At 57.0% G+C, this 55,089-nt stretch carries 63 protein-coding genes and 4 tRNA genes (1 of these 67 only partly in view); 9 read left to right on the top strand and 58 right to left on the bottom strand.

All coding sequences use genetic code 11. From position 1 onward, the window contains the following. A protein-coding gene (locus BHC62_RS13700; RefSeq protein ID WP_070995300.1) for an ABC transporter permease crosses the window boundary here: on the top strand, positions 1-1,071 show its 3' portion. 195 nt of this gene lie to the left of the window's left edge; only the last 1,071 of its 1,266 coding nucleotides appear in the window; its start codon lies off the left edge, out of view; it ends in the stop codon at positions 1,069-1,071. A gap of 11 nt (positions 1,072-1,082) precedes the next feature. Then, entirely contained in the window at positions 1,083-1,601 is a 519-nt protein-coding gene (locus tag BHC62_RS13695) for a DUF3299 domain-containing protein (protein ID WP_070995299.1), read from the top strand. Between the two features lie 67 nt (positions 1,602-1,668). On the opposite strand, the gene BHC62_RS13690 is transcribed toward BHC62_RS13695, so the two are convergent. Beyond that, on the bottom strand, positions 1,669-2,058 hold the full coding sequence (locus BHC62_RS13690) for a hypothetical protein (protein WP_070995298.1): 390 nt from the start codon (positions 2,056-2,058) through the stop codon (positions 1,669-1,671). Beyond that, positions 2,055-3,455 carry a PAAR domain-containing protein gene (locus BHC62_RS13685; protein WP_070995297.1) on the bottom strand — a complete coding sequence of 467 codons (1,401 nt, stop codon included), beginning with the start codon at positions 3,453-3,455 and terminating at the stop codon, positions 2,055-2,057. Before BHC62_RS13685 ends, BHC62_RS13690 begins: the two co-directional genes overlap by 4 nt. A gap of 324 nt (positions 3,456-3,779) precedes the next feature. Here BHC62_RS13685 and BHC62_RS13680 point away from each other — a divergent pair, with 324 nt between their 5' ends. Next, positions 3,780-4,478 carry an OmpW family protein gene (locus tag BHC62_RS13680; RefSeq protein WP_070995296.1) on the top strand — a complete coding sequence of 233 codons (699 nt, stop codon included), beginning with the start codon at positions 3,780-3,782 and terminating at the stop codon, positions 4,476-4,478. A gap of 167 nt (positions 4,479-4,645) precedes the next feature. Here BHC62_RS13680 and BHC62_RS13675 read toward each other — a convergent pair whose 3' ends face one another. Further along, on the bottom strand, positions 4,646-5,530 hold the full coding sequence (locus BHC62_RS13675) for a sugar nucleotide-binding protein (protein ID WP_070995295.1): 885 nt from the start codon (positions 5,528-5,530) through the stop codon (positions 4,646-4,648). Positions 5,531-5,764: 234 nt separating this feature from the next. On the opposite strand from BHC62_RS13675, the gene BHC62_RS13670 reads away from it, so the two are divergent. From BHC62_RS13670 to BHC62_RS13660, 3 genes are read left to right on the top strand one after another with little or no spacing between them, the layout of a single operon-like run. Beyond that, positions 5,765-6,544 (top strand): endonuclease/exonuclease/phosphatase family protein, encoded by a 780-nt coding sequence (locus tag BHC62_RS13670; RefSeq protein ID WP_070995294.1) that lies wholly within the window; start codon positions 5,765-5,767, stop codon positions 6,542-6,544. Then, positions 6,541-7,818, top strand: a complete 1,278-nt coding sequence (gene clsB, locus BHC62_RS13665) for a cardiolipin synthase ClsB (RefSeq protein WP_070995293.1) — start codon at positions 6,541-6,543, stop codon at positions 7,816-7,818. Before BHC62_RS13670 ends, clsB begins: the two co-directional genes overlap by 4 nt. Beyond that, complete coding sequence (locus tag BHC62_RS13660) at positions 7,796-8,764, top strand: lysylphosphatidylglycerol synthase domain-containing protein (protein WP_070995292.1); 969 nt, start codon at positions 7,796-7,798, stop codon at positions 8,762-8,764. The genes clsB and BHC62_RS13660 overlap by 23 nt, the downstream gene beginning before the upstream one ends. Before the next feature lie 6 nt (positions 8,765-8,770). Here BHC62_RS13660 and BHC62_RS13655 read toward each other — a convergent pair whose 3' ends face one another. The 3 genes from BHC62_RS13655 to BHC62_RS13645 form a co-directional block, all read right to left on the bottom strand. After that, entirely contained in the window at positions 8,771-9,526 is a 756-nt protein-coding gene (locus tag BHC62_RS13655; RefSeq protein WP_029299412.1) for a S9 family peptidase, read from the bottom strand. Continuing rightward, positions 9,516-10,625 (bottom strand): DUF3182 family protein, encoded by a 1,110-nt coding sequence (locus BHC62_RS13650; RefSeq protein WP_070995291.1) that lies wholly within the window; start codon positions 10,623-10,625, stop codon positions 9,516-9,518. Before BHC62_RS13650 ends, BHC62_RS13655 begins: the two co-directional genes overlap by 11 nt. Before the next feature lie 219 nt (positions 10,626-10,844). Continuing rightward, positions 10,845-11,828, bottom strand: coding sequence for a GlxA family transcriptional regulator (locus BHC62_RS13645; protein ID WP_029299410.1), 984 nt, complete (start codon positions 11,826-11,828; stop codon positions 10,845-10,847). A gap of 96 nt (positions 11,829-11,924) precedes the next feature. Between BHC62_RS13645 and BHC62_RS13640 the strand changes: the two genes are divergently transcribed. Next, the gene (locus tag BHC62_RS13640; protein ID WP_029299409.1) at positions 11,925-12,473 is read left to right on the top strand and encodes a cysteine hydrolase family protein; all 549 of its coding nucleotides are present in this window, start codon (positions 11,925-11,927) and stop codon (positions 12,471-12,473) included. Between the two features lie 10 nt (positions 12,474-12,483). Here BHC62_RS13640 and tam read toward each other — a convergent pair whose 3' ends face one another. Then, positions 12,484-13,245 (bottom strand): trans-aconitate 2-methyltransferase, encoded by a 762-nt coding sequence (gene tam, locus BHC62_RS13635; protein WP_070995290.1) that lies wholly within the window; start codon positions 13,243-13,245, stop codon positions 12,484-12,486. A gap of 329 nt (positions 13,246-13,574) precedes the next feature. Here tam and BHC62_RS13630 point away from each other — a divergent pair, with 329 nt between their 5' ends. Beyond that, a complete protein-coding gene (locus tag BHC62_RS13630) occupies positions 13,575-14,399 on the top strand; it encodes an alpha/beta fold hydrolase (RefSeq protein ID WP_029299407.1) in 825 nt (274 codons plus the stop codon). A 79-nt stretch (positions 14,400-14,478) separates the two neighbouring features. On the opposite strand, the gene BHC62_RS13625 is transcribed toward BHC62_RS13630, so the two are convergent. Beyond that, on the bottom strand, positions 14,479-14,994 hold the full coding sequence (locus BHC62_RS13625; RefSeq protein ID WP_017849542.1) for a single-stranded DNA-binding protein: 516 nt from the start codon (positions 14,992-14,994) through the stop codon (positions 14,479-14,481). Between the two features lie 9 nt (positions 14,995-15,003). Next, positions 15,004-16,398, bottom strand: a complete 1,395-nt coding sequence (locus BHC62_RS13620) for an MFS transporter (RefSeq protein WP_029299405.1) — start codon at positions 16,396-16,398, stop codon at positions 15,004-15,006. Between the two features lie 180 nt (positions 16,399-16,578). Here BHC62_RS13620 and uvrA point away from each other — a divergent pair, with 180 nt between their 5' ends. Beyond that, positions 16,579-19,413, top strand: coding sequence for an excinuclease ABC subunit UvrA (gene uvrA / locus BHC62_RS13615; RefSeq protein WP_029299403.1), 2,835 nt, complete (start codon positions 16,579-16,581; stop codon positions 19,411-19,413). Between the two features lie 67 nt (positions 19,414-19,480). On the opposite strand, the gene bfr is transcribed toward uvrA, so the two are convergent. From bfr to birA, 49 genes are all read right to left on the bottom strand, one after another. Then, entirely contained in the window at positions 19,481-19,945 is a 465-nt protein-coding gene (gene bfr, locus BHC62_RS13610; protein WP_029299402.1) for a bacterioferritin, read from the bottom strand. A gap of 149 nt (positions 19,946-20,094) precedes the next feature. Further along, the gene (locus BHC62_RS13605) at positions 20,095-21,546 is read right to left on the bottom strand and encodes a catalase (RefSeq protein WP_070995289.1); all 1,452 of its coding nucleotides are present in this window, start codon (positions 21,544-21,546) and stop codon (positions 20,095-20,097) included. Between the two features lie 227 nt (positions 21,547-21,773). After that, the gene (gene rplQ / locus BHC62_RS13600) at positions 21,774-22,160 is read right to left on the bottom strand and encodes a 50S ribosomal protein L17 (protein ID WP_007918448.1); all 387 of its coding nucleotides are present in this window, start codon (positions 22,158-22,160) and stop codon (positions 21,774-21,776) included. A 41-nt stretch (positions 22,161-22,201) separates the two neighbouring features. Beyond that, entirely contained in the window at positions 22,202-23,203 is a 1,002-nt protein-coding gene (gene rpoA / locus BHC62_RS13595; RefSeq protein ID WP_003176403.1) for a DNA-directed RNA polymerase subunit alpha, read from the bottom strand. Positions 23,204-23,225: 22 nt separating this feature from the next. After that, positions 23,226-23,846: a 30S ribosomal protein S4 gene (gene rpsD, locus BHC62_RS13590; RefSeq protein WP_003210056.1), complete on the bottom strand. Its 621-nt coding sequence runs from the start codon at positions 23,844-23,846 to the stop codon at positions 23,226-23,228. 18 nt (positions 23,847-23,864) lie between these two features. Next, positions 23,865-24,254, bottom strand: coding sequence for a 30S ribosomal protein S11 (rpsK, locus tag BHC62_RS13585; protein WP_002555466.1), 390 nt, complete (start codon positions 24,252-24,254; stop codon positions 23,865-23,867). Positions 24,255-24,284: 30 nt separating this feature from the next. Next, positions 24,285-24,641: a 30S ribosomal protein S13 gene (rpsM, locus tag BHC62_RS13580; protein WP_024077676.1), complete on the bottom strand. Its 357-nt coding sequence runs from the start codon at positions 24,639-24,641 to the stop codon at positions 24,285-24,287. A 129-nt stretch (positions 24,642-24,770) separates the two neighbouring features. Then, the gene (rpmJ, locus tag BHC62_RS27430; protein ID WP_002555468.1) at positions 24,771-24,887 is read right to left on the bottom strand and encodes a 50S ribosomal protein L36; all 117 of its coding nucleotides are present in this window, start codon (positions 24,885-24,887) and stop codon (positions 24,771-24,773) included. Between the two features lie 28 nt (positions 24,888-24,915). Continuing rightward, positions 24,916-26,244 (bottom strand): preprotein translocase subunit SecY, encoded by a 1,329-nt coding sequence (gene secY / locus BHC62_RS13575; RefSeq protein ID WP_018612224.1) that lies wholly within the window; start codon positions 26,242-26,244, stop codon positions 24,916-24,918. Next, entirely contained in the window at positions 26,245-26,682 is a 438-nt protein-coding gene (gene rplO, locus BHC62_RS13570) for a 50S ribosomal protein L15 (RefSeq protein ID WP_016969471.1), read from the bottom strand. Positions 26,683-26,685: 3 nt separating this feature from the next. After that, on the bottom strand, positions 26,686-26,862 hold the full coding sequence (rpmD, locus tag BHC62_RS13565; RefSeq protein ID WP_003176408.1) for a 50S ribosomal protein L30: 177 nt from the start codon (positions 26,860-26,862) through the stop codon (positions 26,686-26,688). 2 nt (positions 26,863-26,864) lie between these two features. Continuing rightward, positions 26,865-27,365, bottom strand: coding sequence for a 30S ribosomal protein S5 (gene rpsE / locus BHC62_RS13560; protein WP_003186035.1), 501 nt, complete (start codon positions 27,363-27,365; stop codon positions 26,865-26,867). Positions 27,366-27,368: 3 nt separating this feature from the next. Further along, a complete protein-coding gene (gene rplR / locus BHC62_RS13555; RefSeq protein WP_003186037.1) occupies positions 27,369-27,719 on the bottom strand; it encodes a 50S ribosomal protein L18 in 351 nt (116 codons plus the stop codon). Between the two features lie 10 nt (positions 27,720-27,729). Next, positions 27,730-28,263, bottom strand: a complete 534-nt coding sequence (gene rplF / locus BHC62_RS13550; RefSeq protein ID WP_003176412.1) for a 50S ribosomal protein L6 — start codon at positions 28,261-28,263, stop codon at positions 27,730-27,732. Between the two features lie 12 nt (positions 28,264-28,275). Beyond that, positions 28,276-28,668: a 30S ribosomal protein S8 gene (rpsH, locus tag BHC62_RS13545; protein ID WP_017848802.1), complete on the bottom strand. Its 393-nt coding sequence runs from the start codon at positions 28,666-28,668 to the stop codon at positions 28,276-28,278. Positions 28,669-28,876: 208 nt separating this feature from the next. Beyond that, positions 28,877-29,182 carry a 30S ribosomal protein S14 gene (rpsN, locus tag BHC62_RS13540; protein ID WP_003176414.1) on the bottom strand — a complete coding sequence of 102 codons (306 nt, stop codon included), beginning with the start codon at positions 29,180-29,182 and terminating at the stop codon, positions 28,877-28,879. Positions 29,183-29,195: 13 nt separating this feature from the next. Beyond that, entirely contained in the window at positions 29,196-29,735 is a 540-nt protein-coding gene (rplE, locus tag BHC62_RS13535; RefSeq protein WP_003210069.1) for a 50S ribosomal protein L5, read from the bottom strand. 22 nt (positions 29,736-29,757) lie between these two features. Then, positions 29,758-30,072 carry a 50S ribosomal protein L24 gene (gene rplX / locus BHC62_RS13530; protein ID WP_029299388.1) on the bottom strand — a complete coding sequence of 105 codons (315 nt, stop codon included), beginning with the start codon at positions 30,070-30,072 and terminating at the stop codon, positions 29,758-29,760. An 11-nt stretch (positions 30,073-30,083) separates the two neighbouring features. Next, entirely contained in the window at positions 30,084-30,452 is a 369-nt protein-coding gene (gene rplN / locus BHC62_RS13525; RefSeq protein ID WP_002555479.1) for a 50S ribosomal protein L14, read from the bottom strand. 23 nt (positions 30,453-30,475) lie between these two features. Beyond that, positions 30,476-30,742 carry a 30S ribosomal protein S17 gene (gene rpsQ, locus BHC62_RS13520; protein ID WP_003176419.1) on the bottom strand — a complete coding sequence of 89 codons (267 nt, stop codon included), beginning with the start codon at positions 30,740-30,742 and terminating at the stop codon, positions 30,476-30,478. 2 nt (positions 30,743-30,744) lie between these two features. Beyond that, complete coding sequence (gene rpmC, locus BHC62_RS13515; RefSeq protein ID WP_002555481.1) at positions 30,745-30,936, bottom strand: 50S ribosomal protein L29; 192 nt, start codon at positions 30,934-30,936, stop codon at positions 30,745-30,747. Next, positions 30,936-31,349, bottom strand: coding sequence for a 50S ribosomal protein L16 (gene rplP / locus BHC62_RS13510; protein WP_003232424.1), 414 nt, complete (start codon positions 31,347-31,349; stop codon positions 30,936-30,938). The genes rpmC and rplP overlap by 1 nt, the downstream gene beginning before the upstream one ends. 12 nt (positions 31,350-31,361) lie before the next feature. Further along, complete coding sequence (gene rpsC / locus BHC62_RS13505; RefSeq protein WP_003176422.1) at positions 31,362-32,048, bottom strand: 30S ribosomal protein S3; 687 nt, start codon at positions 32,046-32,048, stop codon at positions 31,362-31,364. Positions 32,049-32,061: 13 nt separating this feature from the next. After that, positions 32,062-32,394, bottom strand: coding sequence for a 50S ribosomal protein L22 (gene rplV, locus BHC62_RS13500; protein ID WP_003103908.1), 333 nt, complete (start codon positions 32,392-32,394; stop codon positions 32,062-32,064). Between the two features lie 11 nt (positions 32,395-32,405). Beyond that, positions 32,406-32,681 carry a 30S ribosomal protein S19 gene (rpsS, locus tag BHC62_RS13495; protein WP_002555486.1) on the bottom strand — a complete coding sequence of 92 codons (276 nt, stop codon included), beginning with the start codon at positions 32,679-32,681 and terminating at the stop codon, positions 32,406-32,408. Between the two features lie 16 nt (positions 32,682-32,697). Next, on the bottom strand, positions 32,698-33,522 hold the full coding sequence (rplB, locus tag BHC62_RS13490) for a 50S ribosomal protein L2 (RefSeq protein ID WP_003176423.1): 825 nt from the start codon (positions 33,520-33,522) through the stop codon (positions 32,698-32,700). Positions 33,523-33,536: 14 nt separating this feature from the next. Then, positions 33,537-33,836: a 50S ribosomal protein L23 gene (gene rplW, locus BHC62_RS13485; protein ID WP_002555488.1), complete on the bottom strand. Its 300-nt coding sequence runs from the start codon at positions 33,834-33,836 to the stop codon at positions 33,537-33,539. Then, positions 33,833-34,435 carry a 50S ribosomal protein L4 gene (gene rplD / locus BHC62_RS13480; protein WP_029299292.1) on the bottom strand — a complete coding sequence of 201 codons (603 nt, stop codon included), beginning with the start codon at positions 34,433-34,435 and terminating at the stop codon, positions 33,833-33,835. Before rplD ends, rplW begins: the two co-directional genes overlap by 4 nt. Before the next feature lie 12 nt (positions 34,436-34,447). Then, positions 34,448-35,083, bottom strand: coding sequence for a 50S ribosomal protein L3 (gene rplC / locus BHC62_RS13475; RefSeq protein ID WP_003194649.1), 636 nt, complete (start codon positions 35,081-35,083; stop codon positions 34,448-34,450). An 81-nt stretch (positions 35,084-35,164) separates the two neighbouring features. Further along, the gene (gene rpsJ / locus BHC62_RS13470; protein WP_003186070.1) at positions 35,165-35,476 is read right to left on the bottom strand and encodes a 30S ribosomal protein S10; all 312 of its coding nucleotides are present in this window, start codon (positions 35,474-35,476) and stop codon (positions 35,165-35,167) included. A gap of 158 nt (positions 35,477-35,634) precedes the next feature. After that, positions 35,635-36,828 carry an elongation factor Tu gene (gene tuf / locus BHC62_RS13465; protein ID WP_029299269.1) on the bottom strand — a complete coding sequence of 398 codons (1,194 nt, stop codon included), beginning with the start codon at positions 36,826-36,828 and terminating at the stop codon, positions 35,635-35,637. 30 nt (positions 36,829-36,858) lie between these two features. Then, positions 36,859-38,964, bottom strand: a complete 2,106-nt coding sequence (gene fusA / locus BHC62_RS13460; RefSeq protein ID WP_029299268.1) for an elongation factor G — start codon at positions 38,962-38,964, stop codon at positions 36,859-36,861. Positions 38,965-38,994: 30 nt separating this feature from the next. Continuing rightward, a complete protein-coding gene (rpsG, locus tag BHC62_RS13455) occupies positions 38,995-39,465 on the bottom strand; it encodes a 30S ribosomal protein S7 (protein WP_002555493.1) in 471 nt (156 codons plus the stop codon). Positions 39,466-39,582: 117 nt separating this feature from the next. After that, the gene (gene rpsL, locus BHC62_RS13450) at positions 39,583-39,954 is read right to left on the bottom strand and encodes a 30S ribosomal protein S12 (protein ID WP_002555494.1); all 372 of its coding nucleotides are present in this window, start codon (positions 39,952-39,954) and stop codon (positions 39,583-39,585) included. 216 nt (positions 39,955-40,170) lie between these two features. Next, entirely contained in the window at positions 40,171-44,370 is a 4,200-nt protein-coding gene (rpoC, locus tag BHC62_RS13445; RefSeq protein ID WP_029299253.1) for a DNA-directed RNA polymerase subunit beta', read from the bottom strand. Between the two features lie 64 nt (positions 44,371-44,434). Further along, positions 44,435-48,508, bottom strand: a complete 4,074-nt coding sequence (gene rpoB / locus BHC62_RS13440) for a DNA-directed RNA polymerase subunit beta (RefSeq protein WP_029299252.1) — start codon at positions 48,506-48,508, stop codon at positions 44,435-44,437. A gap of 219 nt (positions 48,509-48,727) precedes the next feature. After that, positions 48,728-49,093 (bottom strand): 50S ribosomal protein L7/L12, encoded by a 366-nt coding sequence (rplL, locus tag BHC62_RS13435; protein ID WP_029299250.1) that lies wholly within the window; start codon positions 49,091-49,093, stop codon positions 48,728-48,730. A 78-nt stretch (positions 49,094-49,171) separates the two neighbouring features. Beyond that, positions 49,172-49,672 carry a 50S ribosomal protein L10 gene (gene rplJ / locus BHC62_RS13430; protein WP_003176433.1) on the bottom strand — a complete coding sequence of 167 codons (501 nt, stop codon included), beginning with the start codon at positions 49,670-49,672 and terminating at the stop codon, positions 49,172-49,174. A 199-nt stretch (positions 49,673-49,871) separates the two neighbouring features. Beyond that, a complete protein-coding gene (rplA, locus tag BHC62_RS13425) occupies positions 49,872-50,567 on the bottom strand; it encodes a 50S ribosomal protein L1 (RefSeq protein ID WP_003176434.1) in 696 nt (231 codons plus the stop codon). Continuing rightward, a complete protein-coding gene (rplK, locus tag BHC62_RS13420; RefSeq protein WP_003210097.1) occupies positions 50,567-50,998 on the bottom strand; it encodes a 50S ribosomal protein L11 in 432 nt (143 codons plus the stop codon). Before rplK ends, rplA begins: the two co-directional genes overlap by 1 nt. A gap of 117 nt (positions 50,999-51,115) precedes the next feature. Next, entirely contained in the window at positions 51,116-51,649 is a 534-nt protein-coding gene (gene nusG / locus BHC62_RS13415) for a transcription termination/antitermination protein NusG (protein WP_003176436.1), read from the bottom strand. A 9-nt stretch (positions 51,650-51,658) separates the two neighbouring features. Then, a complete protein-coding gene (gene secE, locus BHC62_RS13410; protein WP_029299242.1) occupies positions 51,659-52,027 on the bottom strand; it encodes a preprotein translocase subunit SecE in 369 nt (122 codons plus the stop codon). Between the two features lie 45 nt (positions 52,028-52,072). Beyond that, positions 52,073-52,148: transfer RNA gene (locus tag BHC62_RS13405), tRNA-Trp, on the bottom strand. A 158-nt stretch (positions 52,149-52,306) separates the two neighbouring features. After that, positions 52,307-52,382, bottom strand: a tRNA-Thr gene (locus BHC62_RS13400). Positions 52,383-52,408: 26 nt separating this feature from the next. After that, positions 52,409-52,482: transfer RNA gene (locus tag BHC62_RS13395), tRNA-Gly, on the bottom strand. Positions 52,483-52,506: 24 nt separating this feature from the next. Next, positions 52,507-52,591, bottom strand: a tRNA-Tyr gene (locus BHC62_RS13390). Between the two features lie 142 nt (positions 52,592-52,733). Further along, the gene (locus BHC62_RS13385; protein WP_029299240.1) at positions 52,734-53,180 is read right to left on the bottom strand and encodes a hypothetical protein; all 447 of its coding nucleotides are present in this window, start codon (positions 53,178-53,180) and stop codon (positions 52,734-52,736) included. Positions 53,181-53,187: 7 nt separating this feature from the next. Then, a complete protein-coding gene (locus BHC62_RS13380) occupies positions 53,188-53,937 on the bottom strand; it encodes a pantothenate kinase (RefSeq protein ID WP_029299238.1) in 750 nt (249 codons plus the stop codon). Further along, entirely contained in the window at positions 53,927-54,886 is a 960-nt protein-coding gene (birA, locus tag BHC62_RS13375; protein WP_070995288.1) for a bifunctional biotin--[acetyl-CoA-carboxylase] ligase/biotin operon repressor BirA, read from the bottom strand. Before birA ends, BHC62_RS13380 begins: the two co-directional genes overlap by 11 nt. Between the last annotated feature and the right edge of the window lie 203 nt (positions 54,887-55,089).

Raw genomic sequence — 55,089 nt, 5'->3', positions numbered from 1 at the left:
CTGCTGCTGTACTCGGTATTTCGCATCGGCAACGCCACCAACAACATCCGCTGGGACAGCTTCGAGCACTTCGCCGCCAACCCGCAGGTGAAATGGGCGATCCCCATGTCCCTGGGCGACTCCCATCGCGGTTACCGAGTGATGGGCACTACCGACGCCTACTTCGAACACTACCAATACGGGCGCAGGCAGAACCTGCAACTGGCCAGCGGCCGCGCCTTTGCCACTGACCCTTTTGAAGTGGTACTCGGCGCCGAAGTGGCTGACGCGCTGCATTACAAACTCGGTGACAAGCTGGTGCTCGCCCACGGCGTGGCGGTGGTCAGCCTGGTCAAGCACGATGACAAACCCTTCACCGTGGTTGGCATTCTGCAACGCACCGGCACCCCGGTGGACCGCACGCTGCATATCAGCCTGGGCGGCATGGAAGCGATCCATATCGACTGGCACAACGGCGTGCCGGCCCAGGGCAAGGGCCGGATCAGTGCCGACCAGGCGCGCAATATGGACCTCACGCCCCAAGCCATCACCGCGTTTATGCTGGGCTTGAACAACAAGATTTCGACCTTCACCCTGCAACGCCAGATCAACGAGTTCCGTGGCGAGCCGATGCTGGCGATCCTGCCGGGCGTGGCCTTGCAAGAGCTGTGGAGCATGATGGGCACTGCGGAAAAGGCGTTGTTCGTGATCTCGCTGTTTGTGGTGCTGACCGGGTTGATCGGCATGCTCACGGCGATCCTCACCAGCCTCAATGAGCGGCGCCGCGAAATGGCGATCCTGCGTTCCGTGGGGGCGCGGCCCTGGCATATTGCGAGCCTGCTGATTTTCGAGGCCTTCGCCCTGGCCCTGGCCGGCGTGGTGGCGGGGGTTGGCCTGCTGTATGTGTGTATTGCGGCGTCCCGTGGCTATTTGCAGGCCAATTACGGGCTGGACCTGCCGCTGGCGCTGCCCAGCCCGTATGAATGGACGCTGCTCGCCGGTATTCTGGGCGCCGCCCTGCTGATGGGCAGCGTGCCGGCCTGGCGCGCCTATCGCCAATCCTTGGCCGATGGCCTGTCGATCCGTTTATGAGGAAGGCTTTGATGCGTCATGCCCTGCTTGCGCTGTTATTGATGATCGCCCTGCCCGCCTGGGCCGCCGAGCCTCGGGATTTGTCGTGGCAGGAAATGATTCCACCGGACGCTCCGGTGGAGGTGCCGAATATGACGCCGCTGCACGACCTGTCGAACATGGCCGACGCCCTGTCAGCAGAGGCCGCACCAGCGGCCAAGCAGGATTTGCCCAACGCGCCGGTGGTCGCAACCCTCAACGACCAGCACATCCGCCTGCCGGGCTATATCGTGCCGCTGGAGGTCAGCGAAGAAGGCCGCACCACTGAGTTCCTGCTGGTACCGTACTTCGGCGCCTGCATCCATGTGCCGCCGCCGCCGTCGAACCAGATTGTGCATGTACGCAGTGAGATCGGCGTGAAGCTGGAGGAGTTGTACCAGCCGTACTGGATCGAGGGGCAGATGCAGGTAAAACCGTCTACCAGCGAACTGGCGGATGCGGGCTATCAGATGGAAGCCGAGAAGATCTACGTCTACGAGATGGCGGAATAAAGCTATATTCAAGAGCACCGAAAAGCCAATGTGGGGCTGGCTTGCCTGCTCCCACACAAGATCTGCGCTACCTGAATTTCACCAGCAGGGCGACAACCACCATCAAAACGAGAGAAGTGAACACTATCGTCATATTGATGATCAGAAGACGTTTTAGATAAGGTGGGAAGTTTTCAAGATCCACAGGGTTTACATCACCCATGTGGATGTACGCTTTCGGCCATACCACCATCCCGCAGATTTTTGCCATCTCCAAGAGAGACCAGATCACCCCTCGTTTCCCCAGCCTCGGCCCCGAAAGATAAATATAACGGCTGTTCTTCAAGGCCTCCTTCAAAGCGTCCAAGTGAAAATGGCTAAGGTATAGGCTGAATGCTGGCCCAACTGCGGCAAGTAGGCCTGAACCACCTGTAACGAAGATCGCAAGCCATGGCGACCATGTGTCGATACTCGTCATGGTTGTGTAACTTCGTAAAGTTTTTCACCCATGTGTTCGCCCACCAAACCACCGACAGTCGTCCCTCCCCATGCGCCAGTCCCTACCAAGGCCACGACACAAACAACGCCCCCTATACCTGTAGAAACGCCAAGTGCCACACAAACCGGGCCACTGAGAATTCGGCCTGCCCACCCACCCGCAGTGCCACCGAAAGTGGACAACCCAAACTTCCCCCCTTCGGTAAACTTGACCTTTTCACAAGCCCCCCCAGACTCGTTGCTACATACCTCCTGTATAGCCAGCAACGACGACACACCACCAATTCCAATCCCGATATACCCTCCCGCCTTCATATACTGGGCCGCCCGGCTGGTCGCTTCGACATGACTGGCATAACCCGGAATCTGCCCCGGCGCGCCGGCCTTGCTCCAGTGGTGCACCAGGCTTCGACTGGAAATGCCCAATGCCGCTTTCAACTTGGGATGGTCGCCCAGACTTGTCTGGCCCCGCAGCCGGGTGGAGTTCAGCAGATGAGCATCCAGCTGGGCCATCAGGTATCGGCGATCGGCAAAGAATTGCGGTGATTTGAGGTGACCGTGCCGACGATAACTTTCCTGATGCAACCGTTCCATGTCCTGCAGGGTTTCGCGCATTCTGGCCAGATGCGTTTCCATCACCACGGTACTGACGCCCAGCCAGGTTGAGGTCTGCCCGGTAAAACTGGCGATTTCAGCCGCGTGACGCAGTCGGAACTCAGCCTCGTCCGACGTCAGTGGAGCCAGGGACTCGTTGACCTGTTGGGCAGCCTGCATCAATCGCGCTTCCTGATAGGTGCAGGCAGTGTTGCTGGGATCGCTCAGTACGATCATCGAGCCGGCCTTGACCTCGCCCATATCAGGGTTGAGCGCCCTGAACCTGCGCATCACGATAGGGTCGGGCCGGGGGAAAAGTGTGGCCTCCAGAGCTTCGCGAACCATATGTTTGGGCGCAATGTAGAAGCCAGGCTCCTGGCCCGATATCGCTGACGTTGGATTGCCCGGCGGTGTAAGCGCGGCTTGAAGCGGCACTGTCGGGCGCTGGACGAGCGTTGAGTGAGCCGGTTCAGCGGCTCGACTGATCGCTCGCGATGCAGCGCCATTATTGCCGTAGATCGCCGTCGTCACTGTGGGGATCAACTGTGCTTTGCACGGGCAACCGCTGTGGCTATCCAACGTGCCCGCCATCAGCCGGCCATGACTGTTCATGTGCGAGATGCCACCAACAATCCGATAGGTTTTCCCGTCCTTGCCACAGGTGACTCGATCACCTTCACAAGCATGCAGGAGGCCGTACCAGTTGACTCTTGGATCACCCTCCAGAACTTCGCCACCGCAGGTGGTTTTGTCGCCCAGGCCGATGAAATGACCCTTTTCCATGTGCATTCCTTTTCTTACGTCCCAGCGAACGCAAACACCGTGAGGTGTGTTGACTCATGAGCAAATAGGATGGCGCCTATCTGGCGTGAGAAAAGGATATTGGTGAACAACCCAAGACCAAACAACTGCCTGTTCGGCTAGTTTTTTAAAAAGCGAACCTTCCGACAGCCATTCAGGACTACCAGTAGGAAAGTCCATCTTCAGGAGCCCGCTTATTCACTGCAATTGCAGTGATCACGGTTTCATTGAGCTGAGTCAAAGGCTCACGCGTAACGATCTTTACCATTGGACACAGCCAACTAAAAACGTCCTTTGGAGCCACCCATGCATAAGTCACTGCTCAGCGCTTCCCTCTTCGCGCTTGCACTCGCCGCCCCTCTCGCCCACGCTCACGAAGCTGGCGACATCCTCGTTCGCGCCGGTGCCATCACCGTTAACCCGAAGGCCGATAGCGGCAGCGTCAAGGTTGACCAGGGCCCATTGGCCGGCACCAACCTGGGTGGCAAGGCGACCATGAGCAGCGACACGCAACTGGGCCTCAACTTCGCCTACATGCTGACCAACCACGTCGGTATCGAACTGCTGGCCGCCACGCCGTTCGAGCATGATGTGAAGCTCAAGAACACCGCCCTCGGCGCCGCCAACGGCAAGCTCGGTACCCTCAAGCACCTGCCGCCTACCCTGAGCGTCGTGTACTACCCGCTGGACAGCAAATCGGCGTTCCAGCCTTACGTCGGTGCCGGTATCAACTACACCTGGATCTACGACGAACACGTTGGTAGCCGCGCCCAGGGCGAAGGCTTCAGCAACTTCAAGGCCGAGAACTCCTGGGGCTGGGCCGCGCAGATCGGCGCGGACTACATGATCAATGACAAGTGGATGATCAACGGCCAGGTGCGCTACATCGATATCAGCACCAAAGCCACCGTCGACAACAACGCCCTGGCGGCGGGCACTCGTGCCAAGGTCAATGTGGACGTGGATCCGATGGTCTACATGGTCGGTATCGGCTACAAGTTCTAAGCTAGGTTAAACAAACGCTACACAACAATGTGGGAGCCCGGCTTGTGTAGGAGCTGGCTTGCCTGCGATGCATCGCCTCGGTGTCTTTGAAAGACCGAGGTGTGTGCATCGCAGGCAAGCCAGTTCCGGCACAGGACGGGCTCCCACATTTTTTTGTGTTCAGTCAGCTAGTTATGCCGGTAGAAGCGATCGAGTAGCGCCGGCAGTCCCGCGCGCCACGCCCGGGGCTTGATGCCAAACGTGTGCAGGATCTTCTTGCAGGCCAGCACCGCATGTTGCGGTTCGTCGGCGGCGTCTGGCCGGGCGGCGTGGGCTTGGGCGGTTGGCGCTTCGACCGCCAGCGCATGGAAATTGCGCGCTTCGGTGAGGATCGCCTGGCCAAGGGCCACAGGGGTGGTCGCCTCTTGCCCGGCGTAATGGTAGGTGCCCCACAACGGCGCCGCACAATCGAGTTGCTTGAGCACCGAGATAATCACCCGTGCCGCATCGTCCACCGTCGTCGGGTTGCCCCGTCGATCATCGGCCAGCAACAACTCCTCGGACTTCTCGGCACGCGCCAGGAAGCGCCCAAGCGCACCGTCGACACTGTCATCGAGCAACCAGCCAAAGCGCAGCAGCACATGTTGCGGGCAGGTAGCACGCACACTCTGCTCAATGCGCCATAGCGCCTGGCCGCGCAGGCCCAGGGGCACCGGCTCGTCTTTTTCGCTGTAGGCCGTGGCGCGCGAGCCATCGAACACTCGGTAGCTGGACGGTTGCAGCAGCGTGATGTTGTGGTGTTGGCACAGCTGCGCCAGGCGCTCGACGGCAGATTCCTGCCCGGCCAGACGGGCCTCGTTCACGCTCTCGGCCTGGAACCAGTCGAAATAGTAGGCGAGGTTGATCAAGGCATCGGGACGGGTGTCGTCGAGCAATTGGGTAAGACTGGCGGCATCCCAGCCGTCTTGGGGCGGGCGCGGGGCGAGGAAACCGATATCTTCCTCCGCACCGAGGCGAATCAGCGCCTGCCCGAGGGCATTCCCGCCGCCCAGTAACATAAGGCGCATTCGCATAAATTGAGCAGGCCCGGTCTGTTTGGAACGATGGCTATTGTCGACAGGCGTTGATGCCGTGCCGTTGGTATTTGCCAGAATCGTTGCATTTTGCGGGTTTGTAGCGCAACCGTCACTTACTAAGTGGCGTTAGGACAGCGCGCCGTTTGTAGGATCGTCGAAACTTTCGCGCGAGCACCACAGTCAGCCATTAACGAACGGAGGCCACTGCCCCGCCAACCCACGGGAGCCACCATGGCTGTGATTCCAGAATGGGTGCCTGTCACGCCCACTGCTGCCATCACCCGCTTCAAGGTGCTGACAGTCAATACCCACAAGGGCTTCACTGCCCTCAATCGACGCTTCATCCTGCCGGAATTGCGCGAAGCGGTGCGGGGTGTCGCAGCGGATGTGGTGTTCTTGCAGGAGGTGCATGGCACCCATGAGCACCACCCCCGGCGCTACAGCAACTGGCCGAGCATGCCGCAGTATGAGTTTCTCGCCGACAGTATCTGGCCGCAGTTCGCCTACGGGCGCAACGCGGTGTATCCCCATGGCGACCACGGCAACGCGTTGCTGTCGAAATTCCAGATCATTCGCTATGACAACCTCGATATCTCCCAGAGCGGCCACGAAAGCCGCGGGCTGCTGCATTGCGTGCTACGCCTGCCCGGCACCGGCCAGGAGGTGCACGCCATTTGCGTGCACCTGGGGCTGCGCGAGGTGCATCGCCAACAACAGCTCAAATTGCTGGCCCAGCGGGTGGCCGAGATCCCCGGCGCCGCGCCGCTGATCGTCGCCGGTGACTTCAATGACTGGCGCCAGCAGGCCGATCTGAGCCACAGCGGCCTGCAGGAAGTGTTTGTGCAGGCCCATGGCAAACCGGCGCGTACGTTTCCGGCGCGCCTGCCCTTGCTGCCGCTGGACCGCATTTACGTGCGCAACCTCAAGGTCCATCACGCGCAAGTGCTGACGGCCCGACCCTGGTCGCACTTGTCCGATCACGCACCACTGTCGGTGGAGATTGAGTTATGAACGGCGCCGTGGAACACATCGCCACCGATCAGCCACCCGATGACGCCAGAGCCAGGGACCCGGACTACGGCTGGCAACCCGGCAACCAGGTGCAACTGCTGGAAAACGGCGAGGCGTACTTCCCCAAGGTCTTCGAGGCTCTGCGCCAGGCTCGCCAGGAAATCCTCCTGGAGACATTCATTCTGTTCGAAGACAAGGTCGGCCATGAACTGCACCGGATTCTGATCGAGGCCGCCCAGCGTGGGGTGAAGGTAGTGGTCAGTCTTGATGGCTTTGGCTGCGGCGAACTGAGCCCCGGGTTTCTCGGCGAGTTGTCCCAGGCCGGGGTCACGGTGCAGATGTTCGACCCGGCGCCCAAGACCCTGGGGTTTCGCACCAACTGGTTTCGCCGCCTGCACCGCAAGATCGTGGTCGTGGACGCTGAGGTGGGGTTTATCGGCGGGATCAATTTTTCTGCAGACCATCTGGCGGACTTCGGCCCCGAGGCCAAGCAGGATTATGCGGTGCAGGTGATCGGGCCGGCCGTGGCGGACCTGCATCACTTTGCCCTGGCGCAAAGTGGCCGCCCGGTGCGCACGCGGCGCGGTTGGCGACGGCGCCAGCAACCGTCCTGGGCGGCCGACGACGGCGAAGGCCTGGTACGCCTGATCTACCGCGACAATCTGCAACACCGCAGCGATATCGAAGAGGCCTACCTGCACGCCCTGCGCCACGCCCGCCAGCGCGTGGTGATCGCCAACGCTTACTTCTTTCCCGGTTACCGCCTGCTGCGGGAACTGCGCAATGCCGCCCGGCGCGGTGTGCAGGTGCAGTTGATCATGCAGGGCCAGCCCGATGTGCTGCTGGCCAAGCTGGCGGCGCGCATGCTCTACGACTATCTGCTCAAGGAAGGCGTGGTGATCCACGAGTATTGCCAGCGCCCCCTGCACGGCAAGGTGGCCCTGGTGGATGAGGCGTGGAGCACCGTGGGCTCGAGCAACCTCGACCCGTTGAGCCTGTCACTGAACCTGGAGGCCAACGTGCTGATTCGTGACCGGGAGTTCAATCAACACTTGTTCGAGCGCCTGGAAGACTTGAGCCGCAACCACTGCAAGACCATGCCGGAAAACCGCACCCCGCGCGGCTGGTTGTGGCGGGTGACCGTGGGGTTTGTGGTGTTCCATGTACTGCGGCACTTCCCGGCCTGGACCGGCTGGCTACCCGCACACAAACCGCGCTTGAAGCCCTTCGTGCATGCCGGGAGCCAGGACCATGAGCCAAGCCCACACAGCTGATGCGCGCGCCCATGCGTTCAAACGCTGGAAGAAGCCGCTGACCGTCGCCTTCTTCCTGTTGCTGATCGTGCTCTTTACCCTGCTCGCGCGGCGTATCGACTGGAGCGAAGTATTTGCCACCCTCAGCGACTTCAAGCTACGCACTTTGTGGATCGCGGCCGGGCTGACGCTGTGCAGTTTCCTGGTGTATGCGTGCTTTGACCTGATCGGGCGGACCTACATCCGCCAGCCCTTGCGCTGGAAGCAGATCCTGCCGGTGGGCATCATCAGTTACGCGTTCAACCTCAACCTCAGCGCCTGGGTCGGCGGGATTGCCATGCGCTACCGGCTGTATTCGCGGCTGGGAGTCAGCAACGCCAATATCGCGAAAATCCTTGGCTTGAGCCTGGCCACCAATTGGTTTGGCTATATGGCCATCGCCGGGGCGGTGTTCAGCAGCGGCCTGGTGACGATGCCGCCGGGCTGGAAACTCAGTAGCGGCGCCCTGCAAGGTGTTGGCGTATTGCTGGTATTGGCGAGCCTCGGCTATCTGGCTGCCTGTCAGTTCTCCAGGAAACGCGCCTGGTCGATTCGCGGGATCGAGATCAACCTGCCGTCGCTGCGCATGGCATGCCTGCAACTGGCCCTCGGTGCGTTGAACTGGTCGCTGATGGCGGCGGTGATCTTTACCTTGCTGCCGGCCAAGCTCGACTACCCGCTGGTGCTGGGGGTGTTGCTGATCAGCGCGATTGCCGGTGTGGTGACGCATATTCCGGCCGGCCTGGGCGTGTTGGAGGCGGTGTTTATCGCCCTGCTGCAACATGAAGCCTCACGGGGCAGCCTGCTCGCCGGATTGATTGCCTACCGGGCGATCTATTTTATCTTGCCGTTGCTGATCGCCCTGGTGATGTACCTCGCCGTAGAGGCGAAGGCCAAGGCTTTGCGGGTGAAGAAAACACCCGCGTAAAACCCGTCATTGGGATTGAATGATGCTCAACCGCTCGCCCACCACCATCTCGGTGATCCAGTCCACCAGGATCGAGGTATAGGCCTGCTGGGACACCGGGTCGCTCAATGAGTGGTCGCCACCGTCGATGATCCGATGCGTCAGCGAATGGGTCTGCTGGCAGGCAGCGCGGTAGCTCATGATGGTGGCATGGGGCACGTGGTCGTCGGTTTCCGACTCGACGATCAACACATCCCCGGTAAAGGCAGCACAGGCGTGCAGTGCGCGATTGGTTTCGGCGTGCACCAGCGTGCTGCGGTAATCCATCAGGTCGGCTTTATCCAGGTCACGCTTGGGGGTGTGCCATTGCTGGTCGCGGTACAGCGCCGGCACGCGCAGTGCCAGCCAGCGCACCGGGCGCAGGGAGGTGAGGATCGCTGCCAGGTACCCCCCGTAGCTGGTGCCCACCACCGCCACCGCCGAGGTGTCGATGGCCGGGTGCGCCAGCAGGCGATCATAGGCCGCGAGCAAGTCCCGCAGGTTGTCCTCCCGGGTGACTCGCGACAAGGGAATGCCATTGCCAGCATGCCCGCGCAGATCAAAGGTCAGGCACACACAACCGAGGCCGGCGATGCCCTTGGCCCGCTCCAGGTCGCGCTCTTGGCTACCGCCCCAGCCGTGCACAAACAACACCCCGGGCACTTTTGACTTGGGACTGAGAAAGGTCCCGCTCATCTGTTCATCGTCGATATCAATGGTGATGGTTTCGCTTCTAGCCGTCATAGGGTTGGACCGTTACGTACTTGAGAAGAAAGTCGCTGTTTTCTGCCGGGCCGCGATAGATCTCGATGGCATTGGCGGGCAATGGCTGGTCGATATAGGTCTCCACGGACGATACGCGAATCGCACGCAGGCCGGGATCGTTGATAAAGCTCTGCAACGCCGCGACCTCCGCGCTGCTGGCGCCGCCCATGCGCCAGGACTGCTCCAACACACCACTGCGCTGCGTACCTTGGCTGTCCAGGCCCTGGGCAATGTCGTAATTGCGCCGCGAGGCATAAAAACCAGGATAGGCCTCATCGGCGGCGTTATCGAAGACTTGTGCCTGCTCAATGGCCAGGCGCACATCCTCGCCAAGCGACAGGGTCAGCAGCTCTTCGTAGTACCCCGGCACCACCAGCAGGTTGGAGCCACCGTAGACGGCTTCGCCCTGCCCGTCCTGGGTCAGGTATTGCTCGCCGCAGTAACTGAACACCCGCCCGCCAATAAAGCTTTGGCCGACGCTGTGAGTCACCACATCTTGTAGGTCTTGTTCCAGCACCACAACTTGGGCGAACAGGTCTGCCACATCGGCGCGGGCCAGGATTGCGTCGAATTGCTTGAGGCTGTCGACCACCTCTTGGCCCCGACCAGCGCAGGCATGCACCGGCTTCAGGCGGATCGGCCCGAGTTCCAGCAACTGCATGGCGGCCGCGCGAGCATCTTGCACGGCAAACACGCTCAGGCCGTCGAGCACCACGGCGCGTACCCGCTCGGCAAACAGCGGCGACCAGCCCTCGGGCGCCACCGCGTCAGGGCCATGCAGGCCGTGGGTAATGGCTTTGGTGCAGATGAAATCATGGTCAACGTAACCGCCCCACAAGTCCTCCGGGCCCTTTACGCCCAGGCTCAATGCCTGGGCCGGGCCGACTAGTGTCTGGGTGGGCAGCAGGTACAGGTCCGCCTGGGCGTGCTGGTCGACGCTGTAGCTACCGCCGTAGTCGAGCCCGAGGATTTGCGCCAGCCAGCGAGCGAGGGCGCGGTTGGTTTCCACTTCATGAAGGGGCGCGTCGGGCCGGATCGAGTGGGCCACCACGATTTTTTTACGGTTGGTCGGGGTCATGCGTCCCCCTTGGGCAAGGCTTGCAGGTGTGTAGCACTAGGGTTGCAGGGTTCAGGCCAAGCTACGCTCGGGGCAAAAGGTTGGCAGATCAAGCGGTTAGCGGGAAGGAGATGGCATTTGGCCTGCCTCATTCTGCACGAAGCGTGATCAAGGGTCCGGCGTTCTGCACGATGCAGGGCCTGGCAGCGAGCAAAAATGTGGGAGCGGGGTGTCCGGTCGTCAGGCGGGGGCTTTTACCCCGAATCGGTTGCGGTAATCGCTGGGCGCAAGGCCGGTGATTTTTTTGAAGATTGCGCGAAAGGCGCTGGGGTCTTGATAACCCACGGTCCAGGCGATGTGGTCAATGGTGGTATTGGTAAATTCAAGCATCTGCCGCGCTTTGCCGACCCGCAGGTGCTGGCAGTATTCGGTGGGTTTGAGGCCGGTGGCAGTGCGAAAACGGCGCAGGAAAGTGCGTTCTTCCAGGCCGGCTGCCTGCGCCATTGCCGCAAGCGAAACATCCACCGCCCCGCTGGCTTGCAAGGCGTGCTGGACCTTGAGGATCGCCCCATCACCATGGCTCAGGATCGGTGCAAAATTGCTGCCGCACTGGCTTGCGCTGTCACTGTGTTCAATCACCAGAAAACGCGCGGTGCCGGCCGCGATGCTCGGGCCCATGAGGCGGTCGACCAGGCGCAGGCCCAGTTCGGACCAGGCCATCAGCCCGGCGGTGGTAATCAGGTCGCCATCATCGACGATAGGTTTGTCGGCCTCCAAGCGCACCGCGGGAAAACGACTGGCAAAGGTGCTGGCCGAAGACCAGTGGGTGGTGGCGCTGCGCCCATCGAGCAAGCCGCTGCGCGCCAGCATGATCGAACCGATGCACACGCCTCCCAGCACCGTGCCGGCTGCATGTTGCTCGCGCAGCCACTGCAACAGCCGGGGCGGCGCCTGTTCTTCGCAGAATTCACCAATCGAGGGCGGTACCAGCACCGCCATCAAAGGTTGTTCGGGCCCAGGCAAGCTGTCGAAAGCCCGAACAGGAGTACCATCGCTATCAACCTGCCAATGGCTGATACGCAACACGGGCAACTGCTCGGCCTGATGCTCGGCGGCGATGCGGTTGGCGACCCCAAACAGGTCGGTCAAACCGTGTACAGCAGCCATCTGCGCACCGCTGTAAATCAGCACGCCAAGCTCGACGATCGAGCGTTCCAGAGCCATTGTCAGTTTTCCCCCTGTTATTGTCGGTGCAGCCAATCCCTGAGCCTCGCGCCAGCCACGATACTGGACGCATCAACCCATCACGAGAAAATACTCATGGCCAAGCAAGCACTTATCCTAATTGATATCCAGAACGACTACTTCCCCCAGGGCAAATGGCCACTGGTTGGTGTCGAGGCTGCCGCAGACAAGGCACGACAGCTGCTCCAGGCGTTCCGCCAGGCAGGTGATGCGGTGATCCATGTGCGCCATGAGTTCACTTCCGACGACGCCCCCTTCTTCACGCCTGGCTCCGAAGGCGCGCACTTGCATCCCAAGGTGCTGAACGAGAATGACGAACCGGTGGTGCTCAAGCATTTTGTGAATGCGTTTCGCCAAACCAACCTGCGCGAGGTGCTGGAACAGCGCAGCATCACCGACCTGGTGGTGGTGGGCAGCATGAGCCATATGTGCATCGACGCCGTGGTTCGGGCGGCGGCGGACTATGGCTACACCGTTACCGTGATCCACGATGCCTGTGCCACCCGTGACCTGGAATTCAATGGCAAGACTGTTGCGGCGGCCCAGGTGCATGAGGCCTACATGGCGTCGCTGGCATTTGCCTATGCCAGCGTGGTTTCGGCGGACGAGTTCCTCAAGGCCTGAAAGCTGACTGTCAGCGCGTGGCGATAATGAACAGGCGTGGAAACGGCAGCAACACTGTGCCATCGGCCAGGGCCGGGTAAGCCTCGCGGATGCGCGCCAGATAGGCGTCAAGGAAGGCGCCTTGCTCGGCCTCATCCAGCAACGCCAGGAATGGCCGCAGGCCCGTGCCCTTGAACCACTCCACCACCGCCTCATGGCCGCTGAGCGGGTGGTAATAAGTGGTGTGCCATACATCCACGGCACTGCAATGCTTGCTCAGCAATTCAAAGTAGTAACTCGCCGGGTGACGCGCTTCATGTTTGACCGCGCCGATCTTGCCCGCCCACGGCCCTTGCGCTGCCACTTCACGGGCCAGGCGATGGGCGGGTTCGTTGAGGTTGTCCGGGGTTTGCACCGCCAGCGTACCGCCCGGTGCCAGTTGCGCCACCAGGTGCAGGTAGAGGCTGGCGTGGTCGGGCACCCACTGCAGCGAGGCGTTGGCAAGGATCACATCGAACTGTTGCGCAGGCTGCCAGGCGCCGATATCGGCCTGCTCAAAGCGCAGCGCCGGCAAGCGTTTGCGGGCATCGGCCAACATGTCGTCGGAGCTGTCCATGCCACAGACTTGCGCTCGCGGGAACCTCTGGGCCAACACTTGCGTGGAGTTGCCAGGCCCACACCCCAGGTCGACGGCGGTACGCACCTCGGTATTGGGTATGGCCGCCACTAGGTCGTGGACGGGGCGGGTACGCTGCTGTTCAAACAACGTGTATTGCTTGGCTGACCAGGTCATCACGGCGTTCCTACTTTTTTGTCGGTGGGCACAGCCTAAATCTTGTGAGCCACGAGGACAAACTCCAGGGTTGGTGGCGCAGGCAATGGCGCCATTGCATCTGGCAACGTGCCTTCACGGGTTAAAGCGGTTTTGAGCGCGGGTGATTAGCGCAGCATTGAAAGCTGCTTATCTTCCCGGCGCGACACTCGCGAAATCGGACTAACCTTATTTTCGACCAGCCTAGGTGCGACCTTTGAAATGGTCACGAATAAAAGGGGCCAGCGTAGTGTCCACGGACGATTTTTCTGGCTATCGCAGCCACATCAATACGTCATTGGAGCTATGCCATGGCTTATCTTAAAACACGTGAAGGCAACGATATTTTTTACAAAGATTGGGGTAGCGGCCAACCCGTAATGTTTTGCCACGGATGGCCGCTAAACAGCGACAGTTGGGAGTCGCAGATGTTGCATTTCGCCAACAACGGTTTTCGTGCCATTGCGCATGACCGCCGAGGGCACGGCCGCTCAAGCCAGCCCTGGGATGGCAATGACATGGACCACTACGCCGATGACCTGGCCGAACTGATCGAACACCTGGATCTGACCAACCTGATACTTTTCGGGTTTTCTACCGGTGGGGGTGAAGTTGCACGCTACATCGCGCGTCATGGCACTGCTCGTGTAGCAAAGGCGGGGTTGATCTGCTCGGTAACGCCCCTGATGTTGCAGACCCCCAGCAACCCTTACGGCACTCCAATCGAGGTTTTCGATGGGATGCGTGCCAACTCCCTCGCTAATCGCTCGCAGCTGTATCTTGATCTGGCCAGTGGCCCATTCTTCGGATTCAACCGCGCGGGTATCGAACGTTCCCAAGGCTTGATCAATTCGTTCTGGATGCAGGGTGTAATGGGCGGGCACATCAACACCTTCGATAGCATCAAGGCATTTTCAGAGACTGACTTTCGGGAGGACCTGACGCACTTCAGTATGCCGACGCTCATTATCCATGGCAGTGACGATCAAATCGTGCCAATCCGTCCATCGGCACTGGAGAGCCAACGTTTGATTCCACACGCCCTTTTGCAGGTGTATAGCGGCGCACCTCATGGGCTGACCGACACTCACAAGCAGCGAGTTAACGACGATATGTTGAACTTCGCACAGCTTTGAGCTGAATAATGGGCATGAAAAAACCGCGTAGCCTGGTCGGCGGCGCGGTTTTCAATTTGCAGCGTTTGGCTTCGATACCTTAGAACGGGATATCGTCATCAAAGCTGTCGAAGTCAGCGGCCGGCTGCGGTGCTGCCTGCTGTGGCGCTGGACGCGACTCACGCTGTGGCTGCTGGCTTGGCTGCGGACGCGACTGCTGTGGACGCGGCGCCGAGTTGGACATACCGCCCTGGCCCTGTTGGTCGCCCTGTGGACGGCCGCCCAGCAGTTGCATGGTGCCTTGCATGTCGACCACGATTTCGGTGGTGTAACGCTTGATACCGTCTTTTTCCCACTCGCGGGTCTGCAGTTTGCCTTCGATGTAGACCTGCGAACCCTTGCGCAGGTATTCACCGGCGATCTCTGCAACCTTGCCGAACATCGATACACGGTGCCATTCGGTTTTCTCGACCTTCTGGCCGGTCTGCTTGTCGGTCCATTGTTCGCTGGTCGCCAGACTCAGGTTGGTCACGGCGTTACCGTTAGGCAAGTAGCGAACTTCGGGATCCTGGCCGCATGTACCGACCAATATGACTTTGTTAACCCCACGGGCCATAACGTTCTCCTAGGCTGGGCGCGCTGTCGGCACTGGGTTGACCAGTTGCTCGAGCGTCGCGCGATCCAATAGTTCGGTGTCCAATTTGATGTAAATGGCCGCCTCTTCAGCGACCACGACTGCATCTGTTACCCCTACGACGGCCTTCAGGCGCTCTACCAGACCGCTTTCACGGATCGCCTCGGGCGATAGCGGCAAACGCAGACTTGTGACGTAGGGAGGTTCGCGCATGGTAACAGCAAAGACCAGCCAAAGTGCAGCCAGCCCGGCGCATCCGAGGAACACAACCGACAAACCGCCATGCTGGAACATCCAGCCGCCCATGATGCCGCCCAGCGCCGAACCAAGGAACTGACTGGTGGAATACACCCCCATTGCCGTGCCTTTGCCGCCTGCCGGTGAAACTTTACTGATCAGCGAAGGCAGTGACGCCTCCAGCAGGTTGAACGCGGTGAAAAACACCACCGTGCCGATTACCAGTGCCCGTAGGCTGTCGCCGAACTGCCAGAAGAATAGTTCAGTGAGCATCAATGTCGCGACGGCGCCGAGTAAAACTCGTTTCATTTTGCGTTTCTTCTCGCCGTAGATGATGAACGGGATCATGGCGAAGAATGAAATCAACAAGGCGGTGAGGTAGACCCACCAGTGCTGCTCCTTGGGCAACCCGGCTTTTTCCACCAGGGCCAGGGGCAAGGCGACGAAGCTGCACATCAGCATCGCATGCAATACAAAGATACCTAAATCCAGGCGCAGCAGGTCGGGGTGCTTGAGCGTCGGCAGCAATGCTTGCTTTGCCACGCCCGATTCACGGTGCTGCAGCGGCCCGGTGGAGCGCGGCACCATAAAGGCCACGATCACGATCCCGACCAGCGCCATGCCGCCGGTGGCCAGGAACAGGCCGTGCAAGCCGAACGCGCGGGTCAGCAGCGGGCCAACCACCATCGCAACGGCAAACGAAAGACCGATGGTCATGCCAATCATGGCCATGGCCTTGGTGCGATGCTGCTCGCGGGTCAGATCTGACAGCAGCGCCATCACCGCCGCAGAAATCGCCCCGGCACCTTGCAGGATACGTCCGGCGATCACGCCCCAGATCGAATCGGCATTGGCTGCCAGCACGCTGCCCAGGGCGAACACGATCAGCCCCAGGTAGATCACCGGCCGGCGGCCAATGCGGTCGGAAATGATCCCGAACGGAATCTGGAAAATCGCCTGGGTCAGACCATAGGCACCAATCGCCAGGCCAATCAAGGCCGGGGTCGCGCCTGCGAGGTCCATGCCATAGGTCGCCAGTACCGGCAACACCATGAACATGCCCAGCATACGGAAGGCGAACACCAGGGCCAGACCGCTTGCCGCTCGGGTCTCGCCGCTACTCATGCGTTCGCTGTGGGGATCGTGCATGGAAAAACCTCGTGTGAACCGGCGGCGATTCTACCAGTCCCATCGATTGAGAGGGTATATGCGGCGCTTTGCCGCGCAGCTTTCATGTAAGGCTGAAATGGGCAAACTGACAGTGTATATTCATCCAGTCTTTAGCCGTATACTCCTGCATTATTTATACGCCCGCCGTGCGAGGCCATCTTGGACAAGATCCTGATTCGTGGGGCTAGAACCCACAACCTGAAGAACATCGACCTGACCCTGCCCCGGGACAAACTGATTGTCATCACCGGCTTGTCCGGGTCCGGCAAGTCATCGCTGGCGTTCGATACGCTGTATGCCGAAGGCCAGCGTCGTTATGTGGAGTCGCTGTCGGCCTATGCCCGGCAGTTCCTGTCGATGATGGAAAAGCCTGATGTCGACACCATTGAAGGCCTGTCGCCAGCCATTTCCATCGAACAGAAGTCGACTTCTCACAACCCACGCTCCACCGTGGGCACCATCACCGAAATCTACGACTACCTGCGCCTGCTGTACGCACGCGTAGGTATTCCACGCTGCCCGGATCACGATATCCCGCTGGAAGCCCAGACCGTCAGCCAGATGGTTGACCTGGTGCTGGCCCAGCCGGAAGGCGCCAAGCTGATGCTGTTGGCGCCGGTGATCCGCGAGCGCAAGGGCGAACACCTGTCGGTCTTCGAAGAGCTGCGCGCCCAGGGTTTTGTCCGTGCCCGGATCAACGGCAAGCTGTATGAGCTGGACGAAGCACCGAAGCTGGATAAGCAGAAGAAGCACACCATTGATGTGGTGGTCGACCGCTTCAAGGTACGTGCCGACCTGCAGCAACGCCTGGCGGAGTCGTTCGAGACCGCGCTGAAGCTGGCGGACGGTATCGCCCTGGTCGCACCGATGGACGACGAGCCCGGTGAAGAAATCATCTTCTCTGCACGCTTCGCCTGCCCGATCTGCGGCCATGCCATCAGCGAACTGGAACCCAAGCTGTTCTCTTTCAACAATCCGGCCGGCGCCTGCCCGACCTGTGACGGGTTGGGGGTCAAGCAGTTCTTCGATATCAAGCGCCTGGTCAATGGCGACCTGACGCTGGCGGAGGGCGCCATACGCGGCTGGGACCGGCGCAATGTCTACTACTTCCAGATGCTCGGGTCGTTGGCTGCCCACTATAAATTCAGCCTGGAAGTACCGTTCAACGAGCTACCTGCAGAGCAGCAGAAAGTCATCCTGCATGGCAGCGGCTCGCAGAACGTCGATTTCAAATACCTGAATGACCGTGGCGATATCGTCAAGCGCTCCCACCCATTCGAAGGCATCGTGCCCAACCTGGAGCGCCGCTACCGGGAAACCGAGTCGGCCAGCGTGCGCGAGGAACTGGCCAAGTTCCTCAGCACCCAGCCCTGCCCGGATTGCCGTGGCACCCGCTTGCGTCGCGAGGCACGCCACGTATGGGTGGGCGAGAAAACATTGCCCGCAGTGACCAACCTGCCCATCGGTGATGCCTGCGAATACTTCGGTGTATTGAAGCTGACCGGGCGACGCGGCGAGATTGCCGACAAGATCCTCAAGGAGATCCGCGAGCGCCTGCAGTTCCTGGTCAATGTGGGGTTGGATTACCTGTCCCTGGACCGCAGTGCCGACACCCTGTCCGGCGGCGAAGCCCAGCGCATTCGCCTGGCCAGCCAGATCGGTGCAGGCCTGGTGGGCGTGCTGTACATCCTCGACGAGCCTTCAATCGGCCTGCACCAGCGCGACAATGATCGCTTGCTGGGCACGCTCAAGCATCTGCGTGATATCGGCAACACGGTGATTGTGGTCGAGCACGATGAGGATGCCATTCGCCTGGCGGACTATGTGGTCGATATCGGCCCCGGCGCTGGCGTCCATGGCGGGCACATCGTTGCCCAGGGCACGCCAGCCGAAGTCATGGCCCACCCGGACTCCCTGACCGGCAAATACTTGTCTGGCCGGGTCAAAATCGAGGTGCCAGCCAAGCGTACGCCACGCAACAAAAAACAGGCGCTGCACCTCAAGGGCGCGCGCGGCAACAATCTGCGCAATGTCGACCTGGAAATCCCCTTGGGCCTGCTGACCTGCGTCACCGGTGTTTCCGGGTCAGGCAAATCCACGCTGATCAACAACACCCTGTTCCCCCTCAGCGCCACGGCGTTGAACGGCGCCACCACCCTGGAAGCTGCAGCGCATGACAGCATCAAGGGCCTGGAGCTCCTGGACAAGGTGGTGGATATCGACCAGAGCCCGATTGGTCGCACCCCCCGCTCCAACCCCGCGACCTATACCGGGCTGTTCACGCCGATTCGCGAACTGTTCGCCGGCGTGCCGGAGTCCCGGTCCCGGGGTTATGGACCTGGGCGCTTCTCCTTCAACGTCAAGGGTGGGCGCTGCGAGGCGTGCCAGGGCGACGGCTTGATCAAGGTGGAGATGCACTTCCTACCGGACATCTACGTGCCATGCGATGTGTGCAAGAGTAAGCGCTACAACCGCGAGACCCTGGAGATCAAATACAAGGGCAAGAACATCCATGAAACCCTCGAGATGACCATCGAGGAAGCGCGGGTGTTCTTTGACGCCGTGCCGGCCCTGGCACGCAAGCTTCAGACCCTGATGGACGTGGGCTTGTCGTATATCAAGCTGGGGCAGTCAGCGACAACACTGTCCGGTGGCGAAGCGCAGCGGGTCAAGTTGTCTCGTGAACTCTCCAAGCGCGATACCGGCAAGACCCTGTACATCCTCGACGAGCCGACCACTGGCCTGCACTTCGCGGACATCCAGCAATTGCTCGACGTGCTGCATCGTTTACGTGATCACGGCAACACCGTGGTGGTGATCGAGCACAACCTGGATGTGATCAAGACGGCCGACTGGCTGGTGGACCTTGGGCCGGAAGGTGGCTCCAAGGGCGGGCAGATAATTGCAGTGGGCACGCCGGAGCAGGTTTCCGAGATGCCGCAATCCCATACTGGCTACTATCTGAAGCCGCTGCTGGCGCGCGACCGGGCCTGATTGCCAGGCCCAACAAAAAGCCCCTGTCACCATAGCGGTGACAGGGGCTTTTTTATTGCTGGCTGAATCAGAACTGCGATTGCAGGTAGTTCTCCAGGCCGATCAACTTGATCAGGCCCAACTGCTTTTCCAGCCAGTAGGTGTGATCTTCTTCAGTGTCATTCAACTGTACGCGCAGGATTTCCCGGGTCACGTAGTCGTTGTGCTTCTCGCAAAGCTCAATGCCCTTGCATAGCGCGGCGCGGACTTTGTACTCCAGGCGCAAGTCGCTGGCGAGCATCTCAGGCACCGTAGTGCCGGTATCCAGGTCGTCAGGACGCATACGCGGCGTGCCTTCGAGCATCAGGATACGACGCATCAGCGCGTCGGCGTGCTGTGCCTCTTCTTCCATTTCGTGGTTGATACGCTCGTAGAGCTCAGTAAAGCCCCAGTCTTCGTACATACGCGAGTGAATGAAATATTGGTCACGAGCTGCCAGTTCGCCCGTCAGCAACGTGTTGAGGTAATCGATTACGTCGGGGTGACCTTGCATCGCCCTACATCTCCCTGCTTGAAAGGCCCTAGTTTGAACCATGCTGACCTGCAGGTCACGGGACGAACGGCAGAAAAGTGAAGATTTCCGGAGAAAAGTAGCTGAAATAACGCAAAAACCGCCCAAATGAGGGCGGTTCTGCTTATCACTTAGAGTTGGTTAAGCGATACACCCAGCGCAGTTGCGATTCCTTCTCCATAAGCCGGATCTGCCTTGAAGAAGTGTTGCAGCTGACGTTGAACCACATCGCTGGAAACACCCGCCATCGCGCCGGCGATGTTGTTGATCAACAGCGCTTTTTGCTCGGCATTCATCAGGCGGAACAGCGCACCGGCATGGCTGTAGTAATCGGTGTCTTCACGGTGATCATAACGATCCGCCGCGCCACTGAGTGCCAAGGCAGGTTCTGCGTACTGCGGCGCCTGCTTAGGTGCATCCCCATAGCTATTAGGCTCGTAGTTGGGAGCCGCGCCACCGTTGCTGCCAAACGCCATAGAGCCATCACGCTGGTAGTTATGGACCGGACTGCGCGAGGCATTCACCGGCAGGTGCTGATGATTAGTGCCAATCCGGTAGCGGTGCGCGTCAGCGTAGGCGAACACACGGCCTTGCAGCATGCGGTCCGGGGACAGACCGACACCTGGCACCATGTTGCTTGGGCCGAACGCTGCCTGCTCCACTTCGGCGAAGTAGTTCAGTGGGTTGCGGTTCAACTCCAACTCACCGACCTCAATCAGCGGAAACTCTTTTTGCGACCAGGTCTTGGTCACGTCGAAGGGATTCTCGTAGTGAGCGTTGGCCTGGGCTTCAGTCATGATCTGGATGCAGACGCGCCATTTCGGGAAGTCACCACGCTCGATGGCCTCAAACAGATCGCGCTGGGCGTAATCCGGGTCAGTACCCGCAATGCGCGCCGCATCGGCAGGCGCCAGATTCTTGATGCCTTGCTTGGTCTTGTAGTGCCACTTCACCCAGTGACGCTCGCCATTGGCGCTGATCAAGCTGTAGGTATGGCTACCGAAGCCGTGCATGTGACGGTAGCCGTCCGGGATGCCACGGTCTGAAAACAGAATGGTGACCTGGTGCAGCGCCTCAGGCGAATGCGACCAGAAGTCCCACATCATCTGCGCGCTTTTCAGGTTGCTTTGCGGCAGGCGCTTTTGGGTGTGGATAAAGTCAGGGAATTTCAGCGGGTCACGGATAAAGAACACCGGGGTGTTGTTACCGACAATGTCCCAGTTGCCTTCTTCGGTGTAGAACTTCAACGCAAAGCCACGTGGGTCGCGCTCGGTATCTGCGGAGCCGCGCTCGCCACCGACTGTCGAGAAGCGCAGGAAGGTCGGCGTCTGCTTACCAACAGCTTCAAACAGCTTGGCGCTGGTGTACTGGGTGATGTCTTTGGTGACCGTGAAGGTTCCGTACGCTCCCGAGCCTTTGGCGTGTACGCGACGCTCTGGGATGTTTTCACGGTTGAAGTGGGCAAGCTTCTCGATCAGGTGGAAGTCGTCGAGCAGCAACGGGCCACGCGGGCCGGCGGAACGGGAATTCTGATTATCGGCAACGGGAGCGCCGCTGGCGGTTGTAAGGGTTTTCTGGCTCATGCTCAATTTCCTCAGGTCAGTCTTGGAACTGCCGGCTAATCGGCTTGGAGGAAGTATTGACCAGGAAGATGACACCATCAAATTTATTAAATCATGCCTATCGATAGTTAATTACTAACGATGCCCTGGCTCGCATAGCCAAAATTCAATCAAGACCCGCCATGGGCTTTTCTATCGCCCACAAAAAACCGGGCACTAGGCCCGGTTTTTCGTAGCAGACTGTCGTCTTACTCGGCGGATACAGCTTCGCCAGCAGTAGCACGATCAACCAACTCGACGTACGCCATAGGCGCGTTGTCGCCAGTGCGGAAACCGCACTTGAGGATGCGCAGGTAGCCACCCTCACGGGTAGCATAACGCTTGCCCAGGTCGTTGAAGAGCTTACCAACGATAGCTTTCGAACGGGTACGGTCGAAAGCCAGACGGCGGTTAGCCAGGCTGTCTGTCTTGGCCAAAGTGATCAGCGGCTCAGCAACGCGACGCAGTTCTTTGGCTTTCGGCAGTGTAGTTTTGATCAGCTCGTGCTCGAACAGCGACACCGCCATGTTTTGAAACATGGCCTTGCGGTGCGAGCTGGTACGGCTCAGGTGACGACCACTTTTACGATGACGCATGGTTCATTCCTTACCAAACTCACGTTCGGTGATTACGACGATCAGGCAGTCGCCTTGTCGTCCTTCTTAAGACTTGCAGGCGGCCAGTTGTCGAGGCGCATGCCGAGGGACAGACCGCGGGAGGCCAGAACGTCCTTGATTTCAGTCAAGGATTTCTTGCCCAGGTTCGGAGTCTTCAACAGTTCTACTTCGGTGCGCTGGATCAGGTCACCGATGTAGTAAATGTTTTCCGCCTTAAGGCAGTTAGCCGAACGTACAGTCAGTTCCAGATCGTCAACCGGGCGAAGCAGGATCGGATCGATCTCGTCTTCCTGCTCGATTACCACTGGTTCGCTGTCACCTTTGAGGTCGACGAACGCAGCCAACTGCTGTTGCAGAATGGTTGCAGCGCGGCGAATAGCCTCTTCAGGATCCAGAGTACCGTTGGTTTCCAGATCAATAACCAGCTTGTCCAGGTTAGTACGCTGCTCGACACGGGCGTTTTCCACCACGTATGCGATGCGGCGAACCGGGCTGAACGAAGAGTCAAGCTGCAAGCGACCAATGCTGCGGCTTTCGTCTTCATCGCTCTGACGCGAGTCGGCCGGTTCATAACCACGACCACGAGCTACGGTGAGCTTCATGTTCAAAGCGCCGTTAGACGCCAGGTTAGCGATTACGTGATCGGGGTTAACGATCTCGACATCATGATCCAGCTGAATATCGGCAGCGGTAACCACCCCCGAACCCTTCTTCGACAAGGTCAGCGTAACTTCGTCACGGCCGTGCAGCTTGATAGCCAGACCTTTAAGGTTCAACAGGATTTCAATTACGTCTTCCTGTACACCTTCGATGGCGCTGTACTCGTGGAGCACACCGTCAATCTCGGCCTCGACTACTGCACAGCCGGGCATTGAGGACAACAGGATGCGGCGCAGCGCGTTGCCCAGGGTGTGGCCAAAACCACGCTCGAGAGGCTCGAGAGTGATCTTGGCGCGGGTTGGACTGACAACCTGCACATCAATGTGGCGGGGTGTCAGGAACTCATTTACCGAAATCTGCATGGATGCACCTATTTTCTAGCCCTTACTTGGAGTAGAGCTCGACAATCAGGCTTTCGTTGATGTCGGCGGACAGATCACTGCGAGCAGGAACGTTCTTGAAAACGCCCGACTTCTTCTCAGTGTCTACTTCTACCCATTCTACGCGGCCACGTTGGGCACACAGATCGAGAGCTTGGACAATGCGAAGTTGGTTTTTTGCTTTCTCGCGAATCGCGACCACGTCACCAGCACGAACCTGGTAGGACGGGACGTTAACGGTTTGGCCGTTTACGCTGACGGATTTGTGCGATACCAGCTGACGGGATTCGGCACGAGTCGAACCAAAGCCCATACGGTATACAACGTTGTCCAGACGGCATTCGAGCAGTTGCAGCAGGTTTTCACCGGTTGCACCTTTCTTGCCAGCAGCTTCTTTGTAGTAGCCGCTGAACTGACGCTCGAGAACGCCGTAGATACGACGGACCTTCTGCTTTTCACGCAGTTGGGTGCCGTAGTCGGACTGGCGACCGCGGCGTTGGCCGTGGATACCAGGTGCTGCTTCAATGTTGCACTTCGATTCGATCGCGCGCACGCCGCTCTTCAGAAAGAGATCGGTGCCTTCGCGACGAGCGAGTTTGCATTTTGGACCAATGTAACGAGCCATTCTTTACAATCTCCTGGATTACACGCGGCGCTTCTTCGGCGGACGGCACCCGTTGTGCGGGATTGGCGTCACGTCGGTGATGCTGGCGATCTTATAGCCACAGCCGTTCAAAGCACGGACAGCAGACTCACGACCTGGACCTGGACCCTTGACGTTAACGTCGAGGTTTTTCAGGCCATATTCCAGCGCAGCTTGACCAGCACGTTCAGCAGCTACTTGAGCAGCAAACGGGGTGGACTTGCGGGAACCGCGGAAACCCGAACCACCAGAGGTAGCCCAAGAAAGCGCGTTACCTTGACGGTCGGTGATGGTCACGATGGTGTTGTTAAAAGATGCATGGATGTGGGCGATGCCATCAACCACTGTCTTTTTAACTTTTTTACGAGGACGAGCAGCAGGTTTTGCCATGATAATTTTCCTGTCGATTCGCTGGGGCGATTACTTGCGGATCGGCTTACGCGGACCTTTACGGGTACGCGCGTTAGTCTTGGTACGCTGACCGCGTACTGGAAGACCACGACGATGACGCAGACCGCGATAGCAACCGAGGTCCATCAAACGCTTGATTTTCATGTTGATTTCGCGACGCAGGTCACCTTCAGTGGTGAACTTCGCCACTTCGCCACGCAGCAATTCAATCTGCTCGTCGCTCAGATCCTTGATCTTAGCGGCTGGGTTTACCCCAGCAACTGCGCAAATTTTCTGCGCAGTAGTGCGACCAACACCATAGATGTAGGTCAGCGAGATAACAGTGTGCTTGTTATCTGGAATGTTAACGCCTGCAATACGGGCCATTCAGTGGGACTCCAATTGACAGCTACCTACGCCCCGGAAGCCAAGAAATAGGGCGCGAGATAATATCGCTGTAATAACAAATAATCAACCCGGCAGCGCACTAGCTGCCGGGCTTCAAGCGGATCACACTCAGCCTTGGCGCTGTTTGTGACGCGGTTCCGCGCTGCAAATTACTCGAACAACACCTTCGCGGCGAATAATCTTGCAGTTACGGCACAGCTTTTTCACCGATGCACGAACTTTCATCACCAACTCCTCGAACCTTATGGGGTACTCAGCGCAACATGCCGCTGCCGTAGCCCTTCAGGTTGGCTTTCTTCATCAGGGATTCGTACTGGTGCGAAACGAGGTGCGATTGTACTTGGGACATGAAGTCCATCACAACCACGACGACGATCAGCAACGAGGTCCCGCCAAGGTAGAACGGAACGTTGGCTGCAACCACCAGGAACTGGGGCAACAAGCACACGGCCGTCATATATAGAGCACCGAACAGGGTCAAACGGGTCAGAACGCCATCAATGTAGCGCGCCGACTGCTCGCCCGGACGAATACCCGGAATAAAGGCACCGGACTTCTTCAGGTTTTCCGCTACGTCTTTCGGATTGAACATCAACGCCGTATAGAAGAAGCAGAAGAAAATAATCCCTGCACTAAACAGCAGAATATTCAACGGCTGACCAGGAGCGATCGACTGCGAGATGTCCTGCAACCAGCCCATACCTTCAGACTGACCGAACCAGGCACCCAACGAAGCCGGAAACAGCAAAATGCTGCTCGCGAAGATAGCAGGAATAACACCGGCCATATTCACTTTCAGCGGCAAGTGGCTGGTCTGCGCAGCGAAGACCTTGCGGCCCTGCTGACGCTTGGCGTAGTGAACAGCAATACGACGCTGACCACGCTCAATGAACACCACAAAACCGATAATCGCTACTGCCAGCAAACCGATGGCAACCAAGGCGAAGATATTGATATCACCCTGACGTGCAGACTCGAAAGACTGCCCGATTGCCCTCGGAAGACCGGCGACGATACCTGCGAAAATCAACATCGAGATACCGTTGCCAACACCACGCTCAGTAATCTGCTCACCCAGCCACATCATGAACATCGCACCAGCCACAAATGTGGTTACCGCGACGAAATGGAAGCCAAAGTCACCAGTGAACGCTACGCCCTGCCCTGCCAGACCGATGGACATGCCAACAGCCTGGACAAGAGCAAGAACGACAGTGAGGTAGCGGGTGTACTGGCTAATCTTGCGACGACCAGCTTCACCTTCCTTCTTCAACTGCTCCAGCTGCGGGCTGACGGCGCTCATCAACTGCATGATGATCGATGCCGAAATGTACGGCATGATCCCCAGTGCAAAGATGCTCATCCGCTCCAGCGCGCCGCCGGAAAACATGTTGAACAAGCTAAGAATGGTCCCCTCATTCTGTCGAAACAGGTCTGCGAGTCGGTCCGGGTTGATACCTGGAACCGGGATGTGTGCGCCTATTCGGTAGACGATAATCGCCAGGAACAGAAAACGCAGACGAGCCCAAAGTTCAGACATACCGCCTTTGCCGAGCGCTGAGAGAGCACCTTGCTTAGCCATTTATTCCTCGAACTTGCCGCCAGCTGCTTCGATAGCCGAACGCGCACCTTTGGTGGCGCCGATTCCCTTGCCGATAGTGACAGCGCGAGTCACTTCACCGGACAGCATGATTTTCACACGCTGTACGTTGACGTTGATCACGTTGGCATCTTTCAGGGTCTGCAGAGTAACGATGTCGCCTTCCACTTTAGCCAGTTCGGACAAACGCACTTCTGCGCGATCCATGGCCTTCAGGGAAACGAAACCGAACTTCGGCAGGCGACGATGCAGCGGCTGTTGACCGCCTTCAAAGCCTGGAGCGATGGTGCCACCGGAGCGGGAGGTTTGACCTTTGTGGCCACGGCCACCAGTCTTACCCAAACCGCTACCGATACCACGGCCCGGACGATGCTTTTCGCGACGGGAACCCGGCGCTGGACTCAGATCATTGAGTTTCATCGATTAACCCTCGACACGCAGCATGTAGTAAGCCTTGTTGATCATCCCGCGATTCTCGGGAGTATCCTGGACTTCTACAGTGTGACCGATGCGACGCAGACCCAAACCCTTAACGCACAATTTGTGGTTAGGGATGCGGCCGGTCATGCTTTTGATCAGCGTTACTTTAACGGTAGCCATGATCAGAAGATCTCCTTGACGCTTTTGCCACGCTTGGCGGCAATGGATTCAGGAGATTGCATAGCTTTCAAACCTTTGAAAGTGGCGTGAACCACGTTTACCGGGTTAGTCGAGCCGTAGCACTTGGCCAGAACGTTCTGAACGCCAGCAACCTCGAGGACAGCACGCATAGCGCCGCCAGCGATGATACCGGTACCTTCAGAGGCAGGCTGCATGTACACCTTCGAAGCGCCATGGGCAGACTTCATTGCGTACTGCAGGGTGGTGCCGTTCAGGTCAACTTGGATCATGTTGCGACGAGCAGCTTCCATTGCCTTCTGGATCGCAGCAGGCACTTCACGCGACTTGCCACGGCCGAAGCCAACACGGCCCTTACCATCACCAACCACGGTCAACGCGGTGAAGGTGAAGATACGGCCGCCTTTAACGGTCTTGGCTACGCGGTTAACTTGAACCAGCTTCTCAATGTAGCCTTCGTCGCGCTTTTGGTCGTTATTTGACATAACTTAGAACTCCAGCCCAGCTTCACGAGCAGCATCAGCCAGCGCTTTAACGCGGCCGTGGTACTTGAAGCCAGAGCGGTCGAAAGCCACTTGCGAGACGCCAGCGGCCTTAGCACGCGTAGCGACCAGCTGGCCAACCTTAGTGGCCGCGTCGATGTTGCCAGTGGCACCATCACGCAGTTCTTTATCCAAAGTCGAGGCGCTTGCCAGGACTTTGTTGCCGTCGGCCGAGATGACCTGGGCGTAGATGTGCTGCGACGAGCGGAACACGCAGAGACGCACGACTTCGAGTTCGTGCATTTTCAGGCGTGCTTTGCGAGCGCGACGCAGTCGAGTAACTTTTTTGTCGGTCATTTGCTATGCCCTACTTCTTCTTGGCTTCTTTACGACGGACGACTTCGTCCGCGTAGCGCACACCTTTGCCTTTGTACGGCTCTGGTGGACGGAAGTCGCGGATCTCGGCAGCCACTTGACCTACCAGCTGCTTATCGATGCCCTTGATCAGGATATCGGTCTGGCTAGGAGTTTCAGCGGTGATGCCTTCCGGCAGTTCGTAATCCACTGGGTGCGAGAAGCCAAGGGCCAGGTTCAAAACCGTGCCTTTTGCTTGCGCTTTGTAACCAACACCGACCAGCTGGAGCTTACGCTCGAAGCCTTGGCTTACGCCTTGGACCATGTTGTTTACCAACGCACGCGTGGTACCGGCCATTGCGCGAGTTTGTTGATCGCCATTGCGAGCAGCGAAACGCAGCTCACCAGCTTCTTCAACGATCTCAACGGACGAATGGATGTTCAGTTCAAGAGTACCCTTGGCACCCTTCACCGAAAGCTGTTGGCCTGCGAATTTTACTTCGACACCGGCTGGCAGCTTAACGGGGTTCTTAGCGACGCGAGACATGCTTATCCCCCCTTAGAACACAGTGCAAAGAACTTCGCCGCCGACACCGGCAGCGCGCGCAGCACGATCCGTCATCACACCTTTGTTGGTGGAGACGATAGACACACCGAGACCGCCACGAACTTTCGGCAGATCTTCAACGGACTTGTACTGACGCAGACCTGGACGGCTAACGCGCTTCACTTCCTCGATGACCGGACGGCCTTCGAAGTACTTCAGCTCGATGGACAGCAGTGGCTTGATTTCGCTGCTGATCTGATAACCCGCAATGTAGCCTTCGTCTTTCAGGACTTTGGCGACAGCTACCTTCAACGTGGAAGATGGCATGCTTACGACGGACTTTTCAGCCATCTGGGCATTACGGATACGAGTTAGCATGTCCGCTAACGGGTCCTGCATACTCATGGGCTAGACGCTCCTAATACAAAAAAATTAGCCTTGCGGCTACATATGTCACCGAGAATCTCCGAGCATAAAACACACGGGCTCAGGCGAGCCGCGTATTTTAGACACACTCCGGAAATGAAACAAGCCCCAAAAGGGGCTTGTTCCAGATTCTAGGCCACCGGTGGTCAGTATCTTGCGATCCTGGCCACCTGGACTTCGAAAGTACTTACCAGCTGGCTTTAACCAGACCTGGTACGTCACCACGCATTGCCGCTTCACGCAGTTTGTTACGGCCGAGGCCGAACTTGCGGTAAACGCCGTGTGGACGACCGGTCAGGCGGCAGCGGTTACGCATGCGCGAGGCGCTTGCGTCACGTGGCTGCTTCTGCAGAGCTACTGTAGCTTCCCAACGCGCTTCTGGACTTGCGTTCAGATCAACGATGATAGCTTTCAGTGCTGCACGCTTCTTGGCGTACTTGGCAACCGTGAGCTGACGCTTCAGCTCGCGGTTTTTCATGCTCATCTTGGCCATGGTCCTACTCCAATCAGTTGCGGAACGGGAATTTGAACGCACGCAGCAGAGCGCGGCCTTCATCATCGTTCTTGGCAGTGGTGGTCAGGGTGATGTCCAGACCGCGGAGAGCATCGATCTTGTCGTAGTCGATTTCCGGGAAGATGATCTGCTCTTTCACGCCCATGCTGTAGTTACCACGACCATCGAAGGACTTGGCATTCAGGCCGCGGAAGTCGCGAACCCGAGGCAGGGAGATCGACAGCAGACGATCCAGGAACTCGTACATACGCTCACGGCGCAGAGTCACTTTGACACCGATCGGCCAACCTTCACGGACTTTAAAGCCAGCGATGGATTTCCGAGCGTAAGTCACAACGACTTTTTGACCGGTGATCTTTTCCAGGTCAGCAACAGCATGCTCGATGACTTTTTTGTCACCGATCGCTTCGCCCAGACCCATGTTCAGGGTGATTTTGGTAACGCGCGGAACTTCCATCACGTTCGAAAGCTTAAGTTCTTCCTTAAGCTTCGGAGCGATTTCCTTCCGGTAAATCTCTTTTAGTCGTGCCATGGTCTTATCTACCTAGCAGTGTTCAAGCATCAACCGCTTTTTGGGTCGACTTGAAGACACGAATTTTCTTACCGTCTTCTACTTTGAAACCAACGCGATCAGCCTTGTTGGTTTCGCCGTTGAAGATGGCGACGTTAGAAGCGTGCAATGGCGCTTCTTTCTCGACGATACCGCCCTGTACGCCCGACGCGGGGTTAGGCTTGGTATGACGCTTGACCAGGTTCAGACCACCAATGACCAGACGGTCATCAGCAAGAACCTTCAGCACCTTACCGCGCTTACCTTTGTCTTTGCCGGCGATCACGATGATCTCGTCGTCACGACGAATCTTTTGCATGTCGGATCTCCTTACAGCACTTCTGGGGCGAGCGAGACGATCTTCATGAACTTCTCAGTACGAAGTTCACGGGTCACTGGCCCAAAGATACGGGTGCCGATCGGCTCTTGCTTGTTGTTCAGAAGAACAGCAGCGTTGCCATCAAAGCGGATAATGGAGCCATCAGCACGACGTACGCCGTGACGAGTGCGGACTACAACAGCAGTCATCACTTGGCCTTTTTTCACTTTACCGCGAGGAATTGCTTCCTTGACGGTAACTTTGATGATGTCACCGATACCAGCGTAACGACGATGGGAGCCACCCAGCACCTTGATGCACATAACACGGCGAGCGCCGCTGTTATCGGCCACATCGAGCATGGATTGAGTCTGAATCATATAATTTCTCCGACCCCTAGTCCTTAGACTTCCACAGCGCGTTCGAGAACATCAACCAGCGCCCAAGACTTAGTCTTGGCCAGCGGACGAGTTTCACGAATAGTGACTTTGTCGCCGATGTGGCACTGGTTGGTTTCGTCGTGCGCGTGCAGCTTAGTCGAACGCTTAACATATTTACCGTAGATCGGGTGCTTAACGCGACGCTCGATCAAAACGGTGATGGTTTTGTCCATCTTGTCGCTGACAACACGGCCAGTCAGCGTACGGACAGTCTTTTCGGCTTCAGCCATGATCACTTACCTGCCTGCTGGTTGAGCACAGTCTTCACGCGAGCGATGTCACGCTTAACTTGCGAGAGCAGATGAGACTGCCCCAACTGGCCAGTTGCTTTCTGCATACGCAGATTGAACTGGTCGCGCAGCAGGCCGAGCAGTTGCTCGTTCAGCTGCTGTGCGGATTTTTCACGAAGTTCATTCGCTTTCATCACATCACCGTCCGTTTAACAAAGGCGGTGGCGAGCGGCAGCTTTGCAGCAGCCAGGGCAAAAGCCTCACGCGCCAGCTCTTCAGTTACACCCTCGATTTCATACAGGACTTTGCCTGGCTGAATCTGGGCTACCCAGTATTCCACGTTACCCTTACCTTTACCCATCCGAACCTCGAGAGGCTTTTTGGAGATCGGCTTGTCCGGGAATACACGGATCCAGATCTTGCCGCCACGTTTTACGTGACGGGTCAGTGCACGACGCGCTGACTCGATCTGACGAGCGGTGAGACGACCACGAGCTACAGACTTCAGCGCGAACTCGCCGAAGCTGACTTTGCTACCGCGCTGAGCCAGACCACGGTTGTGGCCTGTCATCTGCTTGCGGAACTTCGTACGCTTAGGTTGCAACATTTGGCGTACCCCTTACTTAGCAGCTTTTTTACGAGGCGCTGGTGCTTGTGGTTTCAGTTCTTCTTGGCGACCACCAATTACTTCGCCTTTGAAGATCCAAACCTTTACACCGATCACACCGTAAGTGGTGTGAGCTTCGTAGTTGGCATAGTCGATGTCGGCACGCAGGGTGTGCAACGGCACACGACCTTCGCGATACCATTCAGTACGTGCGATTTCAGCACCGCCGAGACGACCGCTCACTTGGATTTTGATGCCCTTGGCACCAATACGCATTGCGTTCTGCACGGCGCGCTTCATAGCACGACGGAACATTACGCGGCGCTCCAGCTGCTGAGCTACGCTCTGCGCAACCAGCATACCGTCGAGCTCCGGCTTGCGGATCTCTTCGATATTGATGTGCACAGGCACACCCATTTGCTTGGTCAGGTCCTGACGCAGTTTCTCAACATCTTCACCCTTCTTCCCGATAACGATACCTGGACGAGCGGTGTGGATGGTGATACGTGCAGTTTGAGCCGGACGATGGATATCGATACGGCTTACGGACGCGCTTTTTAGTTTGTCTTGGAGATACTCACGCACCTTCAGATCAGCGAACAAGTAGTCCGCATAAGTCCGACCGTCTGCGTACCAGACGGAGGTGTGCTCCTTGACGATTCCCAGGCGAATGCCAATGGGATGTACTTTCTGACCCATCTCTTCGACTCCGTTACTTGTCAGCAACCTTGACAGTGATATGGCAAGACCGCTTGACGATGCGATCAGCACGGCCTTTGGCACGCGGCATGATACGCTTCAGCGAACGCCCTTCGTTGACGAAAACGGTGCTGACCTTCAGATCATCAACGTCTGCGCCTTCGTTATGCTCGGCGTTGGCTACGGCCGACTCCAGCACTTTCTTCATGATCTCGGCGGCTTTCTTACTGCTGAAAGCCAACAGGTTGAGCGCTTCGCCCACCTTCTTCCCGCGGATCTGGTCGGCGACCAAGCGGGCTTTCTGGGCGGAGATTCGAGCGCCCGACAACTTAGCGGCTACTTCCATTTCCTAACCCCTTAACGCTTGGCTTTCTTGTCTGCCACGTGCCCACGGTAAGTGCGGGTACCGGCAAACTCGCCCAGTTTGTGGCCGACCATGTCTTCGTTAACGAGAACTGGGACGTGTTGACGACCGTTGTGTACTGCGATGGTCAAACCGACCATTTGTGGCAGGATCATAGAACGGCGCGACCAGGTCTTAACTGGTTTGCGATCGTTCTTTTCCGCCGCCACTTCGATCTTCTTCAGTAGGTGAAGATCAATAAAAGGACCTTTTTTCAGAGAACGTGGCACTGTCGTATCCCTCTATTTACTTGCGACGACGGACGATCATTTTGTCGGTACGCTTATTACCACGAGTCTTCGCGCCCTTAGTCGGGAAGCCCCATGGCGATACCGGATGACGACCACCAGAGGTACGACCTTCACCACCACCGTGTGGGTGGTCAACCGGGTTCATGGCAACACCACGAACGGTTGGGCGAACGCCACGCCAGCGTTTGGCACCAGCTTTACCCAGCGAACGCAGGCTGTGCTCGGAGTTCGAGACTTCGCCCAGGGTCGCACGGCATTCAGCCAGTACTTTACGCATCTCACCAGAACGCAGACGCAGGGTCACGTAGACACCTTCACGAGCGATCAGCTGAGCCGAAGCACCAGCGGAACGAGCGATCTGTGCGCCTTTACCTGGCTTCAATTCGATGCCGTGTACGGTGCTACCAACTGGAATGTTACGCAGTTGCAGAGCGTTGCCCGGCTTGATCGGTGCCAGGGCACCTGCGATCAGCTGGTCGCCAGCACTCACGCCTTTAGGCGCGATGATGTAGCGACGCTCGCCATCTGCGTACAGCAGCAGAGCGATGTGAGCAGTACGGTTTGGATCGTATTCGATACGCTCGACAGTGGCAGAGATGCCATCTTTGTCGTTGCGACGGAAATCGACCAGACGATAATGCTGCTTATGGCCACCACCGATGTGACGAGTGGTAATACGACCATTGTTGTTACGACCACCAGTCTTCGATTTCTTCTCGAGCAGCGGTGCGTGAGGAGCGCCTTTATGCAGCTCCTGGTTGACCACCTTGACCACAAAACGGCGGCCAGGGGAAGTCGGTTTGCATTTAACGATTGCCATGATGCACCCCTTCCTTACTCAGCACTGCTGCTGAAATCGAGATCTTGGCCTGGCTGAAGGGAGATAACTGCCTTCTTCCAGTCATTACGCTTGCCCAGACCGCGAGCAGTGCGCTTGCTCTTACCCAGAACATTCAGGGTAGTAACACGCTCTACTTTCACGCTGAACAGGCTTTCGACGGCCTTCTTGATTTCCAGCTTGGTTGCGTCAGTTGCAACCTTGAAAACGAACTGGCCTTTCTTGTCAGCCAGAACCGTAGCCTTTTCGGAAACGTGCGGGCCAAGCAGAACTTTAAATACGCGTTCCTGGTTCATCCCAGCAGCTCCTCGAATTTCTTCACGGCCGACACGGTGATCAACACCTTGTCGTATGCGATCAGACTAACTGGATCGGAACCTTGCACGTCACGTACATCAACGTGTGGCAGGTTGCGAGCAGCCAGGTACAGGTTCTGATCAACAGCTTCGGACACGATCAAAACGTCGGTCAGATTCATGTTGTTCAGCTTGCCCAGCAGATCTTTGGTTTTTGGACCTTCAACAGCGAAGTCCTGAACCACGACCAGACGATCAGTACGCACGAGTTCAGCAAGGATGGAGCGCAGTGCTGCGCGATACATCTTCTTGTTGAGCTTCTGAGAGTGATCCTGTGGACGAGCTGCGAAAGTGGTACCGCCGCCACGCCAGATTGGGCTACGGATAGTACCGGCACGAGCACGGCCAGTACCTTTCTGACGCCAAGGGCGCTTACCGCCACCACGAACGTCGGAACGGGTCTTTTGCTGCTTGCTACCTTGACGGCCGCCGGCCATGTAGGCCACGACTGCTTGGTGAACGAGCGTCTCGTTGAATTCGCCGCCAAATGTCAGTTCGGAAACTTCGATCGCTTGAGCGTCATTTACATTTAATTGCATGTCAGCTTCCCCTTAACCGCGAGCCTTGGCCGCTGGACGTACAACCAGGTTGCCGCCAGTAGCGCCAGGAACAGCACCCTTGACCAACAACAGATTGCGTTCAGCGTCGACGCGCACTACTTCGAGGGACTGCACGGTCACGCGCTCAGCGCCCATATGACCGGACATTTTTTTGCCCTTGAATACACGACCAGGAGTCTGGCACTGGCCAATAGAGCCCGGGACGCGGTGGGAAACGGAGTTACCGTGAGTGTTGTCTTGGCCACGGAAATTCCAACGCTTGATCGTACCCTGGAAGCCTTTACCTTTGGACTGACCGGTTACATCAACCAGTTGACCAGCGGCGAAGATTTCAGCGTTGATCAGATCGCCAGCCTGGTAGTCACCATCTTCAAGACGGAACTCCATGACAGTACGACCAGCTGCAACGTTTGCTTTAGCGAAGTGACCTGCTTGAGCAGCAGTCACGCGCGAAGCACGACGCTCGCCGACAGTGACTTGCACTGCACGATAGCCATCGGTTTCTTCAGTTTTGAACTGGGTGACGCGATTCGGCTCGATCTCAATGACCGTGACCGGAATGGAGACACCTTCTTCGGTGAAAATACGGGTCATACCGCATTTACGACCGACTACACCAATAGTCATGTTGTAAACCTCATGAGTGTACGGGGCTTTCACCCGCTATGGCCGCCCATTTCAGAGCGTTACACGACTAAGACCCGAGTCTTAGCCGAGGCTGATCTGTACTTCCACACCGGCCGCCAGATCAAGCTTCATAAGAGCATCAACGGTTTTATCCGTTGGCTGGACGATGTCCAGAACGCGCTTATGAGTACGGATCTCGTACTGGTCACGCGCGTCTTTGTTGACGTGCGGGGAGACCAGAACGGTGAACCGCTCTTTGCGGGTAGGCAGTGGAATAGGACCACGCACTTGTGCCCCAGTACGTTTCGCGGTTTCCACGATTTCCTGGGTGGATTGGTCGATCAGGCGATGGTCAAAAGCCTTCAACCTGATACGGATTTGCTGATTTTGCATTGGATTTCAGACTCCGGCTGCTATTCCCAGCGAGCGCAATACGCCCGTTAAAAGGAGGCGCAATTCTATAGACGCCCCAGATAGGTGTCAACCCAATAAAAAAGGCCTCCGCTAAGCGGAGGCCTTCTCAAAAAACCGAGCTACCTCAGAAGAGATAATTACTCGATGATTTTAGCTACAACACCAGCACCAACGGTACGGCCGCCTTCACGGATAGCGAAGCGCAGACCGTCTTCCATTGCGATGGTTTTGATCAGGGTGACAACCATTTTGATGTTGTCGCCTGGCATTACCATCTCAACGCCTTCCGGCAGTTCGCAGTTACCAGTTACGTCGGTAGTACGGAAGTAGAACTGTGGACGGTAGCCTTTGAAGAACGGAGTGTGACGACCGCCTTCTTCTTTGCTCAGCACGTACACTTCAGCTTCGAACTTGGTGTGCGGCTTAACCGAACCTGGCTTAACCAGAACCTGGCCACGCTCAACGTCGTCACGCTTGGTACCACGCAGCAGAACGCCGCAGTTCTCGCCAGCACGACCTTCGTCGAGCAGCTTACGGAACATTTCAACACCGGTGCAGGTGGTGACGGTAGTGTCACGCAGACCAACGATTTCCAGTGGATCCTGAACCTTGACGATACCGCGCTCGATACGGCCAGTTACAACAGTACCGCGACCGGAGATCGAGAATACGTCTTCGATTGGCATCAGGAACGGCTTGTCGATAACACGAACTGGATCTGGGATGTAGCTGTCCAGAGTCTCAACCAGTTTACGAACGGCAGTGGTGCCCATTTCGTTTTCGTCGTTACCTTCCAGAGCCATACGAGCAGAACCGATGATGATCGGAGTGTCGTCGCCTGGGAAGTCGTAAGTGCTCAGCAGATCGCGCACTTCCATCTCAACCAGTTCCAGCAGCTCAGCGTCGTCTACCAGGTCAGCCTTGTTCAGGAAGACCACGATGTACGGAACGCCAACCTGACGGGACAGCAGGATGTGCTCACGGGTTTGTGGCATCGGACCATCAGCGGCCGAGCAAACCAGGATTGCGCCGTCCATCTGGGCAGCACCGGTGATCATGTTCTTCACATAGTCAGCGTGACCTGGGCAGTCAACGTGAGCGTAGTGACGGATCAGCGAGTTGTATTCAACGTGCGCGGTGTTGATGGTGATACCACGAGCTTTTTCTTCTGGCGCGCTGTCGATCTTATCGAAATCAACGATTGCGGAACCGAATACTTCGGAGCAAACGCGAGTCAGAGCAGCAGTCAGAGTGGTTTTACCATGGTCAACGTGACCGATGGTGCCAACGTTGACGTGCGGTAGGGAACGATCAAATTTTTCTTTAGCCACGACAATTAACTCCTTGCCTAAAGGACTGAATCAGCCTTGTTTTTTGGATACAGTTTCAGCGATATGCGCCGGAGCTGTGTTGTATTTTTTGAATTCCATAGAGTAGCTTGCGCGACCCTGGGACATGGAACGAACGTCGGTCGCATAACCGAACATCTCACCCAACGGAACCTCGGCGCGAATCACTTTGCCGGAAACCGTGTCTTCCATACCCAAGATCATGCCGCGACGACGGTTAAGGTCGCCCATGACATCACCCATATAGTCTTCAGGTGTAACAACTTCTACCGCCATGATTGGCTCAAGCAACTCACCACCGCCCTTCTGGGCCAGTTGCTTGGTTGCCATGGAAGCAGCCACCTTAAACGCCATCTCGTTGGAGTCGACGTCGTGGTAAGAACCGTCAAAAACGGTTGCTTTCAGGCCGATCAGCGGATAGCCGGCAACAACACCGTTCTTCATCTGCTCTTCGATGCCCTTCTGGATAGCAGGGATGTATTCCTTAGGAACCACACCACCTACTACTTCGTTCACGAATTGCAGACCTTCCTGACCTTCGTCAGCAGGAGCAAAACGGATCCAGCAGTGACCGAACTGACCACGACCGCCGGACTGACGAACGAACTTGCCTTCGATTTCACAGTTCTTCGTGATGCGCTCACGATAGGAAACCTGAGGCTTACCGATGTTGGCTTCGACGTTGAACTCACGGCGCATCCGGTCAACCAGGATGTCCAGGTGCAGCTCGCCCATGCCGGAGATGATCGTTTGACCAGTCTCTTCATCAGTCTTGACGCGGAAAGATGGATCTTCCTGAGCAAGCTTGCCCAGAGCGATACCCATTTTTTCCTGGTCATCCTTGGTCTTAGGCTCTACGGCAACCGAGATAACCGGCTCCGGGAAGTCCATGCGAACCAGGATGATTGGCTTAGCAGCGTCGCACAAAGTCTCACCAGTGGTGACGTCCTTCATGCCGATCAGGGCCGCGATGTCACCAGCGCGCACTTCCTTGATCTCTTCGCGGGCGTTTGCGTGCATTTGCACCATACGACCCACGCGCTCTTTCTTGCCTTTAACCGAGTTGATCACGCCGTCACCGGAGGCCAACACGCCCGAGTAAACGCGGACGAAGGTCAAAGTACCCACGAATGGGTCAGTAGCGATCTTGAACGCCAGAGCCGAGAACGGCTCGCTGTCGTCAGCATGACGCTCCATCTCTTCTTCCTCGTTATCAGGGTTGGTACCCTTGATAGCAGGAATGTCGGTTGGAGCAGGCAGGTAGTCGATAACGGCGTCGAGAACCAGGGGAACACCCTTGTTCTTGAAGGAAGAACCGCAAACAGCCAAGACGATCTCACCAGCAATAGTACGCTGACGCAGAGCGGCCTTGATTTCCACGTTGGTGAGTTCTTCACCTTCGAGGTACTTGTTCATCAGCTCTTCGCTGGCTTCGGCAGCAGCCTCAACCAGGTTATTGCGCCACTCGTCAGCCAGTTCCTGCAACTCTGCAGGGATAGGCTTGCGAACAGGAACCATACCTTTGTCGGCGTCATTCCAGTAGACGGCTTCCATGGTGATCAGATCGATCTGGCCCTGGAAGTTGTCTTCGGAACCGATAGCCAATTGGATTGGCACCGGAGTGTGACCCAGACGCTGCTTGATCTGACCGATCACGCGCAGGAAGTTCGCACCAGCACGGTCCATCTTGTTTACATAGACAAGACGCGGAACACCGTACTTGTTGGCTTGACGCCATACGGTTTCCGACTGAGGCTCAACACCCGAAGTACCGCAGAACACAACAACCGCGCCGTCGAGTACACGCAGGGAACGTTCAACTTCAATAGTGAAGTCAACGTGGCCCGGGGTATCGATTACGTTGAAGCGATGCTCGTCTTTGTACTGTTTGGCAGAACCTTTCCAGAAGGCGGTAATAGCAGCAGAAGTAATGGTAATACCACGCTCCTGCTCCTGAACCATCCAGTCTGTGGTCGCGGCGCCATCATGCACCTCGCCCATTTTGTGACTTTTGCCGGTGTAAAACAGTACGCGCTCGGTGGTGGTGGTTTTACCAGCATCCACGTGAGCAACGATACCGATGTTACGGTAGCGGCTAATCGGAGTAGTACGAGCCATAAAGCCCTCGCAAAATTAGTGAAGCTAAGATTAGAAGCGGTAGTGCGAGAAAGCTTTGTTAGCTTCAGCCATACGGTGCACGTCTTCACGCTTCTTAACAGCAGCACCTTTACCTTCAGCAGCGTCCAACAGCTCGCCGGCCAAACGCAGAGCCATAGACTTCTCGCCGCGCTTACGGGCGAAGTCTACCAACCAGCGCATTGCCAGGGCGTTACGACGGGACGGACGAACTTCAACCGGAACCTGGTAAGTAGCACCGCCTACACGGCGCGACTTCACTTCGACCAGCGGAGCGATGGCGTCGAGAGCTTTCTCGAAGATTTCCAGGGGGTCGCTGTTCTTGCGTTCTTTAACCTTTTCCAGCGCGCCATAAACGATACGCTCGGCAACGGCTTTCTTGCCGCTTTCCATCACGTGGTTCATGAACTTGGCCAGGATTTGGCTTCCGTATTTTGGATCGTCAAGCACTTCGCGCTTGGCTGCTACGCGTCTTCTTGGCATGGATAAGCCCTCAAACGGTCTTCAGGTTCGTTCGGAATCGGTGCCCTTGCGGGACGCCTCCGACCTTACTCTTATCGACTCAGAAAATAAGATGATTCAGTTTACAAAAAGCCGCTACTACTTAGGCTTCTTGGTACCGTACTTCGAACGACCCTGGTTACGACCTTTAACGCCGGAAGTATCCAAGGAGCCGCGTACGGTGTGGTAACGAACACCTGGCAAGTCTTTTACACGACCGCCGCGGATCAGTACCACGCTGTGCTCTTGCAGGTTGTGGCCTTCACCGCCGATGTACGAGGAAACCTCGAAACCGTTGGTCAGGCGCACACGGCATACTTTACGCAGTGCCGAGTTAGGTTTTTTCGGCGTAGTGGTATACACGCGAGTGCATACGCCACGACGTTGCGGGCAGTTCTGCAGCGCAGGCACGTCGGATTTCTCGACGATACGCTTACGCGGCTGACGTACCAGCTGGTTGATAGTTGCCATCTACTAGCTCCACTGTTGTCTTGCGACGCTATTGTCTTGCAAGAAAAGCAAAATGGCAGGAACGAATTCCCGCCAAATTTAGGGGTACAAGAGTCTAAAGAGGATCTTGCCCCCAGTCAAGGCAAGGCCCCGACCTCCCCCTCCACCGAAACCCGACAAAACTGTCTTGTTCCGACGAACGGGGCTGCCAGGGCCCGGTCTTATTTATCGCAGAACTCAGTTACCGCTAGAGTTCAGCGCTTCGGTCAGTGCAGCTTCCACTTCACTGGCGCTTACGCGCAGCGGCTTGTCGAGTTCACGGCGACGCTTACGCTCGCTGTGGTAGGCCAAGCCGGTACCGGCCGGGATCAGACGACCCACAACCACGTTTTCTTTCAGGCCGCGCAGGTAGTCGCGCTTGCCGGTTACCGCCGCTTCGGTCAGTACGCGAGTGGTTTCCTGGAAGGAAGCCGCCGAGATGAACGATTCGGTGGACAACGACGCCTTGGTGATACCCAGCAGAACACGAGTGAACTTGGAGACAAACTTGTCCTCCGTGCTCAGGCGCTCGTTTTCTACCAGTACGTGAGTCAGTTCCATCTGGTCGCCCTTGATGAAACTCGAATCGCCGGATTCAGCGATTTCAACTTTACGCAGCATCTGACGCAGGATGGTCTCGATGTGCTTATCGTTGATCTTCACGCCCTGCAGACGGTAAACGTCCTGGATCTCGTTGACGATGTACTTGGCCAGCGCACTCACACCCAGCAGACGCAGGATGTCGTGTGGATCGCTCGGGCCGTCGGAGATAACTTCGCCGCGGTTTACCTGTTCGCCTTCGAAGACGTTTAGGTGACGCCACTTCGGAATCAGCTCTTCATACGGATCGCTACCGTCGTTCGGGGTAATGACCAGACGGCGCTTGCCCTTGGTCTCTTTACCGAACGCGATGGTGCCGCTGACTTCAGCCAGGATCGACGCTTCTTTCGGACGACGAGCTTCGAACAAGTCGGCAACACGCGGCAGACCACCGGTGATGTCGCGGGTTTTCGAAGTTTCTTGCGGGATACGAGCGATAACATCACCGATCGCGATCTTCGCACCATCCGCTACACCGACCAAGGCGTTGGCTGGCAGGAAGTACTGAGCGATAACGTCAGTGCCTGGCAGCAACAGATCCTTGCCGTTGTCATCGACCATTTTCACGGCAGGACGGATGTCTTTACCGGCAGCTGGACGATCTTTGGCGTCGAGTACTTCAATGTTGGTCATACCGGTCAATTCGTCAGTCTGACGCTTGATCGTGATGCCTTCTTCCATGCCCACGTAGGTCACGGTACCTTTCATTTCGGTAACGATTGGGTGAGTGTGCGGATCCCACTTGGCCACGATTGCGCCAGCGTCGACCTTGTCACCTTCTTTAACCGAAATCACAGCACCGTACGGCAGCTTGTAACGCTCACGCTCACGACCGAAGTCATCAGCGATTGCCAGCTCACCGGAACGGGACACAGCAACCAGGTGGCCATCCACTCGCTCAACGTGCTTGAGGTTATGCAGGCGGACGGTACCGCCATTCTTCACCTGAACGCTGTCAGCTGCGGAGGTCCGGCTAGCCGCACCACCGATGTGGAACGTACGCATGGTCAGCTGGGTACCCGGCTCACCGATGGACTGGGCAGCGATAACGCCGACCGCTTCACCGATGTTCACCTGGTGACCACGAGCCAAGTCACGGCCATAGCACTTGGCGCAGATGCCGTAGCGGGTTTCGCAGCTGATCGGCGAGCGAACAATCACTTCGTCGATGCTGTTGAGTTCGATGAACTCGACCCACTTCTCATCTACCAGGGTGCCGGCAGGAACGATAACTTCCTCGGTACCTGGCTTGAATACGTCACGGGCAATAACACGGCCCAATACGCGCTCACCCAGCGGCTCTACAACGTCACCGCCTTCAATGTGCGGAGTCATCAGCAGGCCGTGCTCGGTGCCGCAATCGATCTCGGTTACAACCAGATCTTGTGCAACGTCTACCAGACGACGAGTCAGGTAACCGGAGTTAGCGGTTTTCAACGCGGTATCCGCCAGACCTTTACGAGCACCGTGCGTGGAGATGAAGTACTGAAGTACGCTCAAACCTTCACGGAAGTTCGCAGTAATCGGCGTTTCGATGATGGAACCATCCGGCTTGGCCATCAGGCCACGCATACCGGCGAGCTGACGGATCTGCGCAGCAGAACCCCGTGCGCCCGAGTCGGCCATCATGTACATCGAGTTGAAAGACTCTTGATCGACTTCGACGCCGTGGCGGTCGATGACCTTCTCTTTCGAGAGGTTGGCCATCATCGCCTTGGACACTTCGTCGTTGGCCTTGGACCAAAGGTCGATCACTTTGTTGTACTTCTCGCCCTGGGTTACCAGGCCGGAGGCGTACTGGCTCTCGATCTCTTTCACTTCGTCAGTGGCGGCACTGATGATGCGGGCTTTTTCATCTGGGATAACGAAGTCGTTAACGCCGATGGAAACGCCGGAAATGGTCGAATAAGCAAAACCGGTATACATCAACTGGTCAGCGAAGATCACGGTCTCTTTCAGACCAACCACGCGGTAGCACTGGTTGATCAGCTTGGAGATCGCCTTTTTCTTCATCGGCAGGTTGACGACGTCGTAAGACAGACCTTTTGGCACAACCTGGTACAACAGCGCACGGCCGACAGTGGTGTCGACGATACGGGTGTTGCTCACGCTGCCGCCGTCACGGTCGTTGACTGTTTCGTGGATCCGCACCTTGACCTTGGCGTGCAGTGCGGCTTCGCCGGCACGGAACACACGGTCAACTTCTTGCAGGTCAGCGAATACACGACCTTCGCCCTTGGCGTTGATCGCTTCACGGGTCATGTAGTACAGACCCAATACAACGTCCTGCGACGGAACGATGATTGGCTCACCGTTGGCTGGCGACAGGATGTTGTTGGTCGACATCATCAACGCACGCGCTTCCAACTGGGCTTCCAGTGTCAGCGGTACGTGCACGGCCATTTGGTCGCCGTCGAAGTCGGCGTTGTACGCAGCACAGACCAGAGGGTGCAGCTGGATAGCCTTACCTTCGATCAGTACCGGTTCAAACGCCTGGATACCCAGACGGTGAAGGGTCGGTGCACGGTTGAGGAGAACCGGGTGTTCGCGAATCACTTCAGCAAGAACGTCCCAAACCTCTGGCAGTTCGCGCTCGACCATTTTCTTGGCCGCTTTGATGGTGGTCGCAAGACCGCGCATTTCCAGCTTGCCGAAGATGAACGGCTTGAACAGCTCCAGCGCCATCTTCTTAGGCAGACCGCACTGGTGCAGACGCAGGGTCGGGCCTACGGTAATTACCGAACGACCGGAGTAGTCAACACGCTTACCGAGCAAGTTCTGACGGAAACGACCTTGCTTACCCTTGATCATGTCAGCCAGGGATTTCAGAGGACGCTTGTTCGAACCGGTGATAGCGCGGCCACGACGACCGTTGTCGAGCAAGGCATCGACCGCTTCTTGCAACATACGCTTTTCGTTGCGCACGATGATGTCCGGAGCGGACAGATCAAGCAGGCGCTTCAAGCGGTTGTTACGGTTGATCACGCGGCGGTACAGGTCGTTGAGGTCGGACGTCGCGAAACGACCACCGTCCAACGGTACCAGCGGACGCAGGTCTGGCGGCAGAACCGGCAGAACTGTCAGCACCATCCACTCTGGCAGGTTGCCGGAACCCTGGAAGGCTTCCATCAACTTCAGACGCTTGGACAGTTTCTTGATCTTGGTTTCGGAGTTGGTTTGCGGAATTTCTTCGCGCAGACGACCAATCTCGTGCTCCAGGTCGATAGCGTGCAGCAGTTCGCGGACAGCCTCGGCACCCATGCGGGCATCGAAATCGTCGCCGAACTCTTCCAGCGCTTCGAAGTACTGCTCGTCGTTCAGCAGCTGACCCTTTTCAAGGGTGGTCATGCCTGGATCGATAACGACATAGCTCTCGAAGTAGAGAACGCGTTCGATATCACGCAGGGTCATGTCCATCAGCAAACCGATACGGGACGGCAGCGATTTCAGGAACCAGATGTGGGCAACCGGCGAAGCCAGCTCGATGTGCGCCATGCGCTCACGACGAACCTTGGCCAGCGCGACTTCAACGCCGCACTTCTCGCAGATCACACCACGGTGCTTCAAGCGCTTGTACTTACCGCACAGGCACTCGTAATCCTTTACCGGGCCAAAGATCTTGGCGCAGAACAGGCCGTCACGCTCAGGTTTGAACGTACGGTAGTTGATGGTTTCCGGCTTTTTAACTTCACCGAACGACCACGAACGGATCATCTCAGGCGATGCCAATCCAATACGGATGGCGTCGAACTCTTCGACTTGACCCTGGTTTTTCAGCAAATTCAGTAGGTCTTTCAAGGCCTTTCCTCCTGGCGGAGCAGAGAGCGGGCTAAACAGCCCCGCTCTCGATTCGCGTCACGTGTTATTCGGTTTCCAGATCGATATCGATGCCGAGGGAACGAATTTCTTTGATCAACACGTTGAAAGACTCGGGCATGCCCGGCTCCATACGGTGATCGCCGTCCACGATGTTTTTGTACATCTTGGTACGGCCGTTCACATCGTCCGACTTCACTGTGAGCATTTCTTGCAGAGTGTATGCAGCACCGTATGCTTCCAGTGCCCAGACCTCCATCTCCCCGAAACGCTGACCACCGAACTGAGCCTTACCACCCAGCGGCTGCTGGGTAACCAGGCTGTACGAACCGGTAGAACGAGCGTGCATCTTATCGTCTACCAAGTGGTTCAGCTTCAGCATGTACATGTAGCCAACAGTAACCGGGCGCTCGAACTTGTTGCCGGTACGGCCGTCGAACAGCTGCATCTGGCCGCTTTCTGGCAGGTCTGCCAGTTTCAGCATGGCCTTGATTTCGCTTTCCTTGGCACCGTCGAACACCGGGGTAGCCATTGGAACGCCGCCGCGCAGGTTCTTCGCCAGATCCAGGATCTCCTGGTCGGAGAAAGTGTCCAGCTCTTCTTTGCGGCCGCCGATCTCGTTGTAGATCTCGTGCAGGAACTTACGCAGGTCTGCGACCTTGCGCTGCTCTTCGATCATACGGTTGATCTTCTCGCCCAAACCTTTAGCCGCGAGGCCCAGGTGGGTTTCAAGGATCTGACCAACGTTCATACGCGAAGGTACGCCCAACGGGTTGAGGACGACGTCGACCGGGGTGCCATTGGCATCGTGCGGCATGTCTTCAACCGGCATGATCACGGAGACCACACCTTTGTTACCGTGACGACCGGCCATCTTGTCGCCCGGCTGGATGCGACGACGGATTGCCAGGTAAACCTTGACGATTTTCAGCACGCCTGGAGCCAGGTCATCGCCCTGCTGCAGTTTGCGCTTCTTGTCTTCGAACTTGTCGTCCAGCAGACGGCGGCGATCAACGATATAGGCCTGAGCCTTCTCGAGCTGCTCGTTCAGAGCATCTTCAGCCATGCGCAGTTTGAACCACTGCCCATGCTCAAGACCGTCGAGGATTTCGTCGGTGATGTCCTGACCTTTCTTCAGACCTGCGCCGCCTTCGGCCTTGTGGCCTACCAGTGCGGAACGCAGACGTTCGAAGGTCGCGCCTTCAACGATACGGAACTCTTCGTTCAGATCCTTGCGGATCTCGTCGAGCTGGGTCTTCTCGATGGACAGTGCACGAGCATCACGCTCAACGCCGTCACGGGTGAAGACCTGTACGTCGATGACAGTACCCTTGGTACCGGTAGGTACACGCAGGGAAGTGTCTTTAACGTCGCTGGCTTTTTCACCGAAAATGGCGCGCAACAGCTTCTCTTCCGGAGTCAGTTGAGTCTCGCCTTTCGGGGTGACCTTACCAACCAGGATGTCGCCTGCGCCAACTTCAGCACCTACGTAAACGATACCGGCTTCGTCCAGCTTGTTCAGTGCAGCCTCACCCACGTTCGGGATGTCTGCAGTGATTTCCTCAGGCCCAAGCTTGGTGTCACGCGCCACACAGGTCAGTTCCTGGATGTGGATCGTGGTGAAGCGGTCTTCCTGAACCACACGCTCGGACAGGCAGATGGAGTCTTCGAAGTTGAAGCCGTTCCACGCCATGAACGCGATGCGCATGTTCTGACCCAGAGCCAGCTCACCCATATCGGTGGACGGGCCGTCGGCCATGATGTCGCTACGCTGAACGCGATCACCCTTGCTCACCAGCGGACGCTGGTTGATGCAGGTGTTCTGGTTCGAGCGGGTGTATTTGGTCAGGTTGTAGATGTCGACACCGGCTTCGCCAGTTTCAACTTCGTCATCGGCAACACGAACCACGATACGGCTGGCATCAACAGAGTCGATCACGCCGCCACGACGAGCCACGACGCAAACGCCGGAGTCACGGGCTACGTTACGCTCCATGCCGGTACCTACCAGCGGCTTGTCGGCACGCAGGGTCGGTACAGCTTGACGCTGCATGTTGGAACCCATCAACGCACGGTTGGCGTCATCGTGTTCCAGGAACGGGATCAGCGACGCTGCGACCGAAACTACCTGCTTGGGCGATACGTCCATCAAGGTGACGTCTTCCGGCGCCTTGACGGTGAACTCGTTCAAGTGACGAACAGCTACCAACTCGTCGATCAGGACTTTCTTGTCGTTCATCGTGGCCGAAGCCTGAGCGATCACGTGATCAGCTTCTTCGATGGCGGACAGGAACACGATCTCGTCGGTGACCAGAGCGTCTTTCACCACACGGTACGGGCTCTCGAGGAAGCCGTACTGGTTGGTGCGCGCATAAGCGGCCAGGGAGTTGATCAGACCGATGTTCGGACCTTCCGGCGTTTCGATCGGGCATACACGACCGTAGTGCGTCGGGTGAACGTCACGAACTTCAAAGCCAGCACGCTCACGGGTCAGACCGCCCGGGCCCAGTGCAGAAACACGGCGCTTGTGGGTGATCTCGGAGAGCGGGTTGTTCTGGTCCATGAACTGCGAGAGCTGGCTGGAACCGAAGAACTCTTTCACCGCCGCAGCCACTGGCTTGGCGTTGATCAGATCTTGCGGCATCAGGCCTTCGCTTTCAGCCATCGACAGACGCTCTTTGACCGCACGCTCAACACGTACCAGGCCAACGCGGAACTGGTTCTCGGCCATTTCGCCTACGCAGCGAACACGACGGTTACCCAGGTGGTCGATGTCATCGACGATGCCTTTGCCGTTACGGATGTCGACCAGGGTCTTCAGCACCGCAACGATGTCTTCCTTGCACAACACGCCAGAACCTTCGATCTCGGTACGACCGATACGACGGTTGAACTTCATCCGACCTACAGCAGACAGGTCATAGCGCTCTGGGCTGAAGAACAGGTTGTTGAACAGGGTTTCGGCAGCGTCTTTGGTTGGTGGCTCGCCAGGACGCATCATGCGATAGATCTCGACCAGCGCTTCCAATTGGTTGCTGGTGGAGTCGATCTTCAGGGTGTCGGAGACGAACGGACCGCAGTCGATATCGTTGGTGTACAGGGTCTCGATGCGAACAACCTGAGCCTTGGCGATTTTTGCCAGGATCTCAGTGTTCAGCTCGGTGTTGCACTCGGCCAGGATCTCGCCTGTAGCCGGGTGAACGATGACCTTGGCAGTGGTGCGACCCAGGACGTAGTCCAGAGGCACGTCCAGCGACTTGATACCGGCTTTTTCGATCTGGTTGATGTGGCGCGCAGTAATACGACGGCCAGCCTCAACAATGACCTTGCCCTTCTCATCCTGGATGTCCAGGACCGCAATTTCACCACGCAGACGCGAAGCAATCAGTTCCAGGCTGAGGGTTTCATCCTTCAGGCTGAATACGTTGGTGGTGTAGAAAGCGTCCAGCACCTGCTCGGTGGTATAGCCGAGCGCGCGCAGCAGTACCGAGGCCGGCAGCTTGCGACGACGGTCGATACGCACGAACACGCAGTCTTTCGGGTCGAACTCGAAGTCCAACCACGAACCACGGTACGGAATGATCCGCGCGGAGTACAGGAGCTTACCGGAGCTGTGCGTCTTGCCACGGTCGTGATCGAAGAACACGCCAGGGGAACGGTGCAGCTGGGAAACGATTACACGCTCGGTACCGTTGATAACGAAGGTACCGTTCTCAGTCATCAACGGGATTTCGCCCATGTAGACTTCTTGCTCTTTGATGTCCTTGATCGCTTTGTTCGACGATTCTTTGTCGAAAATGATCAGACGAACTTTTACCCGCAAAGGTACGGCGTACGTAACACCGCGCAACACGCATTCTTTGACATCAAATGCCGGTTCGCCCAGGCGATAACCGACGTACTCCAGCGCAGCATTGCCGGAGTAGCTGATGATCGGGAAAACGGATTTGAAGGCCGCATGCAGGCCCACGTCGCGGAACTGATCTTTGGTCGCTCCCGCCTGCAAGAATTCACGATACGAATCCAGCTGGATAGCCAGAAGGTACGGGACATCCATGACGTCCGGCAACTTGCTAAAGTCCTTGCGGATACGTTTTTTCTCAGTATATGAGTAAGCCATCAGCGTTCCCCAGCTTGGTCACCTGCTTGTTTGGCCCTCCCGACGGGAGCAGCCAGAAAATCTTGCAAACCCCATGGTTTGCACCACCGCATCGGGTGGCTACAGCGCGTTAGTGGCGGCGACCGAGTCGACAGCCAAGAACGGAAAAAGGCCGGTGGCAAGAGCCACCAGCCATCAGCCTTCAGCTTAACGCTTGGGCTGGAAACGCAAGGTCGATGCTTACTTCAGCTCGACTTTAGCGCCTGCTTCTTCCAGTACTGCTTTGGCTTTTTCAGCTGCTTCTTTGGCAACAGCTTCCAGAACCTGGGCAGGAGCGCCGTCAACTACAGCCTTGGCTTCTTTCAGGCCCAGACCGGTCAGTTCACGTACTGCCTTGATCACGTTTACTTTCTTCTCGCCAGCTTCCAGCAGCATGACGTTGAATTCGGTTTGCTCTTCAACAACGGCAGCAGCAGCAGCTGGACCGGCGGAAGCAGCGGCAGCGGAAACGCCGAATTTTTCTTCGAAAGCTTTGATCAGCTCAACAACCTGCAGAACCGACATTTCAGCTACGGCGTTGAGGATATCGTCTTGGGAGATAGACATTGCTGTATTTCCTGAATTGGGGGACGGCCTACGCGGCCATCGAAATAAACAAAAATACGCGAGAGAAAGTGCTCAGCCTTAGGCTGCGGCAGCTTCTTTTTGCTCGCGAACTGCAGCCAGAGTACGAGCCAGCTTGCTGGTAGCGCCTTGAATCACGCTCATCAGCTGCGAAATAGCTTCGTTACGGGTCGGCAGTGTTGCCAGTACGTCGATTTGGTTAGCTGCGAGGAACTTGCCCTCGAACGCAGCTGCCTTGATCTCGAACTTATCCTGACTCTTGGCGAATTCCTTGAACAAACGGGCAGCAGCGCCTGGATGGTCCTTGGAGAACGCGATCAGAGTCGGGCCGGTGAACACGTCGTTGAGGACACTGTATTCAGTGTCAGCAACAGCGCGCTTGAGCAGGGTGTTACGTACAACACGTACGTATACGCCAGCTTCACGAGCCTCTTTACGGAGTCCGGTCATAGCGCCTACTGTCACACCACGGGCATCAGCCACGACAGCGGACAGAGCAGCTTTGGCAGCCTCGTTGACTTCAGCGACGATGGCCTTCTTGTCTTCGAGATTAATTGCCACGGGTTTAACTCCTGCTTGTTACCGTTTCATCTGGCCTAGGCCGGATGTCGTTTTGGTGTCTGATTCGGTAAGGAACCGGGAGCACCATCTGCGTAGGCTTGATGGTTTAAGACTTGCGTCGCCTACGGTCTTGGATAGCCCCCGCCAGGCAGGGACCCCAATTTTTCAACTGGCACGATCACTCGCGCCAATTTGTGTCTTATACGTCCAGCGAACCTTGGTCGATGACCAGACCTGGGCCCATAGTGGTGCTCAGGGTAACGCGCTTGACGTAGATGCCTTTCGAGGAAGCTGGCTTGATACGCTTCAGATCAGCGATCAGGGCTTCAACGTTTTCCTTCAGCTTGACGGCGTCGAAGCCAACCTTGCCAACGGAGGTGTGAATGATGCCGTTTTTGTCGGTGCGATAACGAACCTGACCAGCCTTGGCGTTTTTAACCGCGGTGGCTACGTCTGGCGTTACGGTACCGACTTTCGGGTTAGGCATCAGGCCACGTGGGCCCAGGATCTGACCCAACTGACCTACAACGCGCATTGCATCCGGGGAGGCAATTACTACGTCATAGTTCAGGTCGCCGCCTTTCATTTCGGCAGCCAGGTCGTCCATGCCAACGCGATCGGCGCCAGCGGCCAGAGCAGCTTCAGCTGCCGGGCCTTGGGTGAAGACAGCAACACGTACAGTCTTGCCAGTACCGTGTGGCAGCACAGTAGCGCTACGAACGACCTGGTCGGATTTACGTGGGTCAACACCCAGGTTTACAGCAACGTCAACGGACTCGCTGAACTTGACAGTCGACAGCTCGGTCAGCAGGGCGGCAGCGTCTACAAAGTTGTAGGACTTGCCCGCTTCGATTTTGCCGGCGATAGCCTTTTGGCGCTTGGTCAGCTTAGCCATTACACACCCTCCACGTTAAGGCCCATGCTACGAGCAGAACCGGCGATGGTACGCACGGCTGCATCCATATCAGCTGCAGTCAGATCCGCGTTTTTGGTTTTCGCGATTTCTTCCAGCTGAGCACGAGTTACAGTGCCAACCTTAACGGTGTTCGGACGAGCGGAACCGCTAGTCAGACCAGCAGCTTTCTTCAACAAAACCGAAGCCGGGGTCGACTTGGTTTCGAAAGTGAAGCTACGGTCGCTATATACAGTGATGATCACTGGAGTCGGCAGACCTGGCTCAATACCCTGAGTACGGGCGTTGAAGGCCTTGCAGAACTCCATGATGTTCACGCCGTGCTGACCCAGAGCTGGACCGACGGGTGGGCTAGGGTTGGCCTGAGCGGCCTTCACTTGCAGCTTGATGTAAGCGGTAATCTTCTTGGCCATGAGGCACTCCAATTACGGGTTCAAGCGCCTCGAAAGGCTCCCCGGTTACTTGCGCGTTTATCCCAGTGACGACAAAACCCCACAGCCTAAGGCTGCGGGGTTGGGATGCTTTGCCAGCTAGACCTTCTCGACCTGGCTGAACTCCAACTCTACCGGAGTAGAGCGACCGAAAATGAGCACTGCCACTTGGATCCGGCTCTTTTCGTAGTTAACTTCTTCGACAGTACCGTTGAAATCAGCAAACGGACCATCTGTGACACGAACAACTTCGCCCGGCTCGAACAATGTCTTCGGCTTCGGCTTGTCGCTACCGTCAGCAACACGACGCAGAATCGCTTCTGCCTCTTTGTCGGTGATCGGCGCAGGCTTATCAGCGGTACCGCCGATGAAGCCCATCACGCGAGGAGTGTCCTTGACCAAGTGCCAAGTACCCTCGTTCATATCCATCTGTACCAGCACATAGCCAGGGAAGAACTTGCGTTCGCTTTTGCGCTTCTGGCCATTCCGCATTTCAACCACTTCTTCAGTGGGAACCAGAATTTCGCCGAAGCCATCTTCCATGCCTGCCAGCTTTACGCGCTCTAGCAAAGAGCGCATGACATGCTTCTCGTAACCCGAGTAAGCATGCACAACGTACCAACGCTTAGCCACGGGACACCCTTAGCCAACAATCAAGGAAACAAGCCAGCCGAGCAGGGAATCAAGCCCCCACAACAGCAACGCCATAACCAAAACAACAGCCACAACAATCAGCGTGGTCTGCGTGGTTTCTTGGCGAGTCGGCCAAACGACTTTACGTATTTCGGTGCGAGCTTCCTTTACCAGTACAGCGAAAGACTTACCCTTTACAGTCTGCAGACCAATGAAGACAGCCACAGCAGCAAGAGCGAGCAATACGAGTACGCGATACAGGATCGGCGAAGCAGAATAGTACTGATTGCCAACAACGCCTACGACCACCAAAGCGACGACAGCGAGCCACTTAACCAGATCGAAACGAGAGCTTTGAGCTTCAGCCTTAGGAGTCATCTATGAAGATCCTGTGAAAAGAAAGCCAGATACACCACGTGAATCTGGCAGGTCAGGAGGGAATCGAACCCCCAACCTACGGTTTTGGAGACCGTCGCTCTGCCAATTGAGCTACTGACCTAAAACAAAATCAGGCCGACCATTATGCAGGCCTGAAAAAGACTTTACAACAACCAACCCCAAGAGACTTGAAACAACCCAGCAAAACCAGGTAAAACAGAATCAAGCCGAGACAGCTGTTAAAACAAAGGCAGATATTTTCATATCTGCCTTGTTATATGGAGCTCTTGAGCGGATTTGAACCGCTGACCTCACCCTTACCAAGGGTGTGCTCTACCAACTGAGCTACAAGAGCGAAACATCTTGCACAACCTGCAAACTTGGAGCGGGTAGCGGGAATCGAACCCGCATCATCAGCTTGGAAGGCTGAGGTTCTACCACTAAACTATACCCGCGGAGCTTGCAGCTCACGCTAAAAATGGTGGAGGGGGAAGGATTCGAACCTTCGAAGTCGTAGACGTCAGATTTACAGTCTGATCCCTTTGGCCGCTCGGGAACCCCTCCTAAGCGAGCCGGCATTTTACATTACGCCGACCTTCTGTCAAGCATTTTCTCATTAAAAATATGAGGTTAGCTGCGTGACGATCGCTTCACACCAACTCCCCTAACGGGTCATCACTGTGGAGCGGGCGCCATTCTATGCAAACTATTCGACAGTTGCAATGCCTTCGCACGGCATTATTTTATGTTTTAACTCATTGAATTCATTAGCAAGGCTTTCAAACGGCAGATCGTCAGCCAGGCGGCGACTTTCAGGCGCCACGCGCAACCAAAAAGCAGGCACACCTGCGGCAAGCATTTGCTGGATCCTCACCTTGATATCCAGGCTGATCAGGCGCTGCTCAAGGAACTGCGCCTGCTCCTGACTGGCAAAACCGCCGATATACAAGCAACCAGCGGGCACCTCTGGAGCCCGGGACCGATCACGGCGCGTCATTGCTTCAGCTGACTCACTCAGCAACTGAATATCCTGCTGAGAGCCCTTGTACAGCGCCAGGGGCGTTACATCCTTCGCACGCAACGGAGCCTCTTGCTGGTGCCAGACGTAATAAAAGACATTGAGAACCAGCAACAACAGAAACAACCAACGCATAAAAACCTCAAGACAAAGGGCACGCCATCGCCAAGCCAACAAATACCAGGTCCGGAACGAAGCGAGCACCCGGCAAGGCGTCGGCTACCAGCTCAGCATCCCCACCCGTAAGGAAAACCGAGAAATCCTCCCCCCAGTAACTGCGGGCCAACTCCAGCTGTGAGTGAGCAAAACCGCGGAGCATAAGCGTACAACCCCGCTCAACAGCTTGCGCAGTCGTACGCCCAGGCACCAGGCTTTCCAGCGCACGCTCAGCTGCAACGTCGTCATACCGTATTTTACGGGTATGGGTTCGCAGCTGATTACGCATCAGCGGCATGCCAGGACAGATAAATCCTCCAAGATGCTCCCCATCTGCCGTAATAAAATCGGCCGTGGCGGCTGTACCAAAATCTAGTACCAAGCATGCTCCAGAGGCCAACTGGAAGCCCCCAAGCATCGCCAGCCAGCGGTCAAGCCCCAGGCGGGCATACTCGTCATAACCATTGCGCACACCCGCCATCTCACGCGATGGCGCAGCACAACTGATAGAGACACCAAAGGCCGCAACCAAAACGCCGACTAGGCGATCCGTCTCTTCCAGGGCGCGCACGCTGACTAACCTGCAGTGTTGCAGCGAAAGACCGATCAGCGAATGAAGAGCACCCAGCAGCGCCACATCGGAATCAACAACGCCCTCAGCAAAAACGGCTGCCTGGCTTGCCTCGAGGACTCGCCACTTGATGAAGCTATTCCCACAGTCGAGCTCAAGAATCATCACGCAACCTCAGGCTTAACTCACCACCACTGTATGTTTTCTCAACACCATTTACGTCGAGACGCAGGGCGCCTTGATCATCAATGCCCAGCACGATGCCGTCTACCTGGTTAACACCTGCGATCAACGACACAGCCTTACCCTGCCAGAGATGATTCTGCTCCCACTCATCCCGGATTACCGAGAAACCAGAGTCCCTATGGCGCTCCAAATAAGCCTGCAATGCCTGACTCAGATGAGCGACCAGATGATTTCGATCCACCGAACGACCTGTTTGGAGCTGTATCGATGTCCACTGCTGATCAACCTCCTCAGCGCTCTGCATGTTGGCGTTAATACCAATACCGAGCACTACATGACAGACATCAGCAGGATCACCGACCAGCTCAAGAAGGATGCCTGCAACCTTCTTCGACCCAACAAGAACGTCATTCGGCCATTTCAAACCTGAGCCATGGACACCAACGTCGCGCAAGGCTCGCATGACCGCCAAGCCCACAACAAGGCTCAGCCCCTCAAGCTGGCGCATCCCCCCATCGATACGAAGCACAAGGCTGTAGTAAAGGTTCTGCGCAAATGGACTGACCCACTTGCGCCCTCGACGCCCCCTGCCTGCAGTCTGCCGCTCCGATAGAACCAGGAATGGCGCCGCCTGCCCCGCATCGATTAGACGCAACGCCTCTGCATTAGTGGAGTCGATGGTATCCGATATGAAAATCGAACCAGCGCAGATTGACGAGCTCAAGGTGATCTCGTCAGCATTCAATAGAACCAGAGGGGATGCCAATTGATAGCCCCTCCCCCTGACCTTATGAATTGTCAGATCCAGCTCAACCTCCAGATGCTGGAGCTGCTTCCACACAGCACTGCGACTGACACCCAGGGCTGCGCCTAGCGCTTCACCCGAGTGGAATCGGCCATCTTTCAGAAGTGTTAACAACGTCAGCATGCAAGTCTCGCCTCACAATGAGGCACGCATGATAGCTATGCGTAGAGCCATTGCATAGAAAGCAAGCAAGGACTTCAATTGGACAACCCACCAGCCCTGTCGCACTTTTCGACCGCCCAAAACAAAACCCCAACTGCTTTCGCAATTGGGGTTTCGGAATTTAATCTTGACGATGACCTACTCTCACATGGGGAAACCCCACA

Source organism: Pseudomonas sp. 06C 126, from assembly GCF_001855215.1.
GTDB classification, from domain to species: domain Bacteria; phylum Pseudomonadota; class Gammaproteobacteria; order Pseudomonadales; family Pseudomonadaceae; genus Aquipseudomonas; species Aquipseudomonas proteolytica.
Note: the sequence above shows the minus strand (reverse complement) of the source record. Positions and strands in the feature narration are given on the sequence as shown.

What these genes read in the sequence shown, in the direction of transcription:
- BHC62_RS13695 (WP_070995299.1), top strand. Translation starts at nt 1,083, where the DNA reads ATGCGTCATGCCCTGCTTGCGCTGTTATTGATGATCGCCCTGCCCGCC.
- BHC62_RS13690 (WP_070995298.1), bottom strand. Translation starts at nt 2,058, where the DNA reads ATGACGAGTATCGACACATGGTCGCCATGGCTTGCGATCTTCGTTACA.
- BHC62_RS13685 (WP_070995297.1), bottom strand. Translation starts at nt 3,455, where the DNA reads ATGGAAAAGGGTCATTTCATCGGCCTGGGCGACAAAACCACCTGCGGT.
- BHC62_RS13680 (WP_070995296.1), top strand. Translation starts at nt 3,780, where the DNA reads ATGCATAAGTCACTGCTCAGCGCTTCCCTCTTCGCGCTTGCACTCGCC.
- BHC62_RS13675 (WP_070995295.1), bottom strand. Translation starts at nt 5,530, where the DNA reads ATGCGAATGCGCCTTATGTTACTGGGCGGCGGGAATGCCCTCGGGCAG.
- BHC62_RS13670 (WP_070995294.1), top strand. Translation starts at nt 5,765, where the DNA reads ATGGCTGTGATTCCAGAATGGGTGCCTGTCACGCCCACTGCTGCCATC.
- clsB (WP_070995293.1), top strand. Translation starts at nt 6,541, where the DNA reads ATGAACGGCGCCGTGGAACACATCGCCACCGATCAGCCACCCGATGAC.
- BHC62_RS13660 (WP_070995292.1), top strand. Translation starts at nt 7,796, where the DNA reads ATGAGCCAAGCCCACACAGCTGATGCGCGCGCCCATGCGTTCAAACGC.
- BHC62_RS13655 (WP_029299412.1), bottom strand. Translation starts at nt 9,526, where the DNA reads ATGACGGCTAGAAGCGAAACCATCACCATTGATATCGACGATGAACAG.
- BHC62_RS13650 (WP_070995291.1), bottom strand. Translation starts at nt 10,625, where the DNA reads ATGACCCCGACCAACCGTAAAAAAATCGTGGTGGCCCACTCGATCCGG.
- BHC62_RS13645 (WP_029299410.1), bottom strand. Translation starts at nt 11,828, where the DNA reads ATGGCTCTGGAACGCTCGATCGTCGAGCTTGGCGTGCTGATTTACAGC.
- BHC62_RS13640 (WP_029299409.1), top strand. Translation starts at nt 11,925, where the DNA reads ATGGCCAAGCAAGCACTTATCCTAATTGATATCCAGAACGACTACTTC.
- tam (WP_070995290.1), bottom strand. Translation starts at nt 13,245, where the DNA reads ATGACCTGGTCAGCCAAGCAATACACGTTGTTTGAACAGCAGCGTACC.
- BHC62_RS13630 (WP_029299407.1), top strand. Translation starts at nt 13,575, where the DNA reads ATGGCTTATCTTAAAACACGTGAAGGCAACGATATTTTTTACAAAGAT.
- BHC62_RS13625 (WP_017849542.1), bottom strand. Translation starts at nt 14,994, where the DNA reads ATGGCCCGTGGGGTTAACAAAGTCATATTGGTCGGTACATGCGGCCAG.
- BHC62_RS13620 (WP_029299405.1), bottom strand. Translation starts at nt 16,398, where the DNA reads ATGCACGATCCCCACAGCGAACGCATGAGTAGCGGCGAGACCCGAGCG.
- bfr (WP_029299402.1), bottom strand. Translation starts at nt 19,945, where the DNA reads ATGCAAGGTCACCCCGACGTAATCGATTACCTCAACACGTTGCTGACG.
- BHC62_RS13605 (WP_070995289.1), bottom strand. Translation starts at nt 21,546, where the DNA reads ATGAGCCAGAAAACCCTTACAACCGCCAGCGGCGCTCCCGTTGCCGAT.
- rplQ (WP_007918448.1), bottom strand. Translation starts at nt 22,160, where the DNA reads ATGCGTCATCGTAAAAGTGGTCGTCACCTGAGCCGTACCAGCTCGCAC.
- rpoA (WP_003176403.1), bottom strand. Translation starts at nt 23,203, where the DNA reads ATGCAGATTTCGGTAAATGAGTTCCTGACACCCCGCCACATTGATGTG.
- rpsD (WP_003210056.1), bottom strand. Translation starts at nt 23,846, where the DNA reads ATGGCTCGTTACATTGGTCCAAAATGCAAACTCGCTCGTCGCGAAGGC.
- rpsK (WP_002555466.1), bottom strand. Translation starts at nt 24,254, where the DNA reads ATGGCAAAACCTGCTGCTCGTCCTCGTAAAAAAGTTAAAAAGACAGTG.
- rpsM (WP_024077676.1), bottom strand. Translation starts at nt 24,641, where the DNA reads ATGGCCCGTATTGCAGGCGTTAACATTCCAGATAACAAGCACACTGTT.
- rpmJ (WP_002555468.1), bottom strand. Translation starts at nt 24,887, where the DNA reads ATGAAAGTTCGTGCATCGGTGAAAAAGCTGTGCCGTAACTGCAAGATT.
- secY (WP_018612224.1), bottom strand. Translation starts at nt 26,244, where the DNA reads ATGGCTAAGCAAGGTGCTCTCTCAGCGCTCGGCAAAGGCGGTATGTCT.
- rplO (WP_016969471.1), bottom strand. Translation starts at nt 26,682, where the DNA reads ATGAAACTCAATGATCTGAGTCCAGCGCCGGGTTCCCGTCGCGAAAAG.
- rpmD (WP_003176408.1), bottom strand. Translation starts at nt 26,862, where the DNA reads ATGGCTACCGTTAAAGTAACGCTGATCAAAAGCATGACCGGCCGCATC.
- rpsE (WP_003186035.1), bottom strand. Translation starts at nt 27,365, where the DNA reads ATGTCAAATAACGACCAAAAGCGCGACGAAGGCTACATTGAGAAGCTG.
- rplR (WP_003186037.1), bottom strand. Translation starts at nt 27,719, where the DNA reads ATGACCGACAAAAAAGTTACTCGACTGCGTCGCGCTCGCAAAGCACGC.
- rplF (WP_003176412.1), bottom strand. Translation starts at nt 28,263, where the DNA reads ATGTCTCGCGTCGCTAAGAACCCCGTTAAGCTGCCAGCCGGTGTCGAA.
- rpsH (WP_017848802.1), bottom strand. Translation starts at nt 28,668, where the DNA reads ATGAGTATGCAGGACCCGTTAGCGGACATGCTAACTCGTATCCGTAAT.
- rpsN (WP_003176414.1), bottom strand. Translation starts at nt 29,182, where the DNA reads ATGGCCAAGATGAGCATGAAAAACCGCGAGCTGAAGCGTCAGCTCACG.
- rplE (WP_003210069.1), bottom strand. Translation starts at nt 29,735, where the DNA reads ATGGCACGACTAAAAGAGATTTACCGGAAGGAAATCGCTCCGAAGCTT.
- rplX (WP_029299388.1), bottom strand. Translation starts at nt 30,072, where the DNA reads ATGCAAAAGATTCGTCGTGACGACGAGATCATCGTGATCGCCGGCAAA.
- rplN (WP_002555479.1), bottom strand. Translation starts at nt 30,452, where the DNA reads ATGATTCAGACTCAATCCATGCTCGATGTGGCCGATAACAGCGGCGCT.
- rpsQ (WP_003176419.1), bottom strand. Translation starts at nt 30,742, where the DNA reads ATGGCTGAAGCCGAAAAGACTGTCCGTACGCTGACTGGCCGTGTTGTC.
- rpmC (WP_002555481.1), bottom strand. Translation starts at nt 30,936, where the DNA reads ATGAAAGCGAATGAACTTCGTGAAAAATCCGCACAGCAGCTGAACGAG.
- rplP (WP_003232424.1), bottom strand. Translation starts at nt 31,349, where the DNA reads ATGTTGCAACCTAAGCGTACGAAGTTCCGCAAGCAGATGACAGGCCAC.
- rpsC (WP_003176422.1), bottom strand. Translation starts at nt 32,048, where the DNA reads ATGGGTCAGAAAGTACATCCCATTGGCATTCGCCTGGGAATCGTCAAG.
- rplV (WP_003103908.1), bottom strand. Translation starts at nt 32,394, where the DNA reads ATGGAAGTAGCCGCTAAGTTGTCGGGCGCTCGAATCTCCGCCCAGAAA.
- rplB (WP_003176423.1), bottom strand. Translation starts at nt 33,522, where the DNA reads ATGGCAATCGTTAAATGCAAACCGACTTCCCCTGGCCGCCGTTTTGTG.
- rplW (WP_002555488.1), bottom strand. Translation starts at nt 33,836, where the DNA reads ATGAACCAGGAACGCGTATTTAAAGTTCTGCTTGGCCCGCACGTTTCC.
- rplD (WP_029299292.1), bottom strand. Translation starts at nt 34,435, where the DNA reads ATGCAATTAAATGTAAATGACGCTCAAGCGATCGAAGTTTCCGAACTG.
- rplC (WP_003194649.1), bottom strand. Translation starts at nt 35,083, where the DNA reads ATGACTATTGGTGTAGTCGGTCGTAAATGCGGTATGACCCGTATTTTC.
- rpsJ (WP_003186070.1), bottom strand. Translation starts at nt 35,476, where the DNA reads ATGCAAAATCAGCAAATCCGTATCAGGTTGAAGGCTTTTGACCATCGC.
- fusA (WP_029299268.1), bottom strand. Translation starts at nt 38,964, where the DNA reads ATGGCTCGTACTACTCCGATTAGCCGCTACCGTAACATCGGTATCGTT.
- rpsG (WP_002555493.1), bottom strand. Translation starts at nt 39,465, where the DNA reads ATGCCAAGAAGACGCGTAGCAGCCAAGCGCGAAGTGCTTGACGATCCA.
- rpsL (WP_002555494.1), bottom strand. Translation starts at nt 39,954, where the DNA reads ATGGCAACTATCAACCAGCTGGTACGTCAGCCGCGTAAGCGTATCGTC.
- rpoB (WP_029299252.1), bottom strand. Translation starts at nt 48,508, where the DNA reads ATGGCTTACTCATATACTGAGAAAAAACGTATCCGCAAGGACTTTAGC.
- rplL (WP_029299250.1), bottom strand. Translation starts at nt 49,093, where the DNA reads ATGTCTATCTCCCAAGACGATATCCTCAACGCCGTAGCTGAAATGTCG.
- rplA (WP_003176434.1), bottom strand. Translation starts at nt 50,567, where the DNA reads ATGGCTAAGCTGACCAAGCGCCAAAAGGCTATCGCCGGCAAAATCGAA.
- rplK (WP_003210097.1), bottom strand. Translation starts at nt 50,998, where the DNA reads ATGGCCAAGAAGATTACCGCTTACATCAAGCTGCAAGTGAAGGCCGCT.
- secE (WP_029299242.1), bottom strand. Translation starts at nt 52,027, where the DNA reads ATGACTCCTAAGGCTGAAGCTCAAAGCTCTCGTTTCGATCTGGTTAAG.
- BHC62_RS13385 (WP_029299240.1), bottom strand. Translation starts at nt 53,180, where the DNA reads ATGCGTTGGTTGTTTCTGTTGTTGCTGGTTCTCAATGTCTTTTATTAC.
- BHC62_RS13380 (WP_029299238.1), bottom strand. Translation starts at nt 53,937, where the DNA reads ATGATTCTTGAGCTCGACTGTGGGAATAGCTTCATCAAGTGGCGAGTC.
- birA (WP_070995288.1), bottom strand. Translation starts at nt 54,886, where the DNA reads ATGCTGACGTTGTTAACACTTCTGAAAGATGGCCGATTCCACTCGGGT.